This window comes from Microbulbifer maximicatervae (SeqCode), from assembly GCF_052467955.1.
In genome coordinates, this window is record NZ_CP174329.1 from 2,589,453 (window position 1) to 2,647,123 (window position 57,671).

At 44.8% G+C, this 57,671-nt stretch carries 38 protein-coding genes and 1 pseudogene (2 of these 39 cut by a window edge); 18 read left to right on the forward strand and 21 right to left on the reverse strand.

Features of this window, described 5'->3' with window-relative positions:
- Positions 1–375, reverse strand: partial view of an XdhC family protein gene (locus ACJJI5_RS11220; RefSeq protein ID WP_444897055.1) — the beginning only. Its footprint begins 657 nt before the window's first position; only the first 375 of its 1,032 coding nucleotides appear in the window; the start codon lies at positions 373–375; the stop codon falls past the left edge of the window.
- Positions 376–1,247: 872 nt separating this feature from the next.
- On the opposite strand from ACJJI5_RS11220, the gene ACJJI5_RS11225 reads away from it, so the two are divergent.
- Entirely contained in the window at positions 1,248–1,595 is a 348-nt protein-coding gene (locus ACJJI5_RS11225; protein ID WP_444897056.1) for a hypothetical protein, read from the forward strand.
- A 509-nt stretch (positions 1,596–2,104) separates the two neighbouring features.
- On the opposite strand, the gene ACJJI5_RS11230 is transcribed toward ACJJI5_RS11225, so the two are convergent.
- Both ACJJI5_RS11230 and ACJJI5_RS11235 read right to left on the reverse strand, forming a co-directional pair.
- Positions 2,105–3,157, reverse strand: a complete 1,053-nt coding sequence (locus tag ACJJI5_RS11230) for a DMT family transporter (RefSeq protein ID WP_444897057.1) — start codon at positions 3,155–3,157, stop codon at positions 2,105–2,107.
- A gap of 428 nt (positions 3,158–3,585) precedes the next feature.
- Complete coding sequence (locus tag ACJJI5_RS11235) at positions 3,586–4,080, reverse strand: DoxX family protein (RefSeq protein ID WP_444897058.1); 495 nt, start codon at positions 4,078–4,080, stop codon at positions 3,586–3,588.
- 1,175 nt (positions 4,081–5,255) lie between these two features.
- Here ACJJI5_RS11235 and ACJJI5_RS11240 point away from each other — a divergent pair.
- From ACJJI5_RS11240 to ACJJI5_RS11250, 3 genes and pseudogenes are all read left to right on the forward strand, one after another.
- Positions 5,256–6,155: pseudogene (locus ACJJI5_RS11240) on the forward strand (ADP-ribosylglycohydrolase family protein).
- Between the two features lie 389 nt (positions 6,156–6,544).
- The gene (locus tag ACJJI5_RS11245; protein WP_445354023.1) at positions 6,545–7,120 is read left to right on the forward strand and encodes an NINE protein; all 576 of its coding nucleotides are present in this window, start codon (positions 6,545–6,547) and stop codon (positions 7,118–7,120) included.
- A 532-nt stretch (positions 7,121–7,652) separates the two neighbouring features.
- Positions 7,653–8,815 (forward strand): IS3 family transposase gene (locus ACJJI5_RS11250; RefSeq protein ID WP_444897071.1). Its coding sequence is split into 2 segments (ribosomal slippage): positions 7,653–7,911 and positions 7,911–8,815, totalling 1,164 coding nucleotides; the frame shifts between segments, so codons are not numbered across the junction.
- 369 nt (positions 8,816–9,184) lie between these two features.
- Here ACJJI5_RS11250 and ACJJI5_RS11255 read toward each other — a convergent pair.
- A protein-coding gene (locus tag ACJJI5_RS11255; RefSeq protein ID WP_444897071.1) for an IS3 family transposase occupies positions 9,185–10,347 on the reverse strand; the annotation gives its coding sequence in 2 pieces (ribosomal slippage) (positions 9,185–10,089 and positions 10,089–10,347; 1,164 coding nt in all).
- Positions 10,348–10,594: 247 nt separating this feature from the next.
- On the opposite strand from ACJJI5_RS11255, the gene ACJJI5_RS11260 reads away from it, so the two are divergent.
- Positions 10,595–11,053 (forward strand): hypothetical protein, encoded by a 459-nt coding sequence (locus tag ACJJI5_RS11260; RefSeq protein ID WP_445354024.1) that lies wholly within the window; start codon positions 10,595–10,597, stop codon positions 11,051–11,053.
- Positions 11,054–11,461: 408 nt separating this feature from the next.
- On the opposite strand, the gene ACJJI5_RS11265 is transcribed toward ACJJI5_RS11260, so the two are convergent.
- The 7 genes from ACJJI5_RS11265 to ACJJI5_RS11295 all read right to left on the reverse strand — a co-directional run bounded on the left by ACJJI5_RS11265 (position 11,462) and on the right by ACJJI5_RS11295 (position 23,056).
- Entirely contained in the window at positions 11,462–11,623 is a 162-nt protein-coding gene (locus ACJJI5_RS11265; protein ID WP_445354025.1) for a hypothetical protein, read from the reverse strand.
- A 1,156-nt stretch (positions 11,624–12,779) separates the two neighbouring features.
- Entirely contained in the window at positions 12,780–14,675 is a 1,896-nt protein-coding gene (locus ACJJI5_RS11270; RefSeq protein WP_445354026.1) for an acyltransferase family protein, read from the reverse strand.
- A gap of 1,594 nt (positions 14,676–16,269) precedes the next feature.
- A complete protein-coding gene (locus ACJJI5_RS11275) occupies positions 16,270–16,719 on the reverse strand; it encodes a PaaI family thioesterase (protein ID WP_445354027.1) in 450 nt (149 codons plus the stop codon).
- 24 nt (positions 16,720–16,743) lie between these two features.
- On the reverse strand, positions 16,744–17,673 hold the full coding sequence (locus ACJJI5_RS11280; RefSeq protein ID WP_445354028.1) for a DMT family transporter: 930 nt from the start codon (positions 17,671–17,673) through the stop codon (positions 16,744–16,746).
- An 82-nt stretch (positions 17,674–17,755) separates the two neighbouring features.
- On the reverse strand, positions 17,756–19,858 hold the full coding sequence (locus ACJJI5_RS11285; protein WP_445354029.1) for a 3-hydroxyacyl-CoA dehydrogenase NAD-binding domain-containing protein: 2,103 nt from the start codon (positions 19,856–19,858) through the stop codon (positions 17,756–17,758).
- A gap of 62 nt (positions 19,859–19,920) precedes the next feature.
- Positions 19,921–21,123, reverse strand: a complete 1,203-nt coding sequence (locus ACJJI5_RS11290; protein ID WP_445354030.1) for a 3-oxoadipyl-CoA thiolase — start codon at positions 21,121–21,123, stop codon at positions 19,921–19,923.
- Between the two features lie 55 nt (positions 21,124–21,178).
- Complete coding sequence (locus ACJJI5_RS11295; RefSeq protein ID WP_445354031.1) at positions 21,179–23,056, reverse strand: acyl-CoA synthetase; 1,878 nt, start codon at positions 23,054–23,056, stop codon at positions 21,179–21,181.
- A gap of 469 nt (positions 23,057–23,525) precedes the next feature.
- On the opposite strand from ACJJI5_RS11295, the gene ACJJI5_RS11300 reads away from it, so the two are divergent.
- The 3 genes from ACJJI5_RS11300 (at position 23,526) to ACJJI5_RS11310 (ending at position 27,375) form a co-directional block, all read left to right on the forward strand.
- Positions 23,526–24,725, forward strand: a complete 1,200-nt coding sequence (locus tag ACJJI5_RS11300) for an acyl-CoA dehydrogenase family protein (RefSeq protein ID WP_445354032.1) — start codon at positions 23,526–23,528, stop codon at positions 24,723–24,725.
- Between the two features lie 27 nt (positions 24,726–24,752).
- Positions 24,753–25,880, forward strand: coding sequence for an acyl-CoA dehydrogenase family protein (locus ACJJI5_RS11305; RefSeq protein WP_445354033.1), 1,128 nt, complete (start codon positions 24,753–24,755; stop codon positions 25,878–25,880).
- 64 nt (positions 25,881–25,944) lie between these two features.
- The gene (locus ACJJI5_RS11310) at positions 25,945–27,375 is read left to right on the forward strand and encodes a coniferyl aldehyde dehydrogenase (protein WP_445354034.1); all 1,431 of its coding nucleotides are present in this window, start codon (positions 25,945–25,947) and stop codon (positions 27,373–27,375) included.
- Between the two features lie 35 nt (positions 27,376–27,410).
- On the opposite strand, the gene ACJJI5_RS11315 is transcribed toward ACJJI5_RS11310, so the two are convergent.
- A complete protein-coding gene (locus tag ACJJI5_RS11315; protein WP_445354035.1) occupies positions 27,411–28,211 on the reverse strand; it encodes an IclR family transcriptional regulator in 801 nt (266 codons plus the stop codon).
- A 1,545-nt stretch (positions 28,212–29,756) separates the two neighbouring features.
- Here ACJJI5_RS11315 and ACJJI5_RS11320 point away from each other — a divergent pair.
- The 4 genes from ACJJI5_RS11320 to ACJJI5_RS11335 all read left to right on the forward strand — a co-directional run bounded on the left by ACJJI5_RS11320 (position 29,757) and on the right by ACJJI5_RS11335 (position 43,080).
- A complete protein-coding gene (locus ACJJI5_RS11320; protein ID WP_445354036.1) occupies positions 29,757–39,890 on the forward strand; it encodes an RHS repeat-associated core domain-containing protein in 10,134 nt (3,377 codons plus the stop codon).
- Between the two features lie 3 nt (positions 39,891–39,893).
- Positions 39,894–40,445, forward strand: coding sequence for a hypothetical protein (locus ACJJI5_RS11325; protein ID WP_445354037.1), 552 nt, complete (start codon positions 39,894–39,896; stop codon positions 40,443–40,445).
- A gap of 62 nt (positions 40,446–40,507) precedes the next feature.
- Positions 40,508–40,756 carry a hypothetical protein gene (locus ACJJI5_RS11330; RefSeq protein WP_445354038.1) on the forward strand — a complete coding sequence of 83 codons (249 nt, stop codon included), beginning with the start codon at positions 40,508–40,510 and terminating at the stop codon, positions 40,754–40,756.
- A gap of 365 nt (positions 40,757–41,121) precedes the next feature.
- On the forward strand, positions 41,122–43,080 hold the full coding sequence (locus ACJJI5_RS11335; protein ID WP_445354039.1) for a BamB-related PQQ repeat family beta-propellar protein: 1,959 nt from the start codon (positions 41,122–41,124) through the stop codon (positions 43,078–43,080).
- Positions 43,081–43,315: 235 nt separating this feature from the next.
- Here ACJJI5_RS11335 and ACJJI5_RS11340 read toward each other — a convergent pair whose 3' ends face one another.
- Complete coding sequence (locus ACJJI5_RS11340) at positions 43,316–44,272, reverse strand: MBL fold metallo-hydrolase (RefSeq protein ID WP_445354040.1); 957 nt, start codon at positions 44,270–44,272, stop codon at positions 43,316–43,318.
- Between the two features lie 192 nt (positions 44,273–44,464).
- Here ACJJI5_RS11340 and ACJJI5_RS11345 point away from each other — a divergent pair, with 192 nt between their 5' ends.
- The gene (locus tag ACJJI5_RS11345) at positions 44,465–45,310 is read left to right on the forward strand and encodes an arylamine N-acetyltransferase family protein (RefSeq protein ID WP_445354041.1); all 846 of its coding nucleotides are present in this window, start codon (positions 44,465–44,467) and stop codon (positions 45,308–45,310) included.
- Positions 45,307–45,894: a flavodoxin family protein gene (locus ACJJI5_RS11350; RefSeq protein WP_445354042.1), complete on the forward strand. Its 588-nt coding sequence runs from the start codon at positions 45,307–45,309 to the stop codon at positions 45,892–45,894. The genes ACJJI5_RS11345 and ACJJI5_RS11350 overlap by 4 nt, the downstream gene beginning before the upstream one ends.
- On the opposite strand, the gene ACJJI5_RS11355 is transcribed toward ACJJI5_RS11350, so the two are convergent.
- Positions 45,856–47,154, reverse strand: coding sequence for an MFS transporter (locus tag ACJJI5_RS11355; RefSeq protein ID WP_444933386.1), 1,299 nt, complete (start codon positions 47,152–47,154; stop codon positions 45,856–45,858). The genes ACJJI5_RS11350 and ACJJI5_RS11355 overlap by 39 nt on opposite strands.
- A 493-nt stretch (positions 47,155–47,647) precedes the next feature.
- Here ACJJI5_RS11355 and ACJJI5_RS11360 point away from each other — a divergent pair, with 493 nt between their 5' ends.
- The gene (locus ACJJI5_RS11360) at positions 47,648–48,253 is read left to right on the forward strand and encodes a TMEM175 family protein (protein WP_444897520.1); all 606 of its coding nucleotides are present in this window, start codon (positions 47,648–47,650) and stop codon (positions 48,251–48,253) included.
- Between the two features lie 49 nt (positions 48,254–48,302).
- On the opposite strand, the gene ACJJI5_RS11365 is transcribed toward ACJJI5_RS11360, so the two are convergent.
- The 6 genes from ACJJI5_RS11365 to ACJJI5_RS11390 all read right to left on the reverse strand — a co-directional run bounded on the left by ACJJI5_RS11365 (position 48,303) and on the right by ACJJI5_RS11390 (position 53,890).
- Complete coding sequence (locus tag ACJJI5_RS11365) at positions 48,303–48,725, reverse strand: GNAT family N-acetyltransferase (protein ID WP_444913226.1); 423 nt, start codon at positions 48,723–48,725, stop codon at positions 48,303–48,305.
- Position 48,726: 1 nt separating this feature from the next.
- Positions 48,727–49,881, reverse strand: a complete 1,155-nt coding sequence (locus ACJJI5_RS11370) for a JmjC domain-containing protein (RefSeq protein WP_444913225.1) — start codon at positions 49,879–49,881, stop codon at positions 48,727–48,729.
- A gap of 129 nt (positions 49,882–50,010) precedes the next feature.
- Entirely contained in the window at positions 50,011–51,384 is a 1,374-nt protein-coding gene (gene purB, locus ACJJI5_RS11375; RefSeq protein WP_413662229.1) for an adenylosuccinate lyase, read from the reverse strand.
- A 15-nt stretch (positions 51,385–51,399) separates the two neighbouring features.
- Positions 51,400–52,038, reverse strand: coding sequence for a high frequency lysogenization protein HflD (gene hflD, locus ACJJI5_RS11380; RefSeq protein WP_413665869.1), 639 nt, complete (start codon positions 52,036–52,038; stop codon positions 51,400–51,402).
- A gap of 6 nt (positions 52,039–52,044) precedes the next feature.
- Positions 52,045–53,190, reverse strand: coding sequence for a tRNA 2-thiouridine(34) synthase MnmA (gene mnmA / locus ACJJI5_RS11385; RefSeq protein WP_444933384.1), 1,146 nt, complete (start codon positions 53,188–53,190; stop codon positions 52,045–52,047).
- Positions 53,191–53,287: 97 nt separating this feature from the next.
- Positions 53,288–53,890, reverse strand: a complete 603-nt coding sequence (locus ACJJI5_RS11390) for a pseudouridine synthase (RefSeq protein ID WP_445354043.1) — start codon at positions 53,888–53,890, stop codon at positions 53,288–53,290.
- A 149-nt stretch (positions 53,891–54,039) separates the two neighbouring features.
- Here ACJJI5_RS11390 and icd point away from each other — a divergent pair, with 149 nt between their 5' ends.
- Positions 54,040–55,290, forward strand: coding sequence for an NADP-dependent isocitrate dehydrogenase (icd, locus tag ACJJI5_RS11395; RefSeq protein ID WP_020415259.1), 1,251 nt, complete (start codon positions 54,040–54,042; stop codon positions 55,288–55,290).
- A gap of 104 nt (positions 55,291–55,394) precedes the next feature.
- Here the strand turns inward: icd and cspD are convergent, their stop codons facing one another.
- Positions 55,395–55,694 (reverse strand): cold shock domain-containing protein CspD, encoded by a 300-nt coding sequence (gene cspD, locus ACJJI5_RS11400; protein WP_413662225.1) that lies wholly within the window; start codon positions 55,692–55,694, stop codon positions 55,395–55,397.
- A gap of 265 nt (positions 55,695–55,959) precedes the next feature.
- Between cspD and clpS the strand changes: the two genes are divergently transcribed.
- Both clpS and clpA read left to right on the forward strand, forming a co-directional pair.
- Positions 55,960–56,340 carry an ATP-dependent Clp protease adapter ClpS gene (gene clpS / locus ACJJI5_RS11405; RefSeq protein ID WP_413662224.1) on the forward strand — a complete coding sequence of 127 codons (381 nt, stop codon included), beginning with the start codon at positions 55,960–55,962 and terminating at the stop codon, positions 56,338–56,340.
- A 134-nt stretch (positions 56,341–56,474) separates the two neighbouring features.
- A protein-coding gene (gene clpA / locus ACJJI5_RS11410) for an ATP-dependent Clp protease ATP-binding subunit ClpA (RefSeq protein ID WP_413662223.1) crosses the window boundary here: on the forward strand, positions 56,475–57,671 show its 5' portion. The gene runs 1,083 nt beyond the window's last position; the window shows 1,197 of its 2,280 coding nt (coding positions 1–1,197); its start codon is at positions 56,475–56,477; its stop codon lies beyond the right edge, outside the window.

Consider the following 57,671-nt stretch of genomic DNA (forward strand, 5'->3'; position numbering starts at 1 on the left):
GGAGTTTCCCGAGTTCAAATATTCTAAAAGGCAATGCAACTGAAGATATTGGTTTCTATACGTGAGGGGAAATAAAATTAGTTCTACAATGCCACCACATCCTAATTGATAGCTAGCATCCGACTCATCACTGGCATCGTAAATCACTTTAATCGAAGTATCATACTGAATAGCGCGTTGAGCGTATCGTTTTAAATCGGCCTCTAAGCAACCACCACTGACTAGGCCAATACTCTTACCTAGTGGGTGAAACAACATCATCGCTCCCGCCTTACGATAAGCTGAGCCCTGAACTTTGGTGATTACGGCAAGTACCCAATCATCCTCAGGCGATGCCTGCCATTCACTTAATAGGGCTTCAATATGGTGCGACATAACTCAGTACTCGAATACATGAAAAATGACCTACAAACCTATTTGGAACTTAGTAAGCTGTAAAACACCACAATTTAGCGATACTCCAAGAATGTGAATAAAATGCAAGGTCGTTCCCAGAAAATGCGGCAGTTGTGCTGTTAAGCGCGATAGCTGGAAATTGATGTGTGCTTTCGTCTAATAATGGGCAGCTTCTATAAGGGTAGAATCTGAGGCGAGGCAGTGGAGTTTTTGTCCTAAATGGCTCCTATTCGATTATTTTCTATTTTGACCGCCTCTGAAACAGTGGTGCCAGCTCACTAGCTTGTTCCGAGTCGAATCAGTAGCCTATTTCCTAGTGATACTTTGGGTAAGGAAAAGCTTAGTGCGTAGAGGTTCTTGTAATTGATCTTTGGTAGAAGAGTAGAGCAAGGCAAAAGGGTAATAGATGTAGAATGGAAAATTAGATATTAAGCTGCTAGTGCTGGGAAGCCATTGGTTAAGTCAATATTTATAAGGTTAACTAAACGTTAGTATTGCAATGCCAGGAAAATTCGAGATCCGTATGAAATTCTATCGATAGCCAGTCTTGTTTAAGCGATAAGTAGTGTTTAACTCAAAGGTTGTAACAGATAAGGTTAGAATGCGGTGAATTTTAAGTCCGTTAATCTGTGTTTTTGTGATGTGCCATATAAAGATAAATTGATAAGGATGATTATGAATGTCAAGTCGATTCTCAATTTCCTCATCGCAGGTATAATATTATTTGATGTTTAAATTTGTGCTAAAAATAGCGGTATTTGAAAGTGTAGAGTATTAAAGGTGTTGAATTGTCTATTTCGCCGTATCGTGAAGTTTTTTGGTTTTGGTTATGTAGTTGACGGGGAGTGTTTGTGAAATTTACACAAAGTTTATTGGTTAAGTATTGCCTTGTTTTACTTTTCCTTTTCTACAGTGCGGTAACTCTGGCACAGAACAATAAAATAGATTATTTGGACATTTTGATTCTTGATGGAAAAGTTATCGATGGTTCAGGTAATCCATGGATAAAGCAATATGTAGGAATGGTCGATGACAAGATAGTCTTTGTAGGGAACGCTGATAGTCTTAGGAGCAAGGCTAAATTAACCATTAATGCTGAGGGGTTATATGTTACTCCTGGGTTTGTTGACATGCATAGTCATGCAGATCTCAATGGCCCGCAGGGTAAAAAATTTTACCCCAGATATTTCAGGGCGTGACCTCGGTAATTGTTGGTATAGATGGAATTGGAAAGTATGATGTTCTAGAGTAATATAAAATCGCTATGGTTCCCTGAGAATTAGTTTATTAGGAAAACACATTGCTACTCGCCTATGAATAGATAGTTGGCTACGGTTGACCCGAGGGTGAGCCTTGCTTATATTAATTCGGATTTTGATTGGCAGTGTGTTTTCTACAGCAGTGGTAATTGGAAGGTCAGATTTGAATTGGTACTTGTAAGTATTTACCGGCTTAAATTATAGCTCGGGCTTTTTGCCATTTAGTCAGGGTTGGCTAATTCAGAAATCCAACCTCAGGTAAGTTAGCTTCCGAGTAAGGGAAGTTTTTCACCAATGTCTTTTAGCTATACCTCCATGCGAGCAGAGATTTCTCTCAATATAGGCGATAGTTTTGAGCTTTGAATTTTCGCAAGGTCCACTACGTAGCCTTGCAAAGCCTATATCGTCACCTATGTCTCCACTATAATATCTGTTTCATCTACTAAGCTCTATACCCCTTTAAAAGAGCATGGTTTTTCATACTTCATTTCGACGGCTTTTTGCTCGCGATATTGGCCGAGTAATGAGATACCTATTCCGGACATAATAATGATACCCCCAATGATTTGAGCGAAGTTGGGAACCTCTTGCAGGATAAGAAAGGCGAAGAAAGTACCGGCTACGGGGGTAATGGCTGTCGCGATAGAGATATCAGCAGAGCTGGCTCCTCCTTGGAGTCCTTTAAACCAGGTGATCTGCCCAAAGACAATAATGATTGCTCCGTATACAAGCATCCATACCCAGAGGAAAGGAGAGAAAAGGTCGTCAAAGTGGTGGGGGCCAAATACAGAGAGGACAATAATCGAAAACAGTATCACCCCTGCAAGCATACGAAAAACTGAGAACACGCCAATAGGGACGCGATCAAGCAGTTTCCGGCTTGCCTGAACCGCAATGACCCCTAAGAGTGTAGCTAAAGCGGTTAAAATTTCTCCAGCTTTGGGGAGGTCTTGAAGAAATTGGTTCATGGCTGGATTTCCAAGATTAAGCATTTTCATACTCATTGGATCGTCCATCGGGGGTTGGTGTAGGGCAAAAATTGCAATAACACCAACCGTTACCACAAGGGCGCCCACTATTGAGAACACGGTAGGCCTCTCCCGGAACATCAGAAAAGCGAACAAAAGCCCCAAGGGAGCATCTAGAGTTGCAATTAAAACGACATTGGTCACTTCTGTGAGCATCAGAGCAATAAAGAAGAAGGCGGGGGCAAGAACTCCAGACATCAAAATAAGCACGAACATGTAAAACCAGTCTTTGAAAGGATACTGCTTTAAGATGCTGAGGCGCCAATCTTTTCTATAGATAATTAAAAGGGTGATACCCGCCAAGAGATTTCCAGCGAACAAGAGGTTGCAAAAAGAGATAGGGTTGTTTCCATTAATAGGGTGGCTGGCACCTAGCTCCCCGATTTTCGCAACGACCGCGTTGGAGGCAGCAAAAATAAGAATTGAAATCCATAACCAAAATCGAGTACTTTTTACGGAGGGCTGATTTTCCATCTCATATCCCTTGAGCGCTATGGTAAGCCTTAATGAGTTTACCTCTCCCAAAGCAAATTGCGCCTTTACTATCTGGTTGTTAGGGGGAGCTAACTCTGATCTGGGTTAGTTTAGACCAAATCCAATAGTTGTCTGGAAAAGAGAATTTCATTGTATATAACGATATTGGAGTTTTGTATCTAGAATGGGGACGTTGGTAGGTATTATCTTTGTTTTAGCAACTTGCTGGATAGAGTGTGTCTATGCAATTCATCCTGAGTATATGGGAGTAAAATCTTTACCTACTTTACTAACAATGAAGTTCTATAAGCTCACCGTATGGTGAATTAGATTGCGCATTTACTGCTTTATTGGCATGTTACTATTAGGTATAAATATAGTGATAATACCTCAACGCAATGTATCTTTTCTTAGGTGTCATTCCATTTTTACTTGATCCTGTTAATGCCTAATTTACTTGTGATTAGAGTGTCTAAACTGAATTTTCCAGGGCCTGTAATTATTAGCCATATGAATAAAATAATATATAAAACTTGAGGTAAATAAAGAAACCAGCTCATCCAATCTAATGGTCCAATATCTTTAGGGATGACACTTTCTATTTCAACGGTAGTAATGGCAACAATCATTACAAAAGACAGGACGACGGCGACAAGTGTTGACAGTAGGCCTACCATTAAAAGTAACCCTCCGAAGAACTCCACAGAAGCTAAAAAAAATGCCATAAATTCATGAAAGGGAACTCCTATTTCACTCATTAAGTTTATAAGATCTGCATGCCTCTCAGGGATAAATAGCTTGTTGTATCCTGATACTGAAAAAAATAATCCCAGTGATACTCGCGTAATTAAAATAGGTAACCACTCCCATCCGGGATTGCCGACAAGTATTTTTTTAATTAGAGGAGAGGATTTTGTAAGCATCTTTACGCTCCAGTAGGGTGTTTTTTGCGCCTTACCTTGGATGGCCTCTATTTTTCATATAGTTACATATTGTTTATATTTCTGTGTTGTATATGAGTAAGATCTAATTGAATAGCTGAATCAGTCATTGTTACTGTACTTTTGTAAATTCTGGAGGGGTTGAGGTTTTACCGATAACAGTCGGTATAGTAGACATCCCTTTATTAACAAGCAAAGATAATGAAAGCGATGCTTTACATGACAGTAATTCATTCCTCATTCCAAACGAACCATTTGGGTTCGTGCTCACGCTGAATTACCACGAGCTAGCGAGATATTTAAAACAAAAGATACGATATCCAGATAACTAAAACATATTAGCTTACTTACACGCCAGGGCAAGCGAATTGATACTTGACCATAGTAATTACGCCAATTAGATAGTCCTCGGCCATTTGGTTAGCTTACTAACCATATTTGGTAGGAGCGTAAGATTACTTTATATAGCTGGCCAATATCTACTGATCATTGTCGGTTAAGGGAGCTTATAAGGACTCAAAATTGTTTTATAAAATGTTGGATGTTAATGGAGGAGCTGAATAGTATTCATTACTAATTGATTTACTTGCTGAGTATTGAAAAAACCCTAAGCTTGAAATTGGGGCCTATTGGTGACAGGCCGGCTACCGTTACATGTTTTTGAGTTTCTTTCTAGATATCTTATAGTGATATATGCCGTTAATATCACCCAAAATTTGTATTTATACCAACTCATTAAGTGCTTTTTCATTCTATCCGTAGTGGCATCTATACCATAAGAGCTTAAGTCCACAGTAATGAGATATGTGTGTCTTTTGATAGGACATACCTAGAAGATTTTCTTGTTCGGAACAGAGGCTATCAACCTGTAAAAAGTTATAATCTGCAAGCCCGGCTATAGAGTCTTGTATTCATTTGTTAACAAGCTTTTCTGAAGTAGGGTATCATCATGTTGTTAAAGGTGAGTGGGGTGGAAAGGAATCTGTACATGAGGAAAGCTAGCGGTTTTTCTGGAGGTTCTTGACAAGAAGGCAGTTCACTTGCTGGATTTTTCATGTGTTAGATGTACATGACTTCGCTATCGTCTCACAGTTACGATGACAGAATAGCTGTAGTTATCACAGCGTTGGCAAACAAGGATTGAGGTAATATTTAAGTTGGAAGACAGAATTATTGGATCTCTCGTAGGGTTAGCTTGCGGAGATGCTGTAGGTACTACGCTGGAGTTTGAGGTACGAGGTACGTTCGAGCCAATTAAAGATATGGTTGGAGGCGGCCCTTTTAGGCTACAACGTGGAGAATGGACAGATGACACATCTATGGCTCTTTGCCTTGCTCATAGCCTCTTAAGCAAACTCGACTTTGATCCAGAAGACCAAATGAATCGCTACTGTAATTGGTATCAATACGGGTATATGAGTAGTAACGGACGATGTTTTGATATCGGAATTACAGTATCCAAGTCCTTAGAGTAATACCTTCAAACTAGAGACCCATTTTCTGGAAGTATAGATATACGGTCATCTGGGAATGGATCGCTAATGAGGCTGGCACCAATACCTATTTTCTTCAGTAAGAGCGAAGAGCTTTGTATCAAATATGCTGGAGAAAGCTCAAGGACAACACATGGGTCTTATCTTTGCATAAGCTCTTGCCGGATGCTTTCACTATTGATTTATCGAGCTTTTAGAGCGGGAAGTAAAGATGAAGTTTTTGATGGGTTAGATCCAGCTGATTATTGCGAGGAACTTCGATCACTAACCAACAAGGATTTCTCCGCACTTGGCTATAAGGAGATAAATGGCAGTGGATATGTGATAGAGAGTTTGATTGCGGCTGCTTGGTGCTTTTATCATGGAAATAGTTTTCGCGAGTGTATCCTTTTGGCTGCAAATCTCGGTAATGATGCGGATACAACTGCGGCTATTTGCGGGCAGATGGCGGGTGCTTTTTATGGGTACTCCAACATTCCAGTTAATTGGCGAGAGGGGATTGTAATGTCAGCTGAGATAAGAAAGTTGGCGATTGACCTATATCATGCAGGTAGGACCATCTAACCAGTATATAAATCTCGTTTTAGCCACTTGTTTGGCTTTCAACGGGGCTGCGACATACTGTACGTTATGCTAATGATGGTGGGGTGAGTACGGTAAATACACTTATATGCTGCTACCTAAAAGGGTAGTGGCGCTTCCTTAGAGTTTGGCCCTCTATTCGGCTTGATGCTTTGGATAATCGACTACCCGCTTTTCATTCCGTGTAGCTCCTTCCTTTGCGGGAGGAGTGAGAATTGAGGGCATGAATGCCTATCTTGACTTGATTGCCATTCGCTTTTAGGAAGAGAAACCTAGTTGTTTATCACTGAAACTCTGGATATGAGTGTTCATTCTTTGAAGAGTGCCTTGGGAATTGGCTCTTGTGGACTGAATAAGCTGGAGGTGCGGAGGTGGACAGTTTGGTAGCCTTTAGAATTATAGAGAAGCGTGATATATATTCGCTGCTTGTGAGAGAACTGTTATATTTTAGAAGTAGATTAAGGAGTATTAATGTGGACGGAAATATCTATGAACAGCCCACATCTGAGCTTGAACGAAACCTAGTATTTTGTAGAGACTGCGGGTCCCAGATTTCAAGAACGGCACCCTCTTGCCCAAGTTGCGGTGCGGCTCAGCAGGTAGGCGGCAAAGGAAAAGTGGCTGCAGGATTGCTGGCTATATTCTTAGGTGGCTTTGGTATTCATCGATTCTACCTAGGGCAGTGGTGGGGATTGTTCTATCTTCTATTCTGCTGGACGGGAATTCCAGGACTAATCTCCTTTATCGAAGGAATTGTGTTCTTATGCACGTCTGACGAGAAGTGGTTAGATAAATATGGGCATAAAAATGGAGGTTCTGCATTAGTTTTAGTGCTTATACTCTTCTTTGTAGTAATACCTGTAATTGGAATCTTAGCTGCGGTTTCAATTCCTGCATATCAAGACTATGTTGAGCGCGCTCAGCAACAACAATTAGAATCTCGTTAGCTTTTAATAACTTAATGACGGTCTCTCTTAGTGGAGTCGTCATTAATGCTCAATGGGGTAACATAAATAAGCTTAGACCTTGAGGTACACTTTTTTAGAACCTTAAATTCCTATAGGATTCAACGCTTGGGGTCTAAGATAATTTAATGAAAAATTTCCAACACTTTGGCTTACTCTGTGAGCGCTCAGTAAAATACAGTTAAGAACAGTATTACATTAAGCATATGGCAGTAAATGTGAAGATCACAACTAGAGATGAACTTGTTGATTTTGTAAATCAAGGCAATAGGGTGAAGTATATCTTTTTCTGGGGGCACCAGGAAAAAGGAAGTCAAGTATCAAAAAGCTGTTTTAGTCAGTGGTATGAGTCAAAGTTCGTAGAAGATGGAAATAGATTTATCACTGCAGAGCATTAGATGATGTACCATAAGGCGAAGTTATTTGGTGACGACAGTGCGTGCAAGAAAGTTTGATCCTACCCACCAAAGACGGACACTCTCTTAAGCGATAAACTACGCAGCAGAGGTGCCCTATGACACGATCAAGTAAATCAACCAAAACCACTCGTAAAAAATACTCAGAGGAATATAGAAAAGATGCCCTAGCACTGGCGGTCAAGGTAGGGGTAAGCGTTGCCGCTAAACAGCTTGGGTTACATCCTTCCCAGATTTACGGATGGCGAAGCAAGGCTAAGTTACATCAGAGCCGAGGGGATGCCGAGAGAGAGCTGGCCACAGAGAATGCTCGCCTTAAGCGGCAGCTGGCTGAGCAGGCAGAGGAGCTGGCGATCTTAAAAAAGGCCGCAGCGTACTTTGCAAAGAGCCTGAAATGAGGTACGCCTTCATGCTAAAGCACAGGCATAAGTTCAGCATCAAAGCGATGGCTAAGGTATTGAGCGTATCTCGCAGTGGGTTTTACGATTGGGTGTCAAGATCGGCCGATCAATCCAAGCGCCAGCAGTACCAAATGGAGCTTGATGGTTTGGTACAGCAGCGCTTTATAGCCAGTAAAGAACGTAGTGGCGCCCCTCGCCTGACGAGGGAATTGGCCAGTGAGGGGAGTAAATATAATCAAAAAACAGTTGCTGCCAGCATGCGTCGACAGGGCCTACGGGCTAAAGCCGCCAAGAGATATAAAGCCACAACCTACTCAAAACATGGTCTGCCAGTGGCCCCAAATCTGCTCGAGCAGAACTTCAATACTGAAGCGCCGAATCAGAAATGGGTCGGGGATATTACCTACCTACGAACAGAAGAGGGTTGGTTATATCTGGCTGTAGTGATAGACCTATATAGTCGGCTGGTTATTGGTTGGGCGATGTCAGAAACGATGACAGCTACATTGGTCTGTGACGCCCTTCAAATGGCTTTATGGCGACGTAAGAAACCTACAAATGTTATCGTGCATACTGACAGGGGAAGCCAATATTGCTCTAAAGATTATCAATCTTTAATTACAGCTTATGATCTGCGGTGCAGCATGAGCGCCAAAGGTAACTGCTATGATAACGCCTGCGCAGAAACGTTCTTCCACTCACTTAAGGTAGAAGTAATCCATGGTAACCGCTTTCCTACAAGGTGCCTCATGCGGGAAACCGTATTTGAGTATATAGAAATAGACTACAATCGAAATCGCTTACACAGCGCCAATGGCTATCTCAGCCCTGAGGCGTTTGAGGAACAACTAGTCGCTTAGTGGTGTGTCCGTTGTTGGTGGGTAGGATCAATCTTCTGCTATCCGATATCCTTATCACCGTGAGAAAAATCTATAGAGGAGGATTATATCCAAGTGCTTTTAAGTGCTCGGCAGGCTCGCCGCGCGAGGATGAGTTTTATCATCTCAAACTTGGTCGTAAGGCAATTTACGCGCTAGAGCACCGGCTTAGGGAGTTATACTCTCGTGGGCTTGGCAATCAGTGGACTCCTTAAAGAAGTTATTAATGCTATAAATAATTTTGAGTAACTATATTGTGGTGAATTAATCTCGCGATAGATAGAATTAATGAGGGGCTTTCTTCTCAACTTGGAGATATTCTGATCCTACCCACCAACAACGGACACACCACTAAGCGACTAGTTGTTCCTCAAACGCCTCAGGGCTGAGATAGCCATTGGCGCTGTGTAAGCGATTTCGATTGTAGTCTATTTCTATATACTCAAATACGGTTTCCCGCATGAGGCACCTTGTAGGAAAGCGGTTACCATGGATTACTTCTACCTTAAGTGAGTGGAAGAACGTTTCTGCGCAGGCGTTATCATAGCAGTTACCTTTGGCGCTCATGCTGCACCGCAGATCATAAGCTGTAATTAAAGATTGATAATCTTTAGAGCAATATTGGCTTCCCCTGTCAGTATGCACGATAACATTTGTAGGTTTCTTACGTCGCCATAAAGCCATTTGAAGGGCGTCACAGACCAATGTAGCTGTCATCGTTTCTGACATCGCCCAACCAATAACCAGCCGACTATATAGGTCTATCACTACAGCCAGATATAACCAACCCTCTTCTGTTCGTAGGTAGGTAATATCCCCGACCCATTTCTGATTCGGCGCTTCAGTATTGAAGTTCTGCTCGAGCAGATTTGGGGCCACTGGCAGACCATGTTTTGAGTAGGTTGTGGCTTTATATCTCTTGGCGGCTTTAGCCCGTAGGCCCTGTCGACGCATGCTGGCAGCAACTGTTTTTTGATTATATTTACTCCCCTCACTGGCCAATTCCCTCGTCAGGCGAGGGGCGCCACTACGTTCTTTACTGGCTATAAAGCGCTGCTGTACCAAACCATCAAGCTCCATTTGGTACTGCTGGCGCTTGGATTGATCGGCCGATCTTGACACCCAATCGTAAAACCCACTGCGAGATACGCTCAATACCTTAGCCATCGCTTTGATGCTGAACTTATGCCTGTGCTTTAGCATGAAGGCGTACCTCATTTCAGGCTCTTTGCAAAGTACGCTGCGGCCTTTTTTAAGATCGCCAGCTCCTCTGCCTGCTCAGCCAGCTGCCGCTTAAGGCGAGCATTCTCTGTGGCCAGCTCTCTCTCGGCATCCCCTCGGCTCTGATGTAACTTAGCCTTGCTTCGCCATCCGTAAATCTGGGAAGGATGTAACCCAAGCTGTTTAGCGGCAACGCTTACCCCTACCTTGACCGCCAGTGCTAGGGCATCTTTTCTATATTCCTCTGAGTATTTTTTACGAGTGGTTTTGGTTGATTTACTTGATCGTGTCATAGGGCACCTCTGCTGCGTAGTTTATCGCTTAAGAGAGTGTCCGTCTTTGGTGGGTAGGATCATTCCGAAGGGTGCAGCACAAAGTTCGCTCCTTGGTGCAGTAGTGAATACTGCAGTAGTAAGTTCTGTGAAGTCATATGATACGATTAAGAGTGGAGCTAATTTAATGACTATTGCAAAACAAACTGGGATGAGAATAGAGAATTCTGGTGGTCCCTGTGTTGTGACATATAAAGGTAATTAACTTATGAAATGTTCTTTGTTTTTAATGGCAATACTAGTTTTGGCTAGGGAAGATAAGGAGTTTCGAGATTTGATAACCTCACATGAAAACAATCTCGCTTTTATGTACAACCTGCTTGAAAAAGGAATAGATCCAAATAGAGAGGCACAGTTATACACTAATTTACTAGTTGGTTGGATTTCTTTTGCATCTGTTGCTGTTAAATACAGCATTCAATCAGATATGCTAACACCTCGTAGAGTATGCGAAATGACTCAGCTGATGGATATGACGTATCCAAAGTTGTTGAATTCCCCAAAAGGCGTATATCCGATACAAATGGTTTCTTACGCACATAAATCCGCTATTTCTGCGATGAAGTTGATCACTTCAGAGTATCGCATCGATTGCGAGGAATACTTCAAAGTAAAAACAAATCTTAAAGGACGACTGGGAGAGCTTAAAGAGCACGGAGATTCTTGATTTTGCCTTAATTATAATAATGTGCACAAAAGGAAACAGCAGCATTAGATATCTACTTTTCATAACAAATTCCTTTTCTAAGCGGACTTGAAGTTGATCTTGTGGACATCCATAGATAAAGGTAGGGGGCCAGCTGAGGCGCAGGTACCCCCTTTGGCGACTGGTTTTCATAAATTGGTACTAACGCGTAATGAAAGACCAAGTATTATGCCTCGGATTTGAAAATTAAGGTTTTAGGCAAAATCTGAAAGGAATGAAGGCGGTTGGAGAGAGTTAGAATTAGCAGGGTGTTGCAGAAAGGTAGCGTTGGAAGTTGCTGATACTTTGTACCCTGTGTTTCCCGACCTTGATGCAAGCTTGTGGTATAGTCTCTGCTGATCCAGCAGGTCATTAAAACGGTATTCAAAATTACGACTGAGATACAACCAGTGTTTTGGTGGTATACCTAGGTGTTCGAGTATGGGGGGCGTTCTCATTAATGGAGCCGCACTTTCTGGGATCTAAATATCGACCGCTCCAGCCCGCTAGTTCCAGGTAGTGCTCCAATTGAAAGGGTAACCCCTTACGCATGTTCGCCTCCTTCAAATGGCAGTAGGTCTTTGGGCTGCTCACCTGTGGTTGCAACATGAATACACTGTAGAATGGAAGTGTGACTGGAATCTTTCGGGGTTTTGCCATTTTGGCTCGGATAGGATTGAGATCGACGTAGGTCATGTAGGCGGCAAGGGCTCTCTCATCCGTCGAAGCTTGGGACTTAAAGCACCCCTCGGAAAAGCGACCTGTACACTTCTCTTCTGCATTGGCCTGGCGAGCAATAGGTTCGTTAGAGCGATAAGCTCGTTGAGCTTTTCCATTTCACTGTGATCAAGGGGGTGACCTTGATCACAGCGTTGAGCCAGTATTGATGTACTAAAAAACTCGCTGCCAGAGATGAATGACTTTAGTATCGGACCAAGCTTTGGCTGTATTTGAGTCAATATAGAGTACGATATGGTAATGATTACTCATTACTACATAGGCTGCAATATCAAGGGCGAAAATGGCAGTTTTTACATTCCGACCTCAATCCAGTGACGTCGATACTCATAGTTTTTCCCAAGCTGAACATCTTTTCGGCAAAGAAATGCCCTATGTAAACAGCGAGAGACGCAGGGATAGTAGGGTATTGCATCAAGAGATATCTGTGAGCATCGAGATAGGGTCATGGAATTAGGTGAGGTGGCTGTTTTTGTATCCAGTACTTTGAGGAAGTCCCTACATTATGTCAATGAATTTGACATTTAAATATACTTCTTTGATGGGTGTCCGGAAATAGGGTTTAAACTATATCTGATCTGGCTTAGCCTTCAAGGCTCACGAGTTATTCCTAAGGATTGCCTTATTTTATATATTGTTTCTCGTTTAAGCTACGCGAGGCCCCTGGGATTTCATCCAAGCTGTTCCTCCACAATATCATTACAACTCCCTCAGATCATATCTTGGCCGGGAGAGGTGCCGGCGCTATCAGAAGAACCCTCCCGGACTAACGGCACTTATTATCCGAAACGAAGGGCGATTGGTCGGGAATAAAATCGAGTAAAAGATACTCAACAACACCGTCGGATGTTATGTAATCGAGTTCCGCTACACGATGACAGTCAGCTTTAGTTCCTTGTTTATATTTTATGCTCATTATTTATATCCTGAATAAACTATATACTCGACTTAATCTAACCTAACAGTTAACTTAAGTTCCCTTGACTATCGTATCAAATAACGGAGTCATAAGTAATGCACCTGCAGGACTCAAATGGTGATTATCGCTAAAGTATGAAACCTCGCCATTAGAAAATAGGCAGGTATTTTCTGGGCATAGAATCTGGTGAGGTAACATCAGTTGGTCACCCAATCTACTATGTAGGTAGTTAACAACGTCAAGATAATCTTCATTAAATTTTTCAATTCCTACAAAGAAATGCTTTGGATTATAGATTCCCATAGCCAACTTTCGGCTTTCAATAGATGGAAAATTATAGCCAGGTATTTGAATCGGCCCTAATACATACACTATCTTACCAGCTTTCTCCAATCGATTGACAAAGCTAATCGTAGCCTCAGCCAAGGCTTCCCTGGCTTTTCTACTGACAAGGCTACCTTCAGAGCTAATATATCTATTAGAATGCCAAGTTTGTGCGATAATTACCTTCTGTATTTCCTTAGTAGAAACAATAGCTTCATAGTTCTTTTTTGCTTTTCTCAAACAATCTTGACTTAGATTGACTCTAAGTGTTGGCAAGCAGCTATTTAAAGGGACAATTAGACCTTTCTCATCAATACTGTTTAATGCATTAACAAAAGCTGGACCATACATTTGTGCATGAGAATTACCCAAAAGTACTGTTGAATAGGGTTGCTTATTATCACCTGCGACTAAACAAGCTCTAGAGGCACCAAAAGGTAAGTATTCTCTAACCCCACAACGAAAGTTAGAGCTTATCGATTCCGAAAAACTATTTGCTAATGGAGGGTGACGCTTAGGAAATCCATTAAAGCTAAAAATTAGTGCGGTCGATGCGACGATCAAGATATATAACAGGGCAATCAATAGTATGGAAAGTTTATCAGGATATTTGTTGCGAAAAGGAATTTCAATAAATTTCCAGGTCAAAGCTGAAGCAAGGCATGTAAATAAGAATCCTAATATCAATACATAATTACTAGGTGGATCAACATAAACATATTTAATGATAGAGATAACTGGCCAGTGCCACAAATACATGGAATATGAAATAAGGCCTATAAAACGAATTGCTGATAAAGTTAAGATACAATATAACAAACTTTGCGAACCAATGGGTTGATACAACATTAGTCCTGCCCCTGTCGTTATCAAAATAGCTGGAATAATCGAGTTTTCGGGATATGAATACGCGACTATGATCATCCCAAACCCCAGGTAAGATAGCAGAATATTTATGTTTTTATTTTGCTGTGGGTTTCTATAAGCTAATAGAGCAACTAGGACGCCAATTGCAAGCTGCCAGATTCGTGTGGGTGTAAGAAAAAAAGCAGGATTTTCACCCCCGATAGAAAGAATGAATATATTTAGGCTGATGGATGTCAATATAACTAAGCAAGCTAAGATTATATAAAACTTCTTATTTTTGGATAATTTGGTTAGCATTAATAGCGTGCAAGGGAAAACAAGATAAAATTGCTCTTCGATACTCAAGGACCAAGAATGTAATAAAGGCTTCAGTTCATCACTAGCACCAAAATAACCACCTGAGCGCCAAAAGTATATATTGGAAACAAAAAATAAGCTTGTTAGCAGGCTTGTAGATAATCTGATTAAATCTGAAGAGATGAAAAAAATCAGACCAGAAATTAACACAAAAAGGAATACGACCAATGCGGCCGGTAAAATTCTCCTAATTCGTCGGATGTAAAAGTGAGCTAAATTGAAACTCCCTTTATCGGCATCTTTCATTATCAGCCCGGTGATCAAATATCCAGAGATCACAAAAAAAAGATCTACCCCCAAGTAACCCAGAGGCAGTGTGGCCGGATGATAGTGAAAGATAATTACGGGAGCAACAGCCAAGAATCTTAATCCGTCAATTTCTTTTCTGTATTCATGCATTAGAAGAATATTCTCATCTATAAGGAGTTAGAATATAAAGCAATTCCCGGTTAATGTTTTCAAGGGTAGAGAGAAATAAAGTCATATTGGTAAGTAGTTAGTTTTTTCTCGCCAAATAGGTAGTAGTTAACCCTTAGGCCCAAATGCAACGTTTACGCTATAAGGCAAGCCCTAAGTCAGACAATCCACAGCTAACTTCAAATAATATAATAGTATCACCAATCTTTCAAAGTCGGCTCATTTAGTAACGACCGGTAACCATCTCCCATATTTTAGCTCAAAACCTGGTTTCAAGCCGATCCTTGGCATACGCTTGAAGTAGTTGTGTATTAAAATCGTTAATTGTTTCCATGCCAGTATGAGTTCTAGAATTAACGTAGAGGGTTAAGAGCGTTCAATCACAGAGTTGCTTAATACTTTCCTTTCTAATATCACGTATCTTGGAAGTCGTCCAACATAAAAATCTTTATTGCCAAAAATTAGTAAAAAGTTGGAGGAAGGAAAAGTTGTTGTTGATTCAGATGATATTCATCCTAATAAAATTTCACGAAAAACTGAAGATTAAGTGGAATACTGTAATGTCAGATGCTATGCATAGCAGGGTTGTTTTTGTAACATTCATCATTTGTCAGTTTGCTTGCGAGTCAGTCCAAAAAATGTTCTGCTGGAACTTATGGGCGTGAATAAAGGAAATAGGATTTAAATCGATCAGCTGAGATTTATATCTGATGTACTCAATATGTCTATCAGTGATCTACGCATAACATTAAATAGGCCGACTTGAGTCAAGCTAATTACTCGCGACGGTCGAGATCTGTACCGGTTAACAAAAATGCCCTTGCAGAGCGTGCTTTATGGGGCGTTAGTAACAGAATAGCTTCTATTATAATAATTGGAGTCATAATTAGCTCACCTGCCTCCTCCCAAAGGGGGCACGTACTATTCGTGAATAATCATTGTTAGCCCTTGAATGGTATGGCTTTCGCTCCGGCCCCGACTGACTATAAATACACCCTAAAAATTCAAATATAACCATACTGAAATAACGGTGACACTAGTTTATCAAGGTTAAACACAGTAGAAGGGTGACTTGTTCATCTGGTGGTTCATGCGAAAAACAAGCTAATTTAAATGGGTATATTATGTTTTTGATGTATTTCTTTGGCATTTCATTTTTTGCAGCTGGAGAGTTGTTGGTTTTATAGTTCTCCGCATGGATCAATAGTATATGATATCTTTTCTTAGCTTGGTGAGGGATCTAAGATAGTATGAAAATTTTGGCTCGTATTTAAATGCATATAGAAATCAATATTTATCTGATGTGGATTTATAGGCTGCAACATTAAATGAGAATTTAAGCCAGTTTCACAGTAAGCATATATGTATTGAATGTTAAGTTAGAATAAGGGAGGTTTCAATGGATGTTAACTTTCTCTAAGGAAGACCCTCTTCTAATTTTAAGACCTATTACATTTATGTTATTTCTAGTAGTTTCGGTGAAGCTAATTGAGCCGCTGATCATTGCGACCTAGGGCCGCATCGAGGTGAGAGTCTGGAGATACTTTATGGTAAAGTGGATAGATACTTTGAATATCTATTCAGCAGCTTCGTAAGATTCCTTTTCAATCAATTCACCATCTAATGTTTCACTGCCACCACGATAGCGCATAGTCATTTGGCCGGTAGCAATTAAAGTTCCTTCACTGTCGTATACCTCTGTATATGAATAGAATATCTTTCGTCCAGTACTCGTTAGCTTACCTATCGCAGTAAGTTGATTGGTCTTTGCCTGACCGGTGAAGTTTGCTGTTAAAGACAGTGTAAGGGCTCTACGACGGCGGTTGGGGTGGGGGCAGTAGAGGCCGCAGTAAGAGCCAGCGATATCGATTAATGTTGTAATAAAACCACCGTGGGGTACACCGTGGGTATTCAGATGTTCCGGTTGTACTTCTACGCTGATTGCAACATGGCCTTCCTGCCAATTATCTATGGTTACACCTAGATGGTCATTGAACGGGGGTTGTTTCTTGTTCTGCCAATTCATCTAATTTCACCTTAGAAAGTAAGTTTATGATGGGTTGCTACAATTTGTTTTCTGAGTTGAAAGGTAGACTGTGAGCAATCCTGCACTGATAACGATCAGCGTCCCCACCAGTGCAATAGTGTTAGGTAAGTGCTGCCAAATGAGCCAACCTAGAAGTCCGGCAATAACCACACCAAAGTAACTGATTGGCGACACCACGCTGGGTTTTGCATAGCCATATGCTTTGGTGTACAGCCAGATAGCCAAGAGTACTGAGACGCCGTTAAAAATAAGATAGGGGAGTGTCCATAAAGGTATTGGTTCCCAATAATAGATACCCAGGGGCAGGCTGCATGCAAACGAGATTAATACGTAGTAAAACAATATAAGGCTGGGCCGGTCGGTACGGGACAAAATTCGTGTTCCGACCATAGAGGCAGCCAGGGTAAGCCCAGAAATCAGGCCGAACCCATGGCCGCTACTAATACCGTCTACGTTGGGTTGAAGAATCAAGGTGATCCCCAGTAAGCCCAGTAAGATTGGTAGCCAGTGGGTTATGGGGATCTGTGCTCGAGCCCAAAGCCAGGCAATAAGGGGAACAAAAATGGGAGCTGCATTACGCAATAGTCCCGCTTCCATTAGTGAAATTTTGCTTAGGGCAGAAAAATATGTGAAAAAGCATAACCACCCTGCAAAACCGCGTATTAGGTGGGTTCTCCAGTGTTGGGTGGTAAGGTGTCGAGGTGTTTGTCGCACTAGCCATGGGGTTAGCAGTATCAGGCAGATACTGTATTGGCTGAGCGTAATTAATGGCACGGGGACAGCGGTAGACACCCATTTGCTGGCTGCGGCCGCTGTACTTGCTACCAGCGCGGTAGCCAATGCAAAACCAATGCCCTTCCAGTTTTGGATATCCGTGCGGAGTGGCTGACTTGGTGGGGATTGTACTTCGACTAAGGCATCAGGCCTACTCATGGTGACACAACTTCTTTATTTGGCTGCAGCGGGTAAAGTGGGAAGCCAGTAGTCATACTGACTTCCCCTATAGTTTACAAGCTTAGAGTTTGCCATCAGCCCATTGCGCAAATGTTTTTCCCTCTTGGGCTAGCCGTTCCAGTAAAGGGGCTGGAGTCCAGTAGGTATCTCCATGCTGCTGGCGGAAAGTACATATTTTTTCGTAGATTTCCTTCAAGCCGATACTGTCGGCATAGTGCATAGGTCCTCCACGATGGGGCGGAAAGCCATAACCGTAAACATATACAACGTCTATATCACTCGGACGTTGGGCTATGCCTTCCTCCAGGATTTTGGCTCCTTCATTAATCAGCGCGAAAGTTAGGCGGTTTAGAATCTCCTCGTCGGAAATTTCCCGCCTTACAACCCCTTGGCTTTTAGCTTGGGCTTCAATGACTTTCAGTACTTCCGGGTCGCTGCTGCGAGCGCGAGTTTCGGGATCGTAGCGATAGTAGCCGGCTCCACTTTTCTGGCCCAGGCGGCCCATTTCAACCAGGGCATCTGCAATACAGTAGGTTTTTGGCTCTCCTCTTTCTGATTCGCTCAGGCCCTGGCGCGCCTTGTAGCCGATATCCAGCCCCGCTAGATCTCCAACGGCGATAGGGCCCATAGCCATCCCCCAAGACTGCATAACCGAATCAATCTGCTCCGGGGTTGAGCCCTCGATTAAACACAGCTGCGACTCTCTGCCATAGGGGCGCAACATACGATTGCCAATAAAGCCGTAACAGTTTCCCGCTAGTACGGGTACTTTCTTGATCGTTTTAGCGAGTTGCATGGCAGTGGCAATTACATCGTCAGCACTTTGCGAGCCGCGAACCACTTCGAGTAGTTTCATTACATTGGCAGGGCTGAAAAAATGCATCCCTATAACATCTTGAGGCCTGTTGGTTGCAGATGCGATTTGATCAATATCCTGGTAGGAAGTGTTGGTTGCAAGGATAGTACCGGGTTTGCAGGAGTGATCCAATTTGGCAAAAATTTCCTGTTTGAGCTCCATATTTTCAAATACGGCCTCAATGACCAGGTCTACATCAGCTAGGTCTGCGTAGTCAGTTGTGCCGGAAATCAACGAGAGACAATGAGTTTTTTGACCTTCTGTGAGTTTCCCTTTCTGCATGCTGATGGTGTAATTCTTGTCGATCACTGCTAGCCCTCGATTTATCGCAGTTTGATCGACTTCTACCAGCTTGACTGGAATACCGACATTGGCAAAGTTCATGGCGATGCCTCCGCCCATAGTGCCTCCACCGATAATGCCTACGCTCTTTATCTCCCTGGTGGGTAGGTCTTTTGGTAAGCCTGTGACTTTGGTTGCAGTGCGCTCGGCAAAAAATAAATGCCTGAGGGCGGCCGATTGGCTGGAGAGCAGGCATTCGATAAACAGGTCGAGCTCATTAGCAAGCCCTTTGTCAAAAGGCTGGTGAACTGCGGCCTCTATACAGGTGACAATATGTTGCGGTGCAAGCTGACCTCGTGATCTCTTTTCAAGGCGCTTGCGGAAATCATCAAATAACCCCTCAGGAATGCTGTCAGGATCTATTACCATGTCTCTGACTCGGCGCAGAGGAGCTTCATTTGTTATCAATTCACGGGTAAAGGCGAGGGCTCCCTCTAACAAGTCATTATCGATAACCCGGTCTATTAACTTCATACTTTTGGCTTTAGAGGCCGGTATTGGACTGCCTTTTGTGATTAATTCCAGTGCAGCGGCAACACCAGCCAAGCGTGGGGTGCGCTGGGTGCCACCGGCCCCTGGCAGTAATCCCAGTTTGACTTCTGGAAGCCCCACTTTGGCCGATGCTATTGCACAGCGGTAATGGCAGGCTAGTGCGACTTCGAATCCACCGCCGAGTGCCGTGCCGTGAATGGCGGCGATCACTGGTTTACAGGAGTTTTCTATTTCCTCAATCACTTCTGATAGGGCGGGCGCCTGTGGTGGCTTGCCAAATTCCGTAATGTCGGCACCAGCGATAAAAGTTCGGCCTTCACACACTAGCACCAGGGCTTTTGATGCATCACCTTGAGCGTTCTTAATCGCTCCCCAAATGCCCTCACGCAAGCCGTGAGAAAGGGCGTTCACAGGGGGATTGTTCAATCGAATTACACCGATATCGCCAATGAGTTCATAACTTACACTAGACATTGCTATCTCCAGATCTTAAGTGACAACTGTTCGGTCTCGGTTTTATTTACATCTAATCAGGTTCATATGCGTTCTATGATTACGGCGATGCCCTGGCCAATCCCGATACACATGGTGGCCAGTGCATAGCGCCCGCCGGTACGTTCCAGCTGGCGCAATGCTGTCAGCAAAATACGGGCACCACTGGCCCCCAGGGGGTGACCAACGGCGATGGCACCACCATTGGGATTTACCCGTGGGTCCGCATAATCAATTTCGAGCATTTTGAGGCAGGCCATAGCCTGTACTGCAAAAGCTTCGTTGAACTCCATTACATCCATATCCCCAAGCTCCAAGCCCGCCCGGGCAAGGGCTTTACGGGTAGCCGGTACCGGGCCCAACCCCATCACCCGTGGCTCTACTCCTGCAATGGCGCTGGCGAGAATTCGTGCCCTAGGTTTTAGATCCGCTGCTTGGCCGGCTTCGGTGCTACCAATAATGAGTGCCGCCGCGCCATCGTTGATGCCGGAAGCGTTGCCGGCAGTAACCACTCCATCTTCGAAAAGTGCGGGTAGGGCTTGAAGTCGCTCCAATGTTGCATTGGGACGGGGATGTTCATCTGTATCGATAAGAAGCGCTGGCTTCTTGCGTCCTTGGGGTACTTCGATGGGAATAATTTCATCGACAAAGAAGCCATCGGTACGTGCCGACTCGTATTTAGTTTGTGATGCCAATGCAAATGTATCGCACTCTTCCCGGCAAATATTCAGGTCTGATGCAATATTGTCTGCGGTCTGAGGCATGCTGTGGTTTCCATACTCAGCAACAATGTCTGGGTTGGTGAAGCGCGGGCCTAGGGTCGTATCTGCCAGTACCTGATTGCGATCAAAAGCACTGTTGGCTTTGGAGAGAACCAGGGGGGCGCGACTCATTGATTCGACACCTCCCGCGATAAATAGCTCTCCTTCCGAGGTGCGAATGCAGCGAGCGGCATCTGCTATAGCGGATAAGCCGGAACCACAAAGGCGATTTACCGTTATGCCGCCTGTGGATATGGGCAATCCAGCTAGCAGGCCTGAAAATCGGGCAACGTTGCGACTGTCTTCTCCCGCCTGATTGGTATTGCCCGCAATAACGTCCTCAAAATGTTGAGGGTTAAAATTGTTTCTTTCAGTCAGGGTCCTGATGACATGGGCAAGCAGATTGTCGGGCCGGATACAGGAAAGACTGCCCCCGTGGCGACCAAAAACACTGCGGCCGCCGTCATAAATATAGGCATGTGACATAGTGAAATTTCCGATATTGGAGTTCTAAATGCATTGAGTCATGCGGTAATTTCTTTTATTCAAACTCCAAAGCCACGGGTAAATTTTCCAGGGCTTCCTCTACATCGGCTTTACTGGAGGCTTGTTCAAGTTGAACTCTTGCTACCTGGCCAAGGGATGTATCGAAGTGGGCGGAAAACTTAGCGGTAATACTTTTTTCCTCTAATACCTGGCCTACGACATATTCGGTAGCGCGATTGCGCAGAGCCGGTTTGAATACTTTGGCTACAGCAGTGAGTGGAATCTCATCAATAATTTCCACGCGCTTAGGAATGGCTGCACGCTCAGAAATTTGGCTGCGGCAATAGTCAATGAGTTGTTCTTCTGTGGGCGGGTTAGTGGATGGGAACAGGGTAACGTAAGCTACTGGAACTTCTCCGGCATAAGCATCTGGTTGACCAACTGCAACGGCAATAGCAACGGCAGGGTGACGGGATAATGGTTCTTCGATCAGAGCCGGATCTATATTATGGCCGCCGCGAATAATTAAATCCTTGGCCCGTCCGGTTAAGAACAGGTTACCATCTCCATCGAGATATCCCATATCGCCGGTATTAAACCAGGACTTATCGACCCAGGCTTTAGCATTATCCTCTTCTGATAAGTAGCCAGAAAAAATATGTGGCCCGCGCGCGAGTACTATGCCCACCTCTCCTGTATTGCAGGTTCTAACCAGTCGGGTACCGTCTACTTCGGCAATTTTCATTTCCATATAAGGCAATCGCCGGCCAACGCTGCCTTCAGGGGCTTGCATATCGGTAGGAGGGCGAGCTAAAAGGCAGCTGGACTCCGTCATGCCGTAGCCATTACTGACAAGGACATTGAACTTCTCCTCAAAGGCATTCTTCAACCCCGTTGGCAGGGTGGAGGCTCCACAGCCAATATCTGTCAGACAGCTGATGTCATTGTCACCCACGGGAATTTGCAGCAATACACCGAGGATGGTGGGGACGGCGGCAAAGCCCTTCACCTGAAAACGCGCAACATGATGCCACCAATTTGGTAGGACATTGGGTGAGCGAAAACCAGAGGGTGTCATGATAACAATTGTGCGTCCGGCCAATAGGGTGCCAATACCCGCAACAACCGTACCGAAAATATGAAACAGCGGAAGTCCGCTCAGGGTAGCGAAGCGCCCTTTACTGGATGACGTATCAGCACTTAATTGAGCGACGAAGGCAATATTGCTGTGAGTTAAGCGGGCTATTTTAGGTCTTCCAGTAGTGCCCCCGGTGTGGAAATAACTAGCGGTTTCACTCCCCTGGATATAACGTTCACTCTTTAGATGATCGTCCGGCTGTTGGGATATAGCCGAGACAAAATTATCTGCGTGAATACCCGCTGGGACTGGAGTATTGCTAATTGGCTTTTTACTGATTAGTAACAGAGTTTTTAATGTGGGAACTTGCTCGAGAATTTGCGTTACTTTATCCCATATTTCCTCGCTAAGATCTTGGCCAAGAGTGACCAGGACTTTAGCCCTGGTGGTATTCATAATTTCGATTATATGTTCGGGTTCCAGCAACGGATTAATAGGGCTGGTAATACCTGCTGCCTGGCCTCCCCAAAGTGCAAAATGGGTTTCTGGCAAATTGGGTAGTAGTAAAGTCACTGTATCGGTTGGCTCAACACCGATGGAGTGAAGAAGATTGGCAGTCTGGTGCACTCGCTGGGATAACTCGGAGAAACTTACTTTAACCGTGTCTTCGTCAGGTGCGGCCGTTGGCAGGAATTCTATGGCTGAGTCATGTTGGTAGAGGCGGGCAGATTGCCGGATTAAATCAAAAGTGCTTTCCCAGGGGTATCGCTGCGAAAGGGGGACTTTTTCATACTCCCGAATTTCAGCAAGTGACTGCAACATTGTATCGGAGGATTGAATGGGCGTGATCGACATGGGGGCTTCTCTCACTTTGGTTATTATGGTGACGACCATAGCAAAAGTGAATACAGCATTCCACTCTGCGGAATAAGGTGTTAGTGTTTTACCTATTAAGAAGTGCCTAATGCATTTTTTAATGGAAAATGGCGCAAAAAAACTTATAAAAAACAAAGAGGCGCCATGTTGTTGAGGTTTTTCCTGTTTTATTTTTCGAGCTGTTGATTTGTGTGCCTATCTGGAGTTGATTGGCGCTAGAAATGCTCGGATTTTTATTTCCGATAAAGGTATTTTGCGCCAATAAATTAAATCGTTGGGATCGATTCAAAGGCAATTAAGTAACTTGTCGAGGTGAACCTGTTAAACACTAGTTCCGCCTGTACCGGGGATCTTAAAAAAAATTGCGTATTTTTGCTGCGCAAGATTGTGATAGAAGCAGTTTGTAGGAGCTGCTGTTCAATGCGCCGACTAATAAAGGAGCAGGCGAATGAATATAGATTTTTCTCCCGAAGAGTTAGCTTTTCAGCAGGAGGTCCAGCAGTTTCTCCAAGAGAAACTTCCTGAAGATATTAGAGAGAAAACCCTGAAGGAAATCCCCCTGGAGAAAGAGGATTTTGTTCGCTGGCAAAAAATACTCTATGAGCAAGGGTGGGCAGCTACGAATTGGCCGGTTGAATATGGAGGTACCGGTTGGACACCTACTCAGAAACACATTTGGGCAGACGAATGTGCTAACTATGGTGTACCAGAGTTGATTCCTTTTGGCTTAAAAATGGTTGCTCCAGTGATCTTTACCTACGGTAGTGAAGAACAAAAGCAACGATTTCTGCCTGACATCCTGGCAAGTAATGTCTGGTGGTGTCAGGGGTATTCAGAACCAAATGCTGGCTCAGATTTAGCTTCCTTAAAAACAACAGCTGTCCGTGATGGCGATGAGTATATTGTCAACGGCACCAAGACCTGGAATACCTTGGGTCACTTTGCAGACTGGATATTTTGTTTGGTTCGTACTGGTGGGCCTCAAGTAAAGAACCAGGCTGCTATCAGCTTTTTGCTAATCGATATGAATCACCCCGGTATTACGGTTTCGCCAATTATGACCTTGGGTGGTCACCATGAAGTAAATGAAGTCCATTTCAATAATGTGAGGGTGCCGGTAGAAAACCGTATTGGCGAGGAAGGGCAAGGGTGGACTTACGCCAAGGTTTTGCTAACCCATGAACGCACCGGTATTGCGCGGGTGGCAAAATCCAAGAAACGCTTACAAACGTTAAAGGATTTAGCCAAAGAGACCTGCGATGGAGAAAATAGTCTGCTTGAGAACCCGGCTTTTGCCCAAAAACTGGCCGAAGTTGAAATTGATCTCTTGGCCCTGGAGTTTACTGAACTACGTACGCTTGCGGCGGTAAGTACAGGTGGTGCCCCAGGAGCGGAATCTTCCATCCTTAAAATCAAAGGAACCGAAGTCGCTCAACTTATCGATGAACTGTATATGGAGACGGCGGGTTACTACGGAATGCCGTTTGTGAGAGAGCAGTTTAGGAGCGGGTTTGACGGAGAATGGGTGGGCCCCGGTATTATTGCCAGCAGTGTGCCTCGTTACTTAAATAACCGTAAATCCTCAATTTATGGCGGAAGTAATGAGATCCAGAAAAATATTATCAGTAAATGGGTACTTGGCCTGTAAGTGCAGCATCTAAAGAGGACTTGAGCGATGGATTTTTCCTACAGCGAAGAGCAGCGGATGCTGCAAAGCAGTGTGAGCAAGTTTATCCAGCAGGATTATGACTTTGACCGTCGTTGTAAAATAGTGAGTAACGATATTGGCTTCAGTAAGGAAAATTGGAAGCTATTTGCGGAACTCGGCTGGTTAATGGTGCCGTTTGGAAAGGATGATGGAGGCCTAGGAGGCTCCGCCGTAGACTTGATGGTGGTTATGGAGGAGTTTGGCCGAGGTTTAGTGGTTGAGCCTTTCCTGGCCAGTGTTGTTCTCAGTGGTGGTCTTATCGCTGACTGCGCTAGTGAGGTGCAAAAGCGAGAACTCCTGGGAATGTTAATGGAAGGCCAATTGCAATTGGCATTTGCTTTTACTGAGTCACAGAGTCGCTATAACCTTACTGATATAGCCATGACTGCGGTAAAGGATGGAGACAATTACCTCCTGAATGGACATAAAGCTGTCGTTCTAAATGGTGACGTAGCAGATAAATTCTTAGTTGCAGTGCGGACGAGCGGAGCAAAGCGAGATCGTGAGGGGATCACCTTACTACTTGTCGATCCTAATACAGAAGGGCTTCAGCGGCATGGATATGCCACTGTGGATGCACACCGTGCCGCCGAAATTAAATTCAATAACGTGAAAGTACCCATAGCTAATCTGATAGGGGAAGAGGGGGCGGCTTTAGGAGCTATAGAAAAGACTGTTGATAGAGCGACGTTGGCATTGTGTGCAGAAGCTGTTGGAGCTATGGAAAGGATCTATAAGAAGACAGTTGAGTACACTAAGACGCGGGAGCAGTTTGGTGTTCCTATTGGCAAGTTCCAGGCACTACAGCACCGCATGGTGGATATGTTTACTGAGTATGAGCAAGCGCGCTCAATATTGTTGATGGCTGCGCTACAGCTTGATAGCAATAACGGAGTTGCGCCTAAGGCGATATCCGCTGCAAAAAGCCGTATTGGTAAAGCTGCGCGGTTTATTGGCCAAGAGGCGATACAATTACATGGCGGTATAGGGGTTACTGAGGAGTTGGATGTAAGTCACTACTTTAAGCGTCTAACAACAACTCAGTACCTATTTGGCAGTACTGATTACCACACTTTACGATTTGCCAAGCTGTAAATCATAAAGTACTGACTATACGGCCAAACTCACTCTCTACTTGCCACTTTGCGAGGGCACACACATGGAAAAAGTTGTCGAGCACACCAGATCTGTGAGCATAGGTAAAGTAGAGGGTGTTTTTAAACTTCAAAAGGATGCATTTAATAGGAACCCCTACCCGAGTCTTCAGGAGCGCCTGGAAAGTTTAAAAAAATTAGAGCAATTGATCCTGGAAAACCAGAAATCCATAGCAAAGGCAATAAGCGAGGATTTTGGTAATCGTGCCATCCAGGAAACTAAAATTGCAGAGATCTATGGGTGCATCGAGGAGATTCGTTACACTCGTAAGCGCTTAAAAAGGTGGATGAAAATTCAGAAGCGTCATGTGCCTTTGCTACTTCGAGGAGTAAAAAATCGCGTATTACCTCAACCAAAAGGGGTGGTTGCTGTTGTTACCCCCTGGAATTACCCACTACTTCTATCTATTGGGCCCTTGGTGAGTGCGATATCCGCAGGGAATCGCTGTATGATCAAGATGGCTGCTAATTCGCGTGCCCTTTCTACATTATTACATCAGTTATTTAATAGATTCTTTTCAGAGGATCTGGTAGCTATTCTTCCTGGAGTGAGCGCTACGGAGTTTACAGCCCAGGCATATGATCACATGATCTTTACTGGATCTGGCAAAGTAGGAAAAGTGGTAATGCGGAGAGCTGCGGATCACCTAACTCCTGTGACACTAGAACTGGGAGGTAAGTCTCCAGCCATAATATGTGGCGACTTTGATGAAAATATTGCTGCGGAACGTATTTTGAGCTCAAAATTCTTCAATGCGGGCCAAACTTGTGTAGCTCCAGATTATTTATTGATTCCTGAAGAAAAACTTTCAGGATTCTTGGAATCGGCTAAGAGACTTGTACCCAAATGGTATCCATCTTTAAATTCAGAAGATTATACTTCGATTGTTGATGAAAAGGCGTTTAATAGGCTGAATACTTGTCTAACGGATGCTCTGGAGAAAGGGGCTACAGTTCTGCCGTTATTAGATGTTGAAAACAATAAGGGTTTGCAAAAAATTGCTCCCACCTTAGTGTTAAACCCGACAGAAGACATGAGTCTGCTACGCGAGGAGATATTTGGCCCTATTTTACCTATTCTTACGTATAGGAATCTGTCTGATACGATAGATTACATAAATAGTAAAGATAGGCCTTTAGCATTATATATTTTCAGTTCTAGCGGAGATGTTCAGGAAAAGATTATCAAAAGCACAATGTCTGGAGGTGTTTGTATCAATGACTGCGCGATGCATGTCTCCCAGGCAGACTTGCCCTTTGGTGGTGTTGGGGCGAGTGGCATGGGGCAATATCACGCTTATGAGGGTTTTTTGGAATTCTCAAAATTACGACCGATCTTTACACAAGCCAAAAAGTCAGCGGCGGTGCCTTTACGACCACCTTATGGCCAAAGATTTGATAAAATTTTCAACTTTCTACTGCGTTTCAAGCTGTAGCTGTACTGATTGAGAAGATCTGGAGTTTGAGTCGACTAATATCGGATTAACATAGCTTCGATATTACCTACCAGGTTTTTCAACAGAGGAGCTACTTCATTTTCTAAGTATTCCGGGTTAAGCCTAAAAGCGGGTCCGCCAGCATTAAAAGTATAAATATGACCCTGGCTTAAAGAGAGAGGTACTGCGATACCGTTGACATCGCGATTCCATTCGCCAAAAGAGCAGCAGAAGCCGCGCTGCTGGTAGCTGGTGACCGCTTCTTCAATACCGGCTTTGATCGTTGGCCATTGATCACCAGCTTTTTTCTCCAGGTAGCCATAAAAATATTCCCGTTCTTCTTGAGGGAGTGCTGCCAAAAAGGCTCGCCCGGAGCCGCTGGAAGCTATAGGTACGCGATTACCGATTTCATGGCGAAAAGTTGTGACATTTGCTGGAGCGCAGAACTCGACAAAAATCATATCCAGCCGGTCCCGATCAGAGAGACCAACAGCGGTACCAGTAGAATTAGCCAGATCCTGCATTAAAGGCTTGGCTACCTGCCTGACTGTAAGATTTGAGACAAAAGCATACCCAAGAGCCAGGACGCCACTACCCAGCTGATATTTCTCCATTCGATCAGAGTAGGTCAGATAGCCTAATTTGGTCAGGGTATAAGTCAGCCTGGAAACACTGGACCTGGGCAGGCCAGTGCGCTGGGCGATCTCCAAATTACCCAGAAAGCCATCGCCAGGTTGAAAGGCTCGGAGCACATCCAACCCACGAGCTAAAGCCTCAATAAATTTTCGATCTGGTTCGGTATCTTTTTTTCTGGGGAAGTCACTTAGGGAGACCATTGGTTTAGTCCTTCATGTTGAAGGTAAGTATACAAATTGTACTCCAAAATCTGAAGTAGGGAGTCAATATTTTAACTTCTATTCAGTTGAATACATAGATGCGACAAGCTTGATCTGACTTTAATAGTAAAATCAAGCTAAGCCTGGAGTTGCAATGGTACCTATGTCTAGAGAGGGTTAGGTAATGATGGCTACATATATGATCTATTGGCTCCATTGAACAAGTTGGTTTTGCTAAGTGGAAAGGTCACGTTGACTAAAATATTGGTATCAAAATAAAGGTACGAACTGATTCCATACGATCCTTATAGGTAAACCTTTGGCAATGTTCAAGGTGTTTTTATTGTGGTATTAATGTTTAGGATTGAGCTTTGATTGTAGAATGCGAGACATGCAATCGATATTTATTTCTTCAAGTGTTTAGGTCAAGAACGTTCTTTTATCCTTATAGTGTGAGTGTTTCGTGAGTGTTAAGTATAAACAGGACTTACTAAGCCCATTTGTGTCGACTTAATTTTTTGCTTAAATCAATTGGTTGCTTGTTCTTTAAGGTTAAGTAAAAATATCCGGCCAAATAATGCTGATTGTGGCGAGGTAATAATTTATCGGATCAGAGCTAATGAGCTAGCACCAAAGTATGATTTGAGAGGTGACAAAAATACTTTATCTGTCAAATTAAATTCAAAGATTACTCTCGGAATTTTAAATCTAGTGCATATGCTGCTCCCTATTTAATAAATACTGCAGGCCGGTTGTTAAATTTGATCGGTATGTAACTTGTTTCGTTAAATTATAAACAATGATTTGTTTTCTAGTCTGCTTTAGTTTCCTGTCTTTGTGATTGGGTATCAGGCCTTGCCTTTCAGAAGTGGAGAGCACAATAAAATATTTCCTGGGGTGTGATAAAGCATGACCGTAGTTGCTGCGCCAATATAATTTTCAGTGAGGCTATGGTTGCCCTGTAAATCATTAGCGTGATAAGTCAGATTTCAAGCAGGTCAGGTGAGTCAGGTAGGTCAGTTTCAATCGTGTTTGTTGGCGTCTACATGCTATATATTAGCTGCATAGACGGTCGCTGATTTTTAATAAAAATTTAGGGGTGTTTTATTTGATTTGGCTTGTAAATGTTCTACCACCTTTGGTGGTGTATGTTTATGCTGTTTAGGTTATATCTTTGATTGTTATACAAAAATTAATTGATTGGCTGGTATTTTTGGTCTTTAAAAATTGATAGCTTGGACGGTCGTGCCGTATATGTTTTTAAGGCTGTAGAAAATTAATTGTAAATATATATTTTGCTGTGTTAGGTTTTGTTGGTTCTGTGTTTGTAAATAGGTTATGGCTCTGTTTTTTGATAGGTGCTCTTGTGATCGATAAGGTTAGTGCTTTATGGTGTTAAGTTCTTGTCTCGTGGTTGGGGTTTTATCGTGAGGCTGGATGATTTTTACTTAAATAAATTTGGCTGTTTATTTGTTGGGCGGGTGTATTTTAGGTTGCTCTGTTTCTGTGTGCGAAAAACTATTTGGTTGAGCTGAGAAAATAAGAATGAAGCATTCCGTTTTAGCTAAAGGTTATTTACATTTTTTTCTATGTTTATTTTTGCTGTTTTTTATTGGGTCTTCCCGTTATAGCTATGCGTGGGACCCTAGCGGGATGAATTGGTACGACTGGGGAGATAAGGTCAACTTGTCTGTTTCTCCCTCAGGTATAAGCACTAGTGGGAATTTTACGGTCAAGGGAACGTCAAATAGTGATGTTGGATGGGTAGGTATAGGCATGCCAATGCCACCACCACTCGGTCCAGGGAATTGCTTTTTTTATGAAAGTCTGAATCAGGGTGTTTCCTGGAATTTGATATCTAGCAATGAATGTAATTCCAATGTGGGCCGGATAGGTTCTCTTGAGTTTTTTAATAAATCTCTAACGAGGGGCAATGGCAGCTACCAATATAAGTTGGAAATTATAACTGGGTGCAATTCCTATGGGGGATGTGGTGGCTGGCGTCAAACAGTGTCAATTACAGTTAATACTCTGGTTAAGCCAGCGAAAGCAGTAATATCTGATGTTCCAACCGAAAAAGAAGCAGCCAGTGGAATATATACGTTAGGATGGAGTAAGCCTTCTGGAGATGTAAGTAAATATATTTTAGAGGAAAAAGTTGGTAGTTCTGGAGCTTACAACTCTGTAGCTCTTGATACGCCGACTGCACTTTCATATACAACGAATACGGCCAGAGCTAAAGGGAAGACTTATTATTATAAGCTAAAAGCTTGCAATGAAATAGAATGTGCCGATAGCTGGAGTAGTGAGGTTTTCGTCAAAGTTCGTACAAATGAAAATCCTACTATTTCTCTATTAGATTCTCCACACGGTGAAACCCATCGACCAGACCAGCTGCCTACCCTTTATGCACAAGCTTCTGATTATAATGGAATTAAAGAAGTAAATTTTTATAGGGATAATGGGAGTGGCTCTGGAGAATATTTGGTGGGTAAAGCTACCAAAGATAATAATAAGTGTTCTGATTGCTTTAGGGTAAACTGGAATTCAAGCCCTAAAAGTAATTCGGTAAAACTTTGGGCGGAAGCGGAAGATAGTTTAGGAGCAAAAAAAACTACATCCAAAATATCTGTAGCAGTTTTAGATAATACAGCCCCATCAGCTTGGTTAGATTCTCCTCCTTCAACCATCGTACAGTTTGATAATGTGACCTTAACTGCACATGCTCTAGATGATGATGGAACAGTAGATTCAGTGGAGTTCTTGCTCGATGATGCTATTTTAGGGTTAGATAAAACAGCTCCTTATGAGTTAGTGGGTTGGACGCCTGACTACTCTGGAAATTTTCAGTTGCAAGTAAGAGTGACTGATAATGAGGGCTTAAGCGCGAAATCGAACGGAAGCCCATTAACGATCCTAGCTTTATCCCCTCCGCAAGCTCCTTCAATGTTAACAGTTGACGAAGAAATTGCGCCTATTCCAGATAATACTACAGGCAACTTTGAACTAGAGTGGAATCTGCCGGAAGGTGCAGAGTACTTTCGTTTACAACAATTACAGCAAGGTATTGATAGCGATTTTCAAGAAGTCTCCCTTTCTAACAATAAACTCCCCGGACATTATTTTTCAAACATGGCTGCCGGTGATTATAGGTTTCGGGTTTTTGCATGTAATAGAGCGGATTGCAGTGACCAAGCAAGTCCTGAAATTAGTGTATCTGTTGTTAAAGAAGAGCCGCGCTCACCTGCTGGATTAATTGCTACTCCTTACAAAGGAGTGCAAGTTTTCACAGGCAATTACGAGTTAAGTTGGAATGTATGGGATTCTAGTGGTGACGATATACAGCCAAAGTATTATCTGCTTCAGGAAAAAAATGGAGGTCCAGAAGATCCAACTGACTGGGTAACAGTGAGTAATAACAGCATAAATAATAATTATACGGTGATAGATAAACAGCCGGGTGTATATAGCTACAGAGTAAAAGCATGTAATGCGGTTGGATGTAGTGATTCCAGTCAGATAGTTTCTTTGACCGTGTTGTCCCCAAGGTTGACTGGAGCTGCCCTCTCTTGTGATGATTCTTGTATAGAAATCTTAGGACTAGGGATTGACCCTGAAGCATCGCTTGTGCTTTCTGGTATCCATAATCCAAGTATTGAGCAGACGTTATCTTTCTCTGATTTCGACAGTATTTCTTCTTCTAGAGTTAAAGTGGAACTATCTCCAAACAGTGACATTTACAAAGCTCTTTTTGAATTGGGTGTGAGGGCGTCAATAGTAAATCCAAACAGTAGCCGTGCCGGTATCACTATCTATGGGAATAGAGCCACGGAAATCATTGGGGAAACACAATCAGCCCCAGCACTTGGGAAAGATGGAACCCTTTATGTTGGTGCGGAAAATAATCTATTTGCCTTAAGTTCGATAGACGGCAGTGTTCTGCCCGCATGGCCATTTGAGACCGGTGGAATTATTAAGGCAACACCACGGGTTGATGGTATTGATGGAACTATTTACGTCGGATCGCTTGATCATAGCTTATACGCGATAACTCCTGATGCTAATCAGAAATGGAGATTAGGTACTGGAGGTGAAGTCATTTCATCAGTAGTAATTGATGAAGAAAGAAATCTGTACTTTGGGTCAATGGATGGATTTCTATACGCAGTTAATGCCCCGAATGGCTCGATTAAATGGACCTATCCAGCAGGTTCAGGAATTGCTGAAACCCCCGTTCTCGCGGGTGGAGATTTGATATATTTTACTACAGTTGATGACAGTCAGATCTATGCGCTTCCGCGTAATAACTCAGGTACGGGAAAAATTATTTGGGAAAGTGTTGATGATAGCTTGCTATGGGAGGAAATCGGAGATTGGTATCCAGACTTTTCAAAGAAAGCAGAATTCCTGGCTGTTGCTAGATTGTATCGTGGGCTGTTACAACCCCCTTTGTCGTTAGACAAGAAGGTATTAACTTTTTGGACTTATCAGCTAGTAGGTAAATCTGTCAGCAAAGTTGATATCGCGGAAGCGTTTCTTAATTCCAATACTGGTAAGAGTAATTTCCCTCAAACGCAAAGCAATGAACGTTTCTTAGAATCGTTATATGAACGGATATTTCCCGGTCAATCTCAACCGAACTTCTTGTGGGGGGGGATCTCTTACAGTCATCAAATGCTCCTTGATATGTTAGCAAGTGGGTACTCAAGGGGACAGGTAGCGACTTTATTTACTCAGTCAACGGAATATACCGCCCAAACCAGCCAATTTTTGGGGCTGAGCTTTGATTATTTATATGATCAAGACTATAGCTGGGCAGTAACTGAATGTGATGATGGAGATGAGTATACACGGGATTGTGATGGCGATGGATTACCGGATTGGTGGGAAATCCTGTTCCTTGGCACCACGGAATATGATCCTAGTGATGATCCAGATGGAGATTTCGTAACAATTGGTGACGCGTTTGACCGAAACCTAAGCCCCTGCGCAGCTGGTTGTTACAATGGTATTCCTGATGAGCCACCGTTGCCTGCTGAGGCTCCCGCAATCAGTACTGTCGAGTTGAGAGACTCACAATCAATAGGCTTTCTTGCTGGCGATTTTAAAGTCAGTGAGACTGGCGCATCTACTTACTCTATCCCCATAGAGCTTCCCGTTGGAACAGCCGGTGTGACCCCTGAATTGGCACTCTCTTATTCCAGCCAACGAGGCAATGGTTTAGTAGGACAAGGCTGGAATATTGATGGCCTGTCATCAATTGCTCGTTGCCGACAAACATTGTCTCAAGATCAGAAAAATAGTGGGATATCCTGGGGACAAGATGATCGATTTTGTTTAGATGGAGCAAGATTAATACTTGTTTCAAATCATACTTATGGAGAGCCTAAATCCCAATATAGAACTGAGATTGATACCTATGTATTGATAACGGCCCATGGGGGTATTACTGGAAGCCCTCTTTACTTCACTGTTGAGGGTAAAGATGGGTCTATAAGATATTATGGGCATGGAAATAAATCTCATCAAGAATATAGTGGACTTGGAACGTTGAGTTGGATGGTGAGTCGTTTTGAGGATAGCGCTGGGAATGGGATTGATTACATATATGCTACAGATAAAGGCCATCGTATTCGTGAAATACAGTATGCTTTTGCAGGAGGAGGGTTGCCTGAAGCACGAGTAGCATTTGAATATGAAGATAGAATGGATGTGGTTAATGGGTATTACGCTGGAGCATACTTTTCTAGTGAAAAACGTTTAACTGAAATTAGTATATTGGGATCTAATGGGGAATCTTTACTTAGTTATGAATTAGACTATTTAGATACAGGACATGATTATTTAAGTAGAGTGGAACGAATTAGGAAGTGTTCGAATGGGTTTTGCCTGCCGGATACTGTTTTTGATTGGCACCTATTAAATAGGGACTTTGACCCAGATTATTCAAGAGCAATCACACTAAGTAGCCAACGAGATCGTACGGCACTATCACCTCGCCCATCCGATATAAACGGTGATGGGAATATGGATATAATTTGGCAGGAGCCAGACTGGGATGATGATGGAAGAATTCACGATCAGTATTTTAAATATGTTCTTAGTGATGGTAATGGATATGGAAGTGAGAAGTTAGCCTTCAAGTATGGAGAGGATCTATCTAGCCCATATCAGTGGGAGATGATTGATTACAACGCAGATGGCCGTTCGGATTTGGCTATCTATGTTCGAGAGCGCGGTCATTGGGTACTCCATATCAGCCAGGCCGACTCGATAAGTGGTGAATGGAGCTTACCTCCTTCGTCATTGCAGCCATTAGAACTTCCTATAACAGAGGAAAATACTCGCTTTATTGACATTAATGGAGATGGATTGGTTGATGCGGTTAGCGCAAGTGGATATCGGCTTTTACAGCGGGACACAAGTGCATCGGAGTCATCAAGAATCTTCTATCATTTCGGCGATCATGTTGACTGGAGCATAGTTGGCCTCGAATCTTGGTCAGGGATTGATGAAACTCGAGAAAGCACTTCACTTTATTTGGATCCGCAGGCATTGGGTGACTTTGATGCAGACGGACAAGTAGATCTAGTGCTGGTTAATACCAAACAAAAGTGGGATTCGGTAATTGACCCGATTACACGAGAAGCACCAGAGCTAGAGTCGGTGCATGCTCGTTTCTACCTGGCGCTAGTTAAAGATAGCAAATTAATACTGAATCAAAAGTTATTTGATTTTCAGCAGTCTGATGGTTTTAAAGGGGATAGTAGAAAATTTGAGGCTTTGCCAAATGAAAGGCATGGGTATCTTAATAAATCCATGCAAACTGTCGATATTAATTCAGATGGGATCGTTGATTTATTTATTCGGGACGAAAATCAAGTTTCGTATCAACTAAATACCGGTATTGATTTTGGGGGATACGTCAGCTTAGGGAGTTATGAGCAAGAGGATGATTTTAATTGGTTTGATTTTGAGGGCGACGGAGATCTGGATTTAATTATCAGGCAGCCAGGAAAATATATGGGGAGCTTATATTTGAGGCGCTGGGAGGAAAGGTCAAACAAGTATTTAAGCCCAGAGACATTTAAACATTCATATATATTTCCGGAAGGAAAGGATTTCTTCGTGGATATGAATGGTGATGGCGTTACTGATCATGCCGAGTTCTTGGGTAATATTCTTCATTTGTACTTGTCGCCAAATAGTAAGGTGGCACCAAATGTTATTAATGAAATCACCAATGGACTTGGAGCAAAAACCACGATTGAATATAGCTCTACATCTTCGAGTGCACACTATGCTCAGTTAGCAATTGGAACTCAGTTAGATAATTACTGTGATGAAGAAAGTAATAATTCTACTATTACTAAGGACTGGTGTTTAACGTATAAAGCATCAGATCTCAACGGTTTTTACACGGCTACTAACGGCGATTGGAGTGAAGATAATACACTTGGGAGATCTTCTGTGGTTATGGATATGAAGGGCCCCCAATTCCTAGTCACTCGTGTAGAAAGTACGGCTCCAGCCGCCGGTAGTAGTCCGGGTCTGGTCGATATTACCGCAACTAGCGCTGTTAGCTATTTTTATGGTCGGGGGCGAATGCAAGCGGGTGGGCGAGGCTATCTTGGCTTTGAAAAAGTGCAAACGCTAGATGAGCAGTCTGGTGTTACGACCACAACGACTTATCGTCAGGACTTCCCGTATATCGGTTATCCGGTTTTTACGGAGCAGCGTACGCGGGAAGGTATGTTGATGAGTGAAGCAAAAAATAACTGGAATCTTAATGGATGGCAGTCAAATTGGCCGCAGATTTCAATATCCAATGGCACAGCTGCTCTTGGAGCCTTACAGCCTTATATTTCTGAAAGTATAGAAAAGGTTTATGAGTTCAAAAACAACGGTCAGGTACAAGGGCAGCTTCTAAAAACAGTAACTACCGTAAATGAACAGGATGAGCATGGCAATGCCAAGCGTATCTATGTTGTTATCGATGCGCCTAGCGGGAATAATTTTTCAACAGAAACATTAAATGAGTATGGTGAAGGCCAGGAGATTAGCTTTAATAACCCTGATCACAACCTTAGTAGTTATGCTGAATTAGGGCGTCTCACCAGGACAGAAGTTATTCATAGTCGAGTTGAAGCTGGTGAATCTCATCAGGCGACACGTAAGAGTATTTTTACTTATTATGATAGCGGTAGTGAGGCGGGGCTACTGCGAAGCGAAGTAGTTGAGCCAGATAATGGTGGTTTTGATTCATTGGATTTACGACTAACTAAAAATTACAAGTATGATCATTATGGTAATAAGATTCTGGTCGAGCAAATCGCAGATAACGAAGAGAGCCGCCTGCAACGGTGGATTTACGATAATGGACGTTTTATAGATCGAGAAGAAAATAGTTACGGCCAGACGATCATGGCTGTGCTTGAACGTAATAGTATTGGTCAACCAACGCTGATTACAGATATCACTGGAATAGACACGTTTCTTTCCTATGATGCTTTTGGGCGTCAAATTCTAGAATACAATACAGCGGGTGCCCACAAAATTAACCTGCTTGCTCCAGCGGGGGCGCAGTGCCCGACTAGCGCCGTGTATCAGGCTATTGAGCGTGTAGCGGGTGGTGGGCAATCTATTGTATGTTTCGATAGTCTCACTCGAGAAGTACGCAAAGCTAATATTGGTTTTAATGGTGCCTGGAACTATATAGATACTGAGTACGACAAGCTGGGGCGTGTCCAGCATAAATCAGAGCCCTACCAATCTGGTAGTGCGAGTTACTGGACAACGCAGTTTTATGACTTATCCGGAAAGGTGATAGGTTCAAATCTGCCAGGCATTAGTAGTTCAAATGGCACAACTTATGACTTGGCAATGCTATATGATGGCTATACCGCGATTACTATAAATCCTAAAGGCCAGGTTCACCGAGCGACAAGTAATGCGGTTGGAGAAACCGTTCGAGTAGAAGACAATCTTGGGAATGTACAAGTATTCAAGCATGACGCCCAAGGTAACCAGCGATTTGTAGTAAACCATGGTAATAGTTCGCGAAATATAGTCACGGAGATTGAGTATGACCTGCTAGGTCGTAAGGTATTAATGTCCGACCCGGATAAAGGTATCTGGTCCTATCGTTATAATGCGTTTGGTGATTTGGTTCAGCAGACAAATGCAGAAGATCAAGGGGTGGTAAATCACTATGATCGTCTTGGACGCTTGATCGAACGAGTTGATATAGATGCTAACGGAAATCCAGTCGAAACCACTCAGTGGCGCTACAATAATAATTTACAAGCAGATGAATACGGTACTCCACCGGCAGCAATGAGGGAAGTAGAAGCTTTTAATTCTGGCTACATCAAGTTATATGGCTACGATAATCTAGGTCGACCTAACGAGACAATAACTAGTTTTGCGGAAGGAGATGATTATTTCGAGAAAAGTAATTACGACCAATATGGTCGAGCTTTCCAGATATTTGATGCTGGCGGTGTTGGCAACTGGGAAAGTAGTGCAATTCAGCATAAGTATAACGAGTACGGTTATCTCGAACAGGTTGTAGATGCTGAGCAGTTAAATCTTGCCACTGCTGAAGAGTTTTATACGGTACTTAAAATGGATGCTCGGGGAAATGTGACCGAGTACGTGACAGGTAATGGAGTTATTACAGAGAAGACGTTTGCCCCAGACACTGGGCGTCTTACCAACCAAGTTGCGCATGTTCTCGGGGTTCAAACTATTCAGGACCTCACATACTTTTGGGATGATTTAGGCAACCTTAAATACCGTGAGGACCGTAGTGGCGATAAAAATCTGCGTGAAGATTTTGTTTACGATGAATTGAATAGACTGAAACAATCCCAAGTCAGTGGGCGGGATACACTGGAAATGGAATATGACGATTTGGGAAATATTATCTATAAGTCAGATGTTGGCGAGTATCGTTACGGCAATGAATGTGCTCAAGCTTTTGGACCTAACGCAGTATGTGAAACTACGGATGGGGTCAGCTATGAATATAATCGAAATGGTAGCATGATCAGTGATTCTAGTGGACGTTCATTAAGGTACACCACTTTTGATAAGCCTTCGGAAATCACCAAGGATGGTCATAAAACTGAGTTTTTGTATGGTCCAGAGCGTAAGCGTTACCTTCGCAAGGATATCGCTAAGAATGGGCAAATTACTGAAACCCGTTATATCGGTAATGTTGAGAAAGTCACTCAAGGAGGTAATACCGAAATCAAGCGTTATTTGCCTGGCGGTGCACTGGTAACGATATCTTCTACGGGACGCCAGAGTCGCTACATTCACAAGGATCACCTTGGGTCTCTCGATGTAATTACAGATAGCTTGGGACAGATTGCAGAGGATGAAAATGGAAACAAACAGCAATTTAGTTTTGACGCCTGGGGCCAGCGCCGCAGCGCATTGGATTGGGGAGCTCTATTGAGTTCTGAGCTTACTGGTTTTGCTACAGAGATAACGACTCGCGGTTTTACCGGCCATGAAATGCTGGATCAAGTTGGCCTAATCCACATGAATGGTCGTATATACGATCCACGTTTAGCAAAGTTTCTACAAGCAGATCCCTTTGTGCAAGAACCGAATTATAGCCAATCCCACAATCGTTACGCTTATACTTGGAATAATCCATTAAATGCGACTGACCCAAGTGGATACGTAGTGCAAATGTTTGCGGCAGCTATGCTGGTTGCTTTTAAGGCAAAATCACTTTGGGTTATTGCCGTTGTGATGGGGGCAGCTGCATTTACAGATGCCATGCTGCAGGGGGCCAGTTTTAAAGATGCTGTGAAAAGTGGTCTTATTGCGGGGGTTTCTGCAGCGGCATTTGCAGGTATCGGTCAGGGTCTTCAAGCTAATTATGGTGGGAAATTTGCCGCTGGATTAACTAAGGAGGGCTTTGCACTAAAAGTTGCCCTTCATGGATTGACAGGCGGTGTGATGGCTGAACTTCAAGGTGGGAGTTTTGGTCATGGGTTTGCTGCTGCTGGTTTTACAGCTTTAGCAAGTAGCTTTAATAATTCTAAATTTATAGGCGGTGGTGGCTTTAGTTGGACTCGAGTTGCTATTGGAGCTGTTATTGGCGGTACAGTATCTAAGATTTCTGGAGGTAAGTTTGCAAATGGCGCTGTTACTGGCGCATTCAGTCAAGCATTTAATAATGAAGTTTCTGAGGAGATTACAGAGGAAGTAGTACGGAAACAAAGGCTAAAAATAGTAGAGGAAGCGGCAAAACTAAAAGGACAATTAAAGGGAGAGCCTGATTTTCAAGGTAGGGGGGTGGAGTATTCGCTAAAATGTAACATTGCGGTTGATGCTGCGTTAGAGAATGCAGGTGTAATTGATCCAGTCAATCCACATACGAAGATTCATCAACCTTTTGCAAACGATTGGGCAAACGCTTCTGCTGAAATGAATGCATTTTTTGAAAAAAATGGATGGGAGATAGTAAATGGTGCGCCAATGCCAGGAGATGTTGCTGCAGTTTCTTTTGGAGGCGATAGAATAGGCCATGTTGGTATATATGCGGGAGATGGGAAGTATTGGAGTGCTAACTATGATCAAGGTATGCAGTTGAAACGTTGGGGTAGCTCCTATACCGAAAATGCAGTGTACCGTCGCTGGGTTGGTACAGGAGATTAACTGATGAAAAAGTCCATTGTTTTATACATGGTAGTGCAATTTTTTTCAGAGTTTGTCTATGGCGGCGACGTAGACGAATTTATAAAAAAAATATCGGAAATCCCAAAGGAGAATGAACAATCTTCAAGCCTTCTAACTGATGTCACTGCTATAAACTCGGAGGAGTTTTCAAGGATCGTAGAAAATCCCCTCCGATATTATCAAGTGGCTAAAAAAATTCTGAGAGAGCCTTCTGTTAGCTCAAAAGTAAAGTCTGACTCTACCATAGTTGGATTATGTCTTCCTAGTGCTGAGTTTGAAAGGTACTTAAGTCTTACTTTTTCTCTGTACAAAAGTAATGAGATTGAATTAAATGTTTTAGAGGCTCTAGTGATAGTTCCTTTCAATTTTGAAAACGTCAACAAGTCTAGGATGGAAAACAAGAAGGTCCGGGCTTTATATCAGAAAGTTCTACAAGAAAAAATCAGTTCAAGACTTTCTAAATATATAGGCTTGAGTCTCAATAAGAATTTTCAGAGTGATAGTGAGGTTGGGCGCTTGTCTGTATGTAAATAGTATATAAAAGTGGCAAAGATTACTTTTAGTGTATTAGAGGAAAAAATGTCGCTAGATTGGTGTTGAATGAAGAAGCTCGGGTAATTGAGATGCCATCTGTTTCTGGTGGGTGGGATGATGTATCTGCGCTCTCCGAAGGAAGGTGGAAAATAGTGAAGTACACTGGTGCGAATGAAGGGTATTGGGGGTATTATTTTTCTTCATTTAAAGTCGATGGAAATAATAACAATCAATTTTTACATAATGGTTTTTTGATGAATGCTCTTCTTTGGGTTTCCTTGGTTAACAGGGATGCCATGGTAGTATTATGACTTGCCCAACCAATCTGCTTGATTATTAAACTGTAGTAGCTCGATGGGGTACTTTGAGAAATTGGATAAGGTTTAGATCTAGTTCACCCCCCCCCCTCATGCTAAATACATACAACACATGGAAAGCGCAACCTCTATCGAACTTGAGAAATGTGCTTAAAGAAGTTTCCGGTTGGAGTTTACCACAACTGTGTTAATGTCATGATTGGTGATTTAGTTGGTGGTTTTTAATATTTCTCCATTTTGGGGTGTATTTTGTCTCGTTAGTAGCTTGTGCATGCTTGCATGGAGTCGCGTTTTCTGTCTCTATGTTATAAAGTTGTCTTCTGGAAAATAATTACAATTATCTATGGTTGAAAATTAAAATGACCGATCTGTGTCCGTTTTTAATCTGGCTGTGGAAAGTAAAAGTGTTGCGAATTTTAATTTTGATTTGTGGGTTAATCTCAAGTCCTATTGTAGCGTCTGAGTCAAGTCCTGCTATATTATTCGATTCTCCACTAGATAACTCCCTAGTGACAAGCCGTTTTCCGGATTTCAGTATAGAGCTGGAGAATACCCAAGGTCTGTCTGATCTCCGTCTAAGAATTGGCAGAAATGGCTTACCTGAAAGCAACTGTTTGATCGATGAAGATTTGAGTATGGCTTTTTGCTCTTTGGCGATTAGCCTTTCTGACGGCTGGCAATCTATACAAGTCTGGTTGTTTGATGGCAGTGACCTTCTAGATGAGATTGAGATCTCCATAGCCGTAGATGAAGATAATGACAAGATCCCAAACCACGAAGATAAATGTTCAGGAACACTAGATCCACTAGCCGCAGATTTAGATGGATGTAGCCCTATTCAGCTAGATAGTGACGGGGATGGTATATCTAATGTAGATGAGTTTCTTCAGATATTACCGGCAATAAATATGCTTCTTGCCTCTTCCGATCAGGTGCCTGAAGTGCCTGAACCCATAGAAAATGCGATCGAGGATGGATTATTTTTTGAATCTCCAGTTCATAAGTCATTAGTTAGTACAGATAAACCGTCACTAAGATTGAGGGCTAGTTCTGGTCCGGATTTAGATGGCGCCTTATTGACAGTCTCTGTGGCGGGCAATGATGCCGCCTGTAGTTTTGACACCACAACTGGTGTCGGTAAATGTGAATTAGCTCATTCTATTGGTGATTATTGGGTAGATGTCGAAGCCAGCCTATTTAAGTCTGATGTCCTCATATCTCGTAGTGTTATTTCAATCGCGGCAGATTTTGATGAGGATGGTATTGCAAACTTTGAAGATCACTGTTCATTTACCAAACTTCAAGAGCAGGCAAATAGCTTGGGCTGTGGCCCTTCTCAAATTGATTCAGACTTTGATGGGATTTATGATTTAGAAGAAATTGCAGTTGGTAGTGATCCATTTGATATGAACAGCTATCCCGCAATAAATATTGATTTTTTCACAGCCTTGCCAGAAATAGTTTCACGGGCAGGTGATAGTGTTGGGTTGAGTTGGTCTGTTACTGGGGCCACTTCTATTTCTTTGAGTAACGATGCAAATGATTTGTCTTTTAGTCAGTTGTCTAATGAAGGGACCGCGCGTGTTGCTCCTCAGTTCGCTACAACGTATATGATTTCAGCTAAGGGACCAAGTGGTAGTGCTAGTAAAGAGGTTGGAGTTTCCGTTTCGATTTCTGTACCTGAGAACCAATGGGATGAGTCCCCCATAGATCAAGTTGAAGATGCAATTAGTGCCTCGTTAACTGTTACCGAAAATGGAACGGTATTTTTAGGAGCTTTTGATAATAATTATTATCGATTCACACCCAGTGGTGATCTAGATTGGACTTTGGAAAACCTCGGAATAGTGATGAATAAAGCTGCAACTTTTGGTGGATCCATTTATGTGGGTGCAAACAATGCTTCTGGTGGGAGTGTTGTTGCATTGGGAGCTGATAAAACTACAAAGTGGAAGAATGAAATGGCAGATGGAGTGATTGCGGGTCCTGTACTTAATGACGATGGAAGTGTCCTCTATGTTGTCACTTATAATGGCTCTGTATTTGGTCTAGATACAAATAGTGGTGATGAAGTTTGGAGTTATCAGTTGCCGGAAAGCGAGACAATTAGCGCTACCCCAGCACTTAGTGAAGATGGATCTATCTTATTTGTGCACGGAAATACTCATAATGTATATGCGCTAAAGGTCGGTACAACCTCGTCGATGATGTCACAGAATTCTCAGATGATGCTTAATAGTGATTCAGCGGGTGATAACCAAATGCAAATAGATGGGCCATTAATTTGGCAAAGTGATATTGGTTTGGATGATGAATGAGTAGGATTAACTGGGTCGGTTTTAGCTAAGACTTTGTTTTGACGTTTGGGCAATGCCATCAAATCTGGCAGTTCTCTTTGTCAATAAGATGTGTAAAGTTTGAGCAAACTAATTCGTTTCATCTTTATTTATGTGTAGTTCACTTAATCGTTCTACTATCTAGGTAAGAAACAAGTGTGCCACTACATCCGAGGGAGTCAGCTAGTGCTAGCTAGCTGTCCTAGTGTATGGGTGGCTAATTTTTTTGAATGAGATTCCCAGATTTTTCTAGCTTAAGGTTCATGAAGTCTTCGGCTAAATACAGCTGCCCTTTATATACGGACTGAGCTTCGTTTCTGATCGTCTCAATTGAGCAATCTGCATCGATATCTTTTTGATAGCGTGTACTAAAGTGGGTGAGAACTAAGTTAGGTATTGAAAGACTTTCTGCAAATGAAGCTACTTGGGTGGAGTAGCTATGCCCCACATGCCTTGCTTTTACAGCCATTTTTTTTGCATAGGTTGATTCGTGCACTAAAACGCTGCTATTAATACAGGTATCATTTAATAACTGCGGGTTATCATTATCCCCGCAAATTGTTACTTTTCGTGGAGACCTTGGCTTCAGAATGAAGTCGGTTGCAGCGTATGTCTCACCTTGATGGATGACATCGATACCGGCCTTTAGTTTTCCCCATAGGGGCCCTTTGGGGATACCAGCAGAAATTAGTCTCTGCGTATCAAGAGTAACCTCAATATTTCTTTCAGTAAAACTATATGCATAGGAAGGAACCCTGTGAGAAAGTTGTGCAGTGTCAATAGTGAATTGCCCGATGTCTACTTGGGGTAGATCTTCTACAGGAATGAAGCCGAGCGCAAATGGGAAATAGAGTTCGGTGATTCTTTGAGTTGATAGAAGCCACTCATAAACGGCTCGAGGGGCAATAAGTGTCAGTGGTGCTGTTCTTCGTTGCATTCCTGAGCTACCAAGTAGACCAGGGAGTCCGTAGCAGTGATCGCCATGCTTATGGGTGATAAAGATTGCACTTAGCCTATTTAGTGATAAGTTTGTATGTAGAATCTGCTGCTGGGTACCTTCCCCACAGTCGATCAAATACCAGTTCTTTCCCAGGCTTTCTATTAGCCCAATACCAGAAACATTCCTCTGCTTGGTCGGAGTGCCTGATGATGTCCCCAAAAACAGTATTTCCACTTAGTCGCTACCTAATTGTTTAGCAAAATTGAAGATTACGCTGGCTAGGGGTCTTCCTGAGCTTTGGCTTTGATTAACTTCTGATTGATAAGCAGTGTAGAAGATGAAAAAAAGCTATTGACCTCAAGTTAGGTTTAGGTATTAAGCTCCCGTCTATTGTTTATGAGCCCGGATTTTGAGGAGACAATCGAGATGGGTACCCCTGGTATTAACTTGCAGCAATATTTAGACCGTATTAATTTTGATGGAGCCCCGGGTGCTAACTTGCAGTGTCTACAGCAGTTGTTGACCCAGCACGTCCGTACGATTCCATTCGAGAACGTCACTTCATTTTTGGGAAGCCCCGTGGATATTGAGTTGGAATCTATTGAGGCCAAGTTGGTACAACAAAAACGTGGAGGTTATTGTTACGAGCAAAATGCCTTATTAGGGGCAGTGTTAGGGCAAATCGGTTTTAAAGTTACGAACCTCGCCGCACGGATACTGTGGCAAATTCCGATAGGGCATCAACCCGCTCAGTCGCATATGATTCTGATGGTGGAGCTTGAGGGTACACGCTTCCTGATAGATGCGGGATTTGGAAGTAACACTTTGACTGCACCACTCAATTTAGACTTCAGTGATCGTCAGAGCACACCGCACGGTGTTTACCGCTTTACTTTAATAGATGATGAGTACCTGTTAGAGGTTACAACCGATAGTGGTTGGCAACCTATGTACAGCTTTGACTTGAAACCTAAAACTCATGGCGATTATAAAATTGGTAGTTGGTATTGTTCAACGCACCCTAAATCCAGGTTTGTAGAGCACTTGATTGTTGCTCGGTCTTTCCCAGAGGGGCGGCATACACTTTTCAATAGACAGTTAAGCTATCAACCACTTTTAGGCTCCAAGAGTGTTGTCATGATAGCGGATGTTGATGAGCTTCGGGCTACTTTACTGGATATCTTTGGGATAGAAGTGCCGGCTGGCAGAGAAATTGATCAAAAGTTAGGCCGGATATTTGAGTCAGGCGGCATAGCGGAGAGAGTCATATGAAGAGGGTAGGTGTTGTTTACCATTCTGTATCTGGCTGCAGTAAAGTTCTTGCGGAGTCCGTGGTGGAGGGAGTTAACACGCTAGAGAAGTGTATTGGTGTTGCCCTTGAGATTCAGGGAGAGAGCATTCGTCACGGACGTTATGAAGACCAGTCATTATTAGCTCAGTTGGATCAATGTGAAGCCATAGTAATGGGTTCGCCGACTTTTATGGGTACTGTCTCCGCTCAATTCAAAGCATTTATGGATGCAGCAAGTGAACGCTATGGAGATCGGTGCTGGCTGGATAAGTTAGCTGCAGGATTTACTGTTGGTAGTAATTTTAGTGGTGATCAGCTAGGTACCATCAGGACTCTACAGGTCTTTGCTGCACAAATGGGCATGTTGTGGGTTCCCCTGGATATTCTACCGAGTCAAGATTCCCTGGGTAGAAACCGGGGTGGTTGTCAGTCGGGCTTGGTAGCTGTCGCTGAGGGGGCTGGTGAAATTCATCAGTTGGACCGACTTACAGCCGTACATTTAGGTCGTCGAGTCGCAGGCTTAGCACTACGAACTTCCGATTTTAGAACCGCGCTTCTTGACTAGCTTTTTGCTGTTCAAAAGTAGGCTGCTGATGCAGCCTATGATGACGACAATCCCGATTAGCTGAAATCCCGCTTGGTAATTGTAGAATTTCTGTGTTGGTTGTGGAGCAAAGTCAAAAAGTCTGGCTAGTAGATTGCTGAGGGAGCGGATATAAGCGAACTCTATATCTTGATCGAGTGAGAGCCCTATGAGGGTTTGAATTACCCCTCCTAAAACAAAGCCCCCAGTTACAATAAGGGCAGAGGCAATGGCGTGCGCCTTTTCAGGAAGTTCAGATTGCACTATCGAGAGAGATAGAATTGAGCTGCTGAGGCCAAACCCTAAGAGAAAATTTGCCGCCAAAGTCCAGGAGTCCGACAAGTGAATACTCAGTAAAGCTGTGACAGCAATAATTGAGAGGAAACTAAAAGTTCTCGCTGGAATTATATAATCTCCCCGATAATGAGACCAAGCACCGACAATAAAGCTGCCGATAATGATGCCCGTTGAAATCATCGCATTGAGTAGGGCACTTTCTTTGGATGTTTCACGAAAAAAATCAACCTGGAACTGGATATTCCATAAATCAGAGTAGGCGATAATTACGCCGAAAAGGCAGGAGTAGAAGGTGAGGGCCAGCCAAAAAGCTCTTGATTTGAAGCATGAATTTAGCTTGTCAAATTGAGTGGCTTTTTTGGCAGAGAGTTCATGGGAAGAGTTTTGATTGCTGCCAATAAAAATAAATAGCAGCACAGCAAGGCAAATAAAAAATAGCGCTGCGATGAAGTAGGGCTCCCGGAATGAGACTTCGGTATCGAACAAACCGATAAGTAATGAGAGTGAAGCTGCTGCGAAATTAGCTAGTCCTTGGCTAACAGCGGCCATTAGTGAAAACTTATTAGGTAAATCCCGTCCGATAACATAGATAACTCCCAAGAAGCTACTGGATAATCCAAGTGCGACTAAGAGCTGCCCTGTAAGGGCTGTTCCGAAAGAATGACTGCTGGCAAAAATTACACAGCCGCTAGCGGCGAGGGCGGCTGAGATACCCAGTAAATACCGTGGACTTATAGGGCCCAATAGTGAGCCAAGTGTCAGTTGACCAATAGAATAGGCGACAAAGTAATATCCTCCCAGCATCCCTAAGCTTTGATGGTTGAGATTGAGTTCTTGAGTGAGGCTAGGTGATAGTAGGGCAAATAGGATTGAGTTGGTTACGCTGGCGCTGAAAAATATGACTGCAACTGTCCAAGACGCGTAGCGGAAGTGTTTCTGCCCCATAGGCTTTTCTTTATCGGTGTCTATTGCCACGTCTCGGCCTTGGGCTTCACTCCTCAGCTCCTGCTTATGATTGCAGCGACCAATAGGGATAAAGCGCTAGGGTTTTAAATGGATATGAAACAAGTCGCATTAGATAGATCTTAGAGCAATTAGGAGTCGTAGCCCGAACACAAGTAGTTGATAGTAAGCAGGATTGAAATCGATCGGGCAGCTAGGTTTGATCAAAGTATCGCCAACGGCTGTTGAAGTTGAATGCTATTTGCTAGGCGGTGCCGTATTGAGGAGCTTTAATAGACTCTTTATTCAAAAGAATACACTTACAAAGTCGTTATCACGTGATTTCATCTCCCCAATAGAAACATTCCGTGGCTCGTTATCAGGTGGAAGGGATGTGAGCAGTGTGAACGCTGTTGGCATCTTGATACTGGAGGTGAGATCGTGCTTCGGGACTGGGCTTTAATGAGTATGCAACCCTGGCAATCGATGGTGGCCCATGCGTCGAAAGTCTTTCTTGGCTAGCCGTATTAATGCCGTGAGTGATGGCGTTTTTGCCATTGCTATGACGCTGTTGGTTTTTAATATCCAGATTCCCGATCTGGAGGATATAAAGCCGGGCGAGGATTTCCACAGCAATATTCTTCAGCAGTTGCCCCACTTTTTTTCCTGGATACTGAGCTTTGCGATTCTCTGTCGGCTATGGCTTACCCACAATCATCTGATGTCGGACCACCAATTTAAATCGGTTGCCTTTACCAGTTTTAACTTTTTGCTATTGGGGGCGGTGGCGTTTATTCCTTTTCCAGCAAGTTTGATGGGGGAGTATCCAGACCAGGTTTGGTCAGTGATCTTATTGTCAGCCAGCTACGCGGTGGCCGCTATCGCAATTGCGGGTATGTGGTGTGTCGCTGCGAACCGAACGAACGTATCCGCGCACCGTGTACTAGTGGTCAGCATGGTGATGTTGTGTACCAGTATCCTGGCGTGCTTGTTGACCCTTTTCAATCCCTATTGGGGGCTTGGGCTCTGGATAGTATATGTGTTGGGGATAGCGCCTTTGGCTCACTTTGTCGAGAAGCGCTATGCCCCAGTAGAGAGTTGAGATGGGGCTGGGCCTGCCATATGGGTGCTGGTGGCAGGCCTCAAAATGGTCAAATCAGGCCGCGCACCATTTTGATGTGGGGAATTCCCGCTTCGTAAAACACGTCGCCTTCCACCTCAAACCCAGCCTGCAAGTAAAACCCCTCGGCATGTTGCTGTGCATGTAAATAGACTTGCTGAAAGTTTTGTTCCTTCGCCCGCTCACAGATGGCCTGCAATAGCTGGGCCCCGATGCCGCATCCGCGTGAAGATTTCTGTACAGCCATACGACCAATTTTTCCGCCTTGGGTGAGGCGCCCGGTGGCAACTGGGATTGTTTCGCGGAAGACGAGGAAGTGCTGGGATGTCTCCTCTTGATCATCCCATTCCAGGTCCGCAGGTACCTGTTGTTCCTGTACAAAAACTGCTTCGCGAATTGAACGAATTGCGTCCCGGTCAGTGTTCCAATCCGCTAGGCGTATAGCTACTGGCATCTCAGAAATCCTCAGGAGGGTAGATCAAGGTGCCCTGTGCAACCAGCTGATCGAGAAGGGCGCTGTCTTCGGCTATTTCCGGGAAGGCTTCGATATCATCCCAGGAAATTTCATGGGATTCAGCAAACTGCTCGGCAAACGCCAGGGGGCAGGGGAAGGCTTCACCATCAACAAACAAAGTGGCTGGCTCGCGGCAAAAGGCGGTGCGGGAAGCGGGATTTAAAACCAGTTGTGCTCCCCGGGGCATTTGTTCGCGCCAGTCTGCAGCATCGTCAGCATCCAGGGCGACAGTATCCGGGTATTTTGCTTCGGTCATAACCGCACCAAACCACTGGGCGATTTTCTCCGGCTGCTGCAGCCATTCGCCGAGTTGTTGTTGCAGGCGGGCAACAGAGGCGGGGTCAATTTCCGCTGGGTTTTTCGCCACTTCAGCACCGGCATCGGTGTAACGCTGGCTGTCCGGCAAATCCATAGCGATTTCAGCGGCGAGATCTTCGAGGATCGCCGCGGCGGAAGGCGCGCGGAAACCAATAGAGATCGTGGTGCACCCACCTTCGGCTATTCCCCAATGGCTGTATTGGGGCGGCAAGTAAAGCATATCGCCGGGCTCTAGTACCCAGCTGTTTTCTGCTTCGAATTCTTTCAGGATATTGAGGCGCGTTCCTTCCAGGCGGGGATTGCTTTCATCCACCTTGGGGCCTTGTTGCCACAAACGCTTGCCTTCGGCCTGGAGAAGAAACACATCGTAGTGATCGTAGTGGGGACCAACGCTGCCCTTATCGGCGGCGTAACTGATCATCACATCATCCAGCCGCCAGTCGGGGATAAAGCGGAAGAAATCTTTTAGTTCAGCAATTTCTGACATCCACTGATCGACAGCTTGTACCAGCAGGGTCCAGTGGGTTTTAGGGAGGGAGAGAAAATCCTCTTCAGTGAATGGACCGGTGCGCAGCTCCCAGGGGCCGCTCTCACCATTTTCCAATACCAAGCGAGACTCGACCGCTTCCTCCAGGGCCATACCAGCGAGTTCTTCACCCGAGATGGGTGATTCAAAGTTGGCGAAAGCATTGCGTATCAGCAGGGGTTTCTGCTGCCAGTAGTCACGCATAAAAACTTCGATGGGCATGTCGCCAAGATGGGTAAGGGGGCTGGCCACGGTAACTCTCACTATCAGAAGGCTGGGGTTTGTATCTGGATATTCTGAGGTTCGGAAACTATCCAGCGTACTTTTGTATTTTTTAAAAGATGACCAGCCGCACTGGGTGCGGCTGGTAGCTGGGCTCGGTTAAATTTTGCGAGCTTGTTCTACGGCGTTACCGATATAGGATGCCGGAGTCATTTCCAGCAGATCGCTCTTGGCTTCTGCGGGAATCTCCAGGTTCTCGATAAATACTTTCAGGGTTTCACGGGTGATGCCCTGGCCACGGGTAAGGGCCTTCAGTTTTTCGTAAGGCTCTTCAATGTTGTAGCGACGCATAACCGTTTGGATCGGTTCTGCCAACACTTCCCATGAATTATCCAGGTCTTCCGCTAGGCGCTCGCGGTTGATTTCCAGTTTGCCCAGGCCTTTCATGGTGGCGGCATAGGCAATGGCAGAGTAGCCCGCACCCACCCCCATATTGCGCAGCACGGTGGAGTCTGTCAGGTCGCGCTGCCAGCGGGATACTGGAAGTTTGGCTGCCAGGTGCTGGAATACGGCGTTGGCGATACCCAGATTGCCTTCGGAGTTTTCGAAGTCAATGGGGTTAACTTTGTGCGGCATGGTGGAGGAGCCAACTTCACCGGCTACGACTTTTTGCTTGAAGTAACCCAGGGAGATGTAGCCCCATACATCGCGGTCAAAATCGATCAGGATGGTGTTAAAGCGGGCAACAGCGTCGAACAGCTCAGCAATGTAGTCGTGGGGCTCGATCTGGGTGGTGTAGGGGTTCCAGCTAAGGCCCAGAGAAGAAATGAATTCTTCAGCATTTTGCTCCCAATCAATATTGGGATAGGCGGACAGGTGAGCGTTGTAATTACCTACCGCACCGTTAATTTTACCCAGCAGCGGTACCGCTTTAATCTGGGCTACCTGGCGGCGTAGGCGCGCGGCCACGTTGGCAAGTTCTTTACCAACAGTAGACGGGCTGGCAGTCTGGCCGTGAGTACGGGACAGCATGGGTACGTCGGCAAAGTCCTGGGCCAGGCCTACGATAGCGTCAATCAGGGCTTCCATCGCAGGCAACATGACGTTGTCGCGGCCGGCGCGAAGCATCAGGGCGTGGGATAGGTTATTGATGTCCTCAGAGGTGCAGGCAAAGTGTACGAATTCACTCACTTTTGCCAGCTGGGCATTGCTGCTGATTTTATCCTTGAGGAAGTATTCAACCGCTTTTACATCGTGGTTGGTGGTGCGCTCGATTTCCTTGATGCGCTCAGCATCTTCCAGGGAGAAGTCGGCCACAATGCTGTCGAGCAGCTTGTTGGCAGCTTCGTCGAACTGCTCAACTTCGGCGATCTCTTTATGTGCGGAAAGTTTTTGCAGCCAGCGTACTTCCACTTCAACGCGGGCGCGGATCAGGCCGTATTCACTGAAAATTTCACGCAGGGGGGCAGTCTTGCTCTCGTAGCGACCATCAATAGGGGATACCGCTGTGAGTGCGGAAAGCTCAACTGTCATAGTAAATCTCCGGGATTAGTGTTCTATAGATTCGATATGTGCGATCAATTCGTTGGTCGCATTCAAAAGCTTTTTGCGCTGGAACAGAAGGTGCAGGCGACGCCCACCCAGCTGTCGCCATAGGGTTGCCGAGCGGATGCCGGCAAATAGCATGGAGCGAATTTGATTGGCAATACGCTGCTGTTGCAGGTAATTGAAGTCACCCAGTACTTGAATCCGGAAGCGGAAGGTACCTAGCGTATCGCTGTAGATGCTGGCGAGGTTGGAAAATACATTCTCGTGAGTCAGCTCGAAGTGCTCTGCTTGAGTCTTGGCCTTATCCAATCGGCTGCCAATGATTGATAGCAGGTCATTATTCTTACTGAGTTGTCGCTGCAGGTAGATCACCGAGAGGGCGTAGCGTAGACCGTCGGTATATTCCGGGTGTTGCCGGGTCTTTAGTATTTGCTGCGATACTTTTAAGCCGGGCAGCAGCTTGTCTGCACCGGCGAATATATCTTCAGTGCGATCAGGGTTTAGTTGGAAGAGGCTATATACCCCGGTTTCCAGCTGTTCCTGCGGTGCAGAGCCTGTTTTGGCCAGGCGCTCCACCAGTGTTGCGGATTGGAATATTCCTGCCAGTGCCAGTGCCTGATCCCGCCAGTTATTCAAAATTACTCCTTAATCTTTCTTGTATTTTTCCGGTACTGCGGCGCCAACTCCCGTGGCTTTCTCGATCACCGCACCACCGAGACAGGTTTCTCCATCGTACAGTACCAGAGATTGTCCCGGTGTGATTGCGCGTTGTGGCTCGTCGAACTCTACAACCAAATCGCCATTGTCCTGCAGGTGCACGGTGCAATCCTGATCTGGTTGGCGATAGCGGGTCTTGGCCTGGCAGCGGAAAGTTTTGCCCGGTGCTGCGCCATTAATCCAGTGGGTTTGTGTTGCTTCCAGCCCCGTTGCATAAAGCAGGGGGTGGTGTGCACCCTGGGCCACAATCAATACATTGCGCTCCAGGTTTTTTCCGACAACGTACCAGGGCTGTTCGCCTGCACCTTTGACGCCACCAATACCGAGCCCCTGGCGCTGGCCAATGGTGTGGTACATCAGGCCCGCGTGGCGCCCCATGACTTCACCCTCTGGGGTTTCCATATCGCCGGGCTGGGCGGGCAGGTACTGCTCGAGGAAATCCTTGAAGCGGCGCTCGCCGATAAAGCAGATGCCGGTGCTGTCTTTCTTGTTGTGGGTGATAAAGCCGTTTTCTTCAGCGATATGGCGAACCTCGGGCTTCTCCAGCTCTCCTAGAGGAAAGAGTGAGCGGGCAAATTCGGCTTCTCCCACCGCATGCAGGAAGTAGCTCTGGTCTTTGTTACCGTCGAGGCCCTTCAATAAATAGGTGCGGCCATCGATATCGCGGCGACGGGTATAGTGCCCGGTGGCTATTGCATCGGCACCCAGCACTTCGGCGTACTCAAGAAAGACCTTAAATTTTATTTCCCGGTTACACAGGATGTCCGGATTGGGAGTGCGCCCGGCTTTATACTCTGCCAGGAAGTACTCAAATACGTGATCCCAGTACTCCGCAGCAAAGTTGGCGGTGTGCAACTTGATGCCCAATTTCTCACAAACTGCCTGGGCATCAGCCAGGTCTGCCTTGGCGGTACAGTATTCTGTGCCGTCGTCTTCATCCCAGTTTTTCATAAACAGGCCTTCCACTTGATAGCCCTGCTGGATCAGCAGGTGTGCGGCTACAGAGGAATCCACACCGCCGGACATACCGACGATGACGCGCTTTGGCTGTTTGTTGTGGGTGGAATCAGGCATAAGAAGGACAGTCACTACTTCACTGGTATGAAAGGGGGGCGAATTTTACCTGCGAACGCCCCATTTGACCAAGACCGCTTTGATCTTCCGTTATAGATTATCGCTTTCGGCGCGGTCGATTGCGGTTGTGTGTCGGCTTTGTTCGGGGCTTGGGAGCGCTAAAAACCTCTTCCGTTCGATACTCGCCAGGCTTTAATGAGTCGAGCTTCCAGCTGCCTATCGCCACCCGGATTAGCCGCAGGGTAGGGAAGCCGACCGCCGCAGTCATCCGCCTTACCTGGCGATTCCGCCCCTCAGAGATAGTCAGCTCCAGCCAGCTGGTTGGGATCGATTTGCGTTCGCGAATTGGCGGCGTGCGGGGCCAGGGCTCCATATCAGGCAGGCGCTTGGCCTTGGCAGGTGCGGTTCGGCCATCCTTCAGGTCGACCCCTTGCCTGAGCATATAAAGGGCATCATCAGTAATTTCACCCTCCACCTGGGCCCAATAGGTTTTGGGCATTTTCCGCTTGGGGTGACTGATTTGATGTTGTAGCGCTCCATCATCAGTCAGTAGTAGTAATCCTTCAGAATCGTAGTCCAGGCGGCCCGCCGCATAGAATCCCTTGTGCTGGATAAAGTTAGCCAAAGTGGCGCGATCCTGATCATCTGTAAATTGGCTTAATACGCCAAAAGGCTTGTTGAGGAGAATAATCTTTGCCATAAGAAAAATTGAGTATTGTAATCCAACTACAAAAATTAGCCGAGGCTGCTATAATCCCGCCGTTTTTCATCCCCGCCCTAAGGTCCCGGGGGAGCGGTGCAAGCAACGCTGGACCTAAAAAGTCATAGAATTTTGGGAGTTTACGCAATATGGGTCATATCCAAGTGCCGGCAGACGGCGAAAAAGTTACAGTCAATTCCGACGGTTCGCTGAATGTTCCGAATCGCCCGGTTATTCCTTTCATCGAGGGTGACGGCATCGGTGTGGATATCACCCCGGTAATGCGCAAGGTGATCGACGCGTCTGTAGAAAAAGCTTTCGGCGGCGAAAAGAAAATCGAGTGGATGGAAATCTACTGCGGTGAGAAAGCGGCAGAGACTTACGCTGGCGACTGGTTCCCGGCTGAAACTCTGGAAGCGATCAAAGACTACGTTGTTAGCATCAAAGGCCCCCTGACCACTCCAGTAGGCGGCGGCTTCCGTTCCTTGAACGTAGCCCTGCGTCAGGAGCTGGATCTGTACGTATGTCAGCGCCCGGTGCGCTGGTTCAGCGGTGTACCTTCTCCGGTTAAAGAGCCGAACAAGGTAGACATGGTTATCTTCCGTGAAAACTCCGAAGATATCTACGCTGGTATCGAGTGGAAAGCTGACACTGACGAAGCTAAGAAAGTTATCAAGTTCCTGCAGGACGAGATGGGTGTTAAGAAGATCCGTTTCCCTGAGAACTGTGGTATCGGTGTTAAGCCGGTTTCTGCAGAAGGTACCAAGCGTCTCGTGCGCAAGGCTATCCAGTACGCTGTGGACCAGGATCGCGATTCTGTAACCCTGGTACACAAAGGCAACATCATGAAGTTCACCGAAGGTGCCTTCGCTGATTGGGGTTACGAGCTGGCTCGCGACGAGTTTGGCGCTCAGCCGCTGGACGGCGGCCCCTGGCACAGCTTCAAGAATCCGAAGACTGGCAAGGAAATCGTTGTTAAGGACGTAATTGCTGACGCTATGCTGCAGCAGATCCTGCTGCGTCCGGCTGAGTACGACGTAATTGCTACCCTGAACCTGAACGGCGACTACCTGTCTGACGCACTGGCTGCACAGGTTGGTGGTATCGGTATCGCTCCGGGTGCAAACCTGTCCGACGACGTTGCCCTGTTCGAAGCAACCCACGGTACTGCGCCTAAGTACGCTGGTCAGGACAAGGTTAACCCGGGCTCCCTGATTCTTTCCGCTGAGATGATGCTGCGTCACCTGGGCTGGAACGAAGCTGCTGACCTGGTAATCAAGGGTATGGAAGGTGCTATTGAAGCCAAAACCGTAACCTACGATTTCGAGCGTCTGATGGACGGTGCTGAGCTGAAGTCTTGCTCTGCGTTCGGTGACGAAGTTATCAAGCACATGGCTTAAGCTACATCCGTGAGGCCGGGCTGGCTTTAAGTTGGCCAGAGTCCCATGAAAAAAGCCCTTCACATTGGTGAAGGGCTTTTTTATTGTCTGTTTGCTGGGCTCGCTTAGCCGACAGCTTCCGCTTCCTTCTCCCTCGACTTTTCTGTGTGTACCGCATCAGATTCGCTTTTGCTCGAAGTGTTGGGTGAAGTGGTTTCGGAGGTCAATGCGGAGATATTTGCAGCGTGGTAGCCCTTGTCTCCTCGAATAATATCGAAGGTGACTTGCTGGCCGGCCTTCAGGGTTCGGTAGCCTTCCATCTGAATTGCGGAATAGTGCGCGAACAGATCCTCCCCTCCCTCATCTGCAAGAATAAACCCATATCCCTTAGCGTTGTTGAACCACTTTACAGTACCGGTAGGCATAACGATTCCCTCTAATTGCCTGAGTGGCCCCTGGCCACCTTACAGAGTTTTTATATTTATTTGACCTGCTGGTTAGTCGGCTGCGATCCTATCTGCGACTAACGTTTGATGTAGCGGTCACTACCTCTTGTAGTCAACAGCTGGGGGATTGTCAAGGTTCCCCGCTGACCGCTGTGTCAAAGGTCAAATAAGGTTACAATGTCACGTCATTGAAGGTTGCATTGGGTGCAATTTTCAGGCTCGATAGAATTCATTGATAATTGTTATGAGTACTTCGCGAATCATTAAACTAAGCTCCAGTGACTCCGATGGAGACAACCCGTACTTCGATGATTTCGATGGTGGGTTGGCCCTTGAGGAGGCGCCGCCGCAGCTGAAGCGGCCGCCGATGTATAAAGTCGTTATGCTCAATGATGACTACACCCCCATGGATTTTGTTGTTGAGACTTTGGAGTTGTTTTTTTCAGTAAACCGGGAGCGCGCCACACAGTTAATGTTGCAGGTTCACACACGGGGAAAAGCAGTGTGTGGTGTCTATACTCGGGATATAGCGGAGACAAAGGCCGCACAGGTCAATCAGTTCGCTCAAGAGAATGAGCATCCCCTGTTATGTGAAATTGAAGCGGACGAAAGCAAAGAGGATTGATTCTGACAAAAACTGCTTTGAACAAAGGGTCCCGTCACCTGAAGGGAATCAGCCAGGATATAAACGCCGGCGAAGGGTGCGCGCCTACCAGCGGAGTCGGCGGGAAATATTGGCGATTAGGGTTTGAGGTTTAGATGCTCAGCAAGGACTTAGAGGTAACGCTTAATCTAGCGTTCAAAGGTGCTCGAGCGAAACGGCATGAATTCATGACCGTTGAGCACCTATTGCTGGCGCTCTTGGATAACGAATCCGCAGCAGATGTTCTACATGCGTGCGGGGCGGATTTAAGTGCATTGCGCCGTGAACTCCTGGAGTTTGTGGACTCCACAACACCGTTGATCCCGGAGGCCGATACAGATCGAGAAACCCAGCCGACATTGGGTTTCCAGAGGGTCCTGCAGAGGGCCGTATTCCATGTCCAGTCATCCGGTAAAAAGGAAGTTACAGGGGCAAATGTCCTGGTCGCCATTTTTTGTGAGCAGGAGAGCCAGGCTGTTTACTACTTGAAGCAGCAGAGTGTTGCCCGGATAGACGTCGTTAACTACATCACCCACGGAATTTCCCGAGTTGGCTCCAGCGGTAACAATCACCATCACGGTTCCGATACTGCACCTGAGCAGGTAGATGAGGAAATTAGTGGGGGCGCTGAGCCAGGTGGTTCCGACCCCCTGGAAAGCTACGCCACCAACCTCAATCAAGAGGCAATTCTTGGCCGTATTGATCCGCTTGTGGGACGTGCACCTGAGGTGGAGCGTGTCACGCAGGTTCTCGCTCGTCGCCGCAAGAACAATCCACTGTTGGTGGGTGAGTCCGGTGTCGGCAAGACGGCAATTGCTGAGGGCTTGGCACGGCGTATTGTCGATGAGGATATCCCCGAACCTTTGAAAGAGAGCACTATTTACTCTCTAGATCTCGGCTCCCTGCTGGCGGGAACCAAGTATCGCGGTGATTTTGAGAAGCGCTTTAAGGCGCTGCTGGCGGAGCTCAAGAAGCGCGAGCACGCCGTACTGTTTATTGATGAGATCCACACTATCATCGGGGCCGGCGCCGCTTCAGGAGGCGTCATGGACGCCTCTAACCTGCTTAAGCCGCTACTTTCCAGCGGTCAATTGCGCTGCATAGGCTCCACTACTTTTACTGAATATCGCGGTATCTTTGAAAAAGATCGCGCGCTGTCGCGCCGTTTTCAAAAGATCGATGTCAGTGAGCCCTCAGTGGAAGAGACCGTGCAAATATTGCAGGGGCTCAGAAGCTGCTTTGAGGATCACCACAAGGTCCGCTTTACCGATGGAGCTTTAGATGCTGCTGCGCAGCTATCCAGTCGTCACATC

Excerpts from the sequence above, each read along its gene's own strand:
- ACJJI5_RS11230 (WP_444897057.1), bottom strand. The coding sequence starts at position 3,157 with ATGGAAAATCAGCCCTCCGTAAAAAGTACTCGATTTTGGTTATGGATT.
- ACJJI5_RS11235 (WP_444897058.1), bottom strand. The coding sequence starts at position 4,080 with ATGCTTACAAAATCCTCTCCTCTAATTAAAAAAATACTTGTCGGCAAT.
- ACJJI5_RS11260 (WP_445354024.1), top strand. The coding sequence starts at position 10,595 with ATGAAATGTTCTTTGTTTTTAATGGCAATACTAGTTTTGGCTAGGGAA.
- ACJJI5_RS11265 (WP_445354025.1), bottom strand. The coding sequence starts at position 11,623 with ATGCGTAAGGGGTTACCCTTTCAATTGGAGCACTACCTGGAACTAGCG.
- ACJJI5_RS11270 (WP_445354026.1), bottom strand. The coding sequence starts at position 14,675 with ATGCATGAATACAGAAAAGAAATTGACGGATTAAGATTCTTGGCTGTT.
- ACJJI5_RS11275 (WP_445354027.1), bottom strand. The coding sequence starts at position 16,719 with ATGAATTGGCAGAACAAGAAACAACCCCCGTTCAATGACCATCTAGGT.
- ACJJI5_RS11280 (WP_445354028.1), bottom strand. The coding sequence starts at position 17,673 with ATGAGTAGGCCTGATGCCTTAGTCGAAGTACAATCCCCACCAAGTCAG.
- ACJJI5_RS11285 (WP_445354029.1), bottom strand. The coding sequence starts at position 19,858 with ATGTCTAGTGTAAGTTATGAACTCATTGGCGATATCGGTGTAATTCGA.
- ACJJI5_RS11290 (WP_445354030.1), bottom strand. The coding sequence starts at position 21,123 with ATGTCACATGCCTATATTTATGACGGCGGCCGCAGTGTTTTTGGTCGC.
- ACJJI5_RS11295 (WP_445354031.1), bottom strand. The coding sequence starts at position 23,056 with ATGTCGATCACGCCCATTCAATCCTCCGATACAATGTTGCAGTCACTT.
- ACJJI5_RS11300 (WP_445354032.1), top strand. The coding sequence starts at position 23,526 with ATGAATATAGATTTTTCTCCCGAAGAGTTAGCTTTTCAGCAGGAGGTC.
- ACJJI5_RS11305 (WP_445354033.1), top strand. The coding sequence starts at position 24,753 with ATGGATTTTTCCTACAGCGAAGAGCAGCGGATGCTGCAAAGCAGTGTG.
- ACJJI5_RS11310 (WP_445354034.1), top strand. The coding sequence starts at position 25,945 with ATGGAAAAAGTTGTCGAGCACACCAGATCTGTGAGCATAGGTAAAGTA.
- ACJJI5_RS11315 (WP_445354035.1), bottom strand. The coding sequence starts at position 28,211 with ATGGTCTCCCTAAGTGACTTCCCCAGAAAAAAAGATACCGAACCAGAT.
- ACJJI5_RS11320 (WP_445354036.1), top strand. The coding sequence starts at position 29,757 with ATGAAGCATTCCGTTTTAGCTAAAGGTTATTTACATTTTTTTCTATGT.
- ACJJI5_RS11325 (WP_445354037.1), top strand. The coding sequence starts at position 39,894 with ATGAAAAAGTCCATTGTTTTATACATGGTAGTGCAATTTTTTTCAGAG.
- ACJJI5_RS11335 (WP_445354039.1), top strand. The coding sequence starts at position 41,122 with ATGACCGATCTGTGTCCGTTTTTAATCTGGCTGTGGAAAGTAAAAGTG.
- ACJJI5_RS11345 (WP_445354041.1), top strand. The coding sequence starts at position 44,465 with ATGGGTACCCCTGGTATTAACTTGCAGCAATATTTAGACCGTATTAAT.
- ACJJI5_RS11350 (WP_445354042.1), top strand. The coding sequence starts at position 45,307 with ATGAAGAGGGTAGGTGTTGTTTACCATTCTGTATCTGGCTGCAGTAAA.
- ACJJI5_RS11355 (WP_444933386.1), bottom strand. The coding sequence starts at position 47,154 with ATGGGGCAGAAACACTTCCGCTACGCGTCTTGGACAGTTGCAGTCATA.
- ACJJI5_RS11360 (WP_444897520.1), top strand. The coding sequence starts at position 47,648 with ATGCGTCGAAAGTCTTTCTTGGCTAGCCGTATTAATGCCGTGAGTGAT.
- ACJJI5_RS11365 (WP_444913226.1), bottom strand. The coding sequence starts at position 48,725 with ATGCCAGTAGCTATACGCCTAGCGGATTGGAACACTGACCGGGACGCA.
- purB (WP_413662229.1), bottom strand. The coding sequence starts at position 51,384 with ATGACAGTTGAGCTTTCCGCACTCACAGCGGTATCCCCTATTGATGGT.
- mnmA (WP_444933384.1), bottom strand. The coding sequence starts at position 53,190 with ATGCCTGATTCCACCCACAACAAACAGCCAAAGCGCGTCATCGTCGGT.
- ACJJI5_RS11390 (WP_445354043.1), bottom strand. The coding sequence starts at position 53,890 with ATGGCAAAGATTATTCTCCTCAACAAGCCTTTTGGCGTATTAAGCCAA.
- icd (WP_020415259.1), top strand. The coding sequence starts at position 54,040 with ATGGGTCATATCCAAGTGCCGGCAGACGGCGAAAAAGTTACAGTCAAT.
- cspD (WP_413662225.1), bottom strand. The coding sequence starts at position 55,694 with ATGCCTACCGGTACTGTAAAGTGGTTCAACAACGCTAAGGGATATGGG.
- clpS (WP_413662224.1), top strand. The coding sequence starts at position 55,960 with ATGAGTACTTCGCGAATCATTAAACTAAGCTCCAGTGACTCCGATGGA.